Genomic DNA, 57671 nt, shown 5'->3' on the forward strand with positions numbered 1-57671 from the left:
GAAAAGCACCCCGACAAGGGGAGTGAAACAGACCTTGAAACCGGATGCCTACAAGCAGTAGGAGCACCTTTATGGTGTGACTGCGTACCTTTTGTATAATGGGTCAGCGAGTTAATCTTTGCAGCAAGCTTAAGCCGTTAGGTGTAGGCGCAGCGAAAGCGAGTCTTAATAGGGCGACTAAGTTGCAGGGATTAGACCCGAAACCGGGTGATCTAGCCATGAGCAGGTTGAAGGTGCGGTAACACGCACTGGAGGACCGAACCCACCAACGTTGAAAAGTTGGGGGATGACTTGTGGCTAGGGGTGAAAGGCCAATCAAACCCGGAAATAGCTGGTTCTCCGCGAAATCTATTTAGGTAGAGCGTCATATATCATCATCGGGGGTAGAGCACTGGATGGGCTAGGGGGTCCCAACGACTTACCAAACCTAACCAAACTCCGAATACCGATGAATGCAGTATGGCAGACAGGCAGTGGGTGCTAAGATCCATTGCCGAGAGGGAAACAGCCCAGACCGCCAGCTAAGGTCCCTAAGTCATGGCTAAGTGGGAAAGGATGTGGGAAGGCCAAAACAACCAGGAGGTTGGCTTAGAAGCAGCCACCCTTTAAAGAAAGCGTAATAGCTCACTGGTCTAAATTTAAGCCGGCCTGCGCCGAAGATGTATCGGGGCTAAAGCCATGCACCGAAGCTGCGGATTCCAATTTATTGGAATGGTAGCGGAGCGTTCTGTAAGCCTGTGAAGGGTATCCGTGAGGGTGCCTGGAGGTATCAGAAGTGAGAATGCTGACATGAGTAGCGAGATGAGTGTGAGAAACACTCACGCCGAAAGTCCAAGGGTTCCTGCGTAAAGCTAATCTGCGCAGGGTTAGTCGGCCCCTAAGGCGAGGGCGAAAGCCGTAGTCGATGGGAATCAGGTTAATATTCCTGAACCTGATGGTAGTGACGAATGGGGTAAATTGTGGGTCCTTATTGGATTGGACCTGCCGTGAACCTGTTCCAGGAAATAGCTCCATCATTATAGACCGTACCCCAAACCGACACAGGTGGACTGGTAGAGTATACCGAGGCGTTTGAGAGAACTATGTTGAAGGAACTCGGCAAAATGACCCCGTAACTTCGGGAGAAGGGGTACCCCTCTTAAGGCAACTTTTGGGGGGTGGCACAGACTTGGGGGTGGCGACTGTTTATTAAAAACATAGGACTCTGCGAAGTCGCAAGACGACGTATAGGGTCTGACGCCTGCCCGGTGCTGGAAGGTTAAGAGGAGTGGTGAGAGCTGCGAATCGAAGCCCCAGTAAACGGCGGCCGTAACTATAACGGTCCTAAGGTAGCGAAATTCCTTGTCGGGTAAGTTCCGACCTGCACGAATGGCGTAACGACTTCCCCGCTGTCTCCAACATAGACTCAGCGAAATTGAATTCTCCGTGAAGATGCGGAGTACCCGCGGTCAGACGGAAAGACCCCGTGCACCTTTACTACAGCTTTGCAGTGGTATCAGGATTTAAATGTGTAGGATAGGTGGGAGCCTTTGAAACTGTCACGCCAGTGGCGGTGGAGGCATCCTTGAAATACCACCCTTTTGACTTTTGATATCTAACCGAGGACCGTTATCCGGTTCCGGGACCCTGCATGGTGGGTAGTTTGACTGGGGCGGTCGCCTCCCAAATGGTAACGGAGGCGCGCGAAGGTTGGCTCAAGCTGGTCGGAAATCAGCTGTCGAGTGCAATGGCATAAGCCAGCCTGACTGCGAGACTGACAAGTCGAGCAGAGACGAAAGTCGGTCATAGTGATCCGGTGGTCCCGCGTGGAAGGGCCATCGCTCAACGGATAAAAGGTACGCCGGGGATAACAGGCTGATAATGCCCAAGAGTCCATATCGACGGCATTGTTTGGCACCTCGATGTCGGCTCATCTCATCCTGGGGCTGGAGCAGGTCCCAAGGGTTTGGCTGTTCGCCAATTAAAGAGGTACGTGAGCTGGGTTTAGAACGTCGTGAGACAGTTCGGTCCCTATCTGCCGTGGGTGTAGGATATTTGAGAGGAGCTGCCCCTAGTACGAGAGGACCGGGGTGGACGTACCTCTGGTGGACCTGTTGTCACGCCCGTGGCACTGCAGGGTAGCTAAGTACGGAAGGGATAACCGCTGAAAGCATCTAAGCGGGAAGCCCACCTCAAAACCAGATATCCCTTGAGAGCCGTGGAAGACCACCACGTTGATAGGCTGGAGGTGGAAGAGTGGCAACACTTGGAGCTGACCAGTACTAATCACTCGATAGAGTTTGATCTGAGCACGTTCATGCACAGTAGTCAAAACAGACACTCAATAAACGAGGCGCTTCCCTCAACGAAGCCCTCCGGATGTAATTTATATCTGTCTTTCGCCGGCCTGGTGGCTATGGCGGGAGGCCCGCACCCGATCCCATCCCGAACTCGGCAGTGAAAACTCCCAGCGCCGATGGTACTTTGTCTTAAGGCACGGAAGAGTAGGTCGCCGCCAGGCCTGCGAAAGACAGATATTAACCTCTCACAACGTCAAACAAAAAAACACCCAAATGGGTGTTTTTTGCTATAACACTCTACACAACCGCGGGGTGGAGCAGCCCGGTAGCTCGTCAGGCTCATAACCTGAAGGTCGTAGGTTCAAATCCTACCCCCGCAACCAAATAAAACACCCGCTAACTCAATAGGTTGGCGGGTTTTTTGATTTCGGCGAATATATCGGTAAATGCCGACGGGGGACAAATGGGGGACAGTTGAGATTGAAAATAACCAACATTTCCCAATAACCTTCAATCCTGAAAACGTTTTGACGTGTTCCCCAAGTTCCAGCCAGTCATAGGTAGAGTCCTTGTTTCATTTGATGCCCTTTTTGGGCGGTTATTGCAACATGCACCTGGGCATGCCCAGGTGCATGTTGTTTCGTCCAGTTGATGTTGACTTCCATAGGCGTTAGCCCTTTGAGGCTTGAGTGCGGTCGCACATGGTTGTAGTCCCGTCGCCAGAGCGCTAACTCGGCCCGCGCATGGCGAACGCTTGTGAATAGGGTTTCGTTTAGACACTCATCGCGAAGCCGTCCGTTGAAGCTTTCAACGAAGGCGTTCTGGGTTGGCTTTCCCGGGGCGATATAATGCCAATCAACGGCCCGATCCTGAGACCATTTGAGAATAGCCATGCCGGTCAGCTCCGTTCCATTGTCGCTGACAATGGTTTTGGGCTTGCTACGTATGGCGATGATGGTATCCAGTTCCCGTGCGACACGGCTGCCCGACAAGGACGTATCCGCGATTAGCCCCAGACATTCGCGGCTGAAGTCATCAACCACACAAAGAATACGGAAGCGACGGCCATCCATCAGGGCGTCGGAGACAAAATCCAGCGACCAACGCTGGTTAGGCCCGTTCGGAACGATCATTGGCGCACGTGTGCCCAAGGCCCGCTTACGTCCCTTGCGCCGCCGTACCGCCAGCCCTTCGTCTCGATACAGGCGCAATAACTTCTTCCTGTTCATGACAATACCCTCATGCTGCAAGAGAAAACCCAGCCGCCGGAACCCGAAACGACGACGCTCATTGGCAAGTTCACGCAATCGTTTACGGATATCGGCATCGTCCGGCCGCCTTGAGCGGTAACGGACCATGCTTCGATCCACGCCAAGAATGGTGCACGCCCGCCGTTCACTCACGTCATGCATCTCGCAGGCATGAGCGACAGCCGATCGCTTGACGGCAGGCGTCACCATTTTTTTGAATTGATATCTTTCAGAACCGCATTATCCAGCAGGCTCTCGGCCAGCAACTTCTTTAACTGGGCATTCTCCGATTCAAGGGCCTTCAGGCGCTTCGCATCGGATACCTGCATACCGCCATACTTGGATTTGTACTTGTAAAAAGTGGCTTCGCTGATGCCGTGACGGCGGCAAACGTCCGCCGTTCGTTGCCCCGACTCCTGTTCCTTTAAAATCCCGATAATCTGTTCTTCTGTAAATCGACTGCGCTTCATAAATCCGTCTCCTCATGGGTGAACGGACTCTACATTAAACTGGAGGGAATTACGGGGAACACGTCAGTTTCAATCGGCCATCAGATCATTCTTTGAAGCTCGGTGGTAAAGGAAGCCCCGGATTTTCTTTCGATGATTCTATGGCCCGTTCCAGAGCCTTTACGGGCACATCCAACGCAGTTTCATTGTCATCATTGGTCCGCTCACTGATTTCAGTCGCGGCGGCGACCTCTTCCCCTTCCGGATTACTGGGGGCCAGATCAAACGGATAATAGCGTTCATAAGGTTCCTGTTCCCGCCGAGGTATCGTTTGACCCCACAGAGCTTTTTCCTCTTCCAACGATCTTCTAAGGGCTTCGTTCTTGTAGGCGTATGGCGGCAGATCGGCTTTTATTGGATACTCACCGGCGAAAACGATTATTGCCTTGTCCGAGAATTTCGGTCCCATGAGGTCTTGTGGCTTGGCAAGCGGAGTTTCCTCCCCCCATAGATTTTTGGCGGTGCCCAACCGGGTCGAGATCATATTGGCGGTTTTCTGATCGTTGGGCTGGAAATAGACTTGGCCCTTACAATTGGCAAGGATGGACTCCCATTTTGGATACACCTCGCTCAATTGGGCAATGTCCTGTGTGATCAGCCAAAGCCGGATATCGACGCCGCCGACAATCGAGATTGCCCGTTCAATTTCCTCCATATAGCCAAGCTGTGGAAGTTCATCGAGCACAAAAAGCCATGGCCAGCGCGGAGACTTGAACATACGCTCTTCTGCGTCGTCTGGCATTGTTGGATCGTTGCGTAGTTCCGCCAAATGGCGTCCGTGTGTCTCGATCAGACCATTGATATGCTGCCCGACCAGCACTCGCAACACAGAGCGATAGGTATTTATTTTCTCCGGCGGAATGATGAAATACAGGCTCGCCGCTTCGCCATGATGCCGTTCTCCACCGGCGATCACTGGCCCAGGCGGGACGCCGTTGTACGGTGCGCTGTTAAAAGCATGGCGGTCGTTGAACCACAGCGTTTCCATATCCCAGCCATCGCTGCTTTCCGCTGTGATTTGTGCGATTTCATCGTTCAACCAAACACTTAATTGCACCCGCAATGTTGTGTTGATTGACTGGAATAGGGTCTCCGGTTCAGTTTCAATGCGCCGTCCGAGCAGGCGCAGACGCTCATAGGTAGATTTTTGGAGCTTTTCCCCGAAAAGGGTCAGGTCATCTTTGCCCATGTGGAGCAACCGCACAACTTCAGCCATGTTGCGCTTTTCGCGTTCTGGTAAAGTCCGAACGTGGAAAATGATACCCGTGAGTAGTTCCTTCCCCGCTTCATCCCAAAAGCGGTCTCGACTCATTGGTTCAACCAGAAGATCGGACAACACCGCCGCGTCGGACCAACTTTTAATTTCCGCGAGAGGATTGAAACAGTCAGAGCGGCCGCATTTTCCAAAAGGGTCGAAAGTGAACAGGGAGCCGAACATATCCCGCCGCCAAGCCGTGTTCTGATAATTCTCGCCCTTGGGATCGAGTATGATGGCCGGTCCCATGTAATTCAGGAGGTTGGGGATGATATAGCGCTGCCCCTTTCCAGAGCGGGTCGGCGCAACTGTCAAAAGATGGCCTTCACCGCGAAAGCAAACCGATACGGCGCGCGAATCTGGCAAACCGTCTGTCAGCCCGCCAAGCACCAGAGCATCCTCAACTTCTTCGCCCCTGGGGAGTATATAGCCCGAATCGACCAGGCGGTTCGGGTCCATCCAGAAACCTTGCTCGCATATATTTTTGATGATCTGCCCGTATTCATCGGGCGCTGAAGGAAATACTACGGCGGCGATATACTTTCGAGCAGCGGCCAACTCGCCGTTCCAAAGTAATCCGCTGTATTCAGCCCGTATATGAGGATCGATTGGAATGTCCTGCAAAAGATCGAGCACATTGCGAAGAACAGGATCGAGTTCCCGTCGGAGTTTCTGACCGCGTTCGCGCTGTTCCCGGCGCATCCGCTCCTGTTTTGCCTTTCGGCTTTCGCCAAACAACAAATTCCAAACCATGATCGAAATCCATAATCTCAATGTAACTTCATACATAGCATGAATCAGCCGATGGTTGTTCAGCAAAAAAATACTATCTGCAAAAGCCGCCTCATCACATGATGAGGCGGCTTTGTTGATTTAACGCCAACGGTCATCTTCACGCGAAGGGGGATAGTAGTGACGCCCCATCTCCCGTTCGTCACGTTCGTCTTCCATTTGCATAGTTATCGTTGCGCCAACGGCCCCCCAAAATATCGCCCGATCTTGATCGCCGCAGACCCGTGCTTCATAGTTGCGCATGAAGGCCACTTCGCCAGCCCTGCGACCGTATTCCCGGCGCAGTTCAAGCGCCTTTTTTTCCAATGCGTCTTTCATGACCCACTTCCCTTCTTTTTATTGTTTATAGGTGAAGTGCACTTCATTGGCTTATGGCGTTGTAAGCCTGCCAAAACCGACAGCCGCCTGACATCCGTCATAAGGGGTAATCCGTTTGTGGTAGAAGGCCCGATACACGGATAAGCCTTACTATCTGACCCGTGTTTCCGTAATCCTCCCTCCTTACCTGTCATGGCTTTTCTTCTTCGAGGCAGTCCTGACAGAGGCATCGCAGGAGGCAAGGTTTCGGGCAACGATTTTTTCCCCGGCCTTTGACCTCCTCGCGCACCAAAAAATCTCCCCCTCCACCTCTCCGCCTACGGCTATGTCCCTGACGGGATGCCTCCTGCTCTTACTGCCTCTGTCTTCTTGGCTGCCATCAGAAAAGCCGCAACGGGTGCGGCTTCAGGAAGATTAAGGAGACATTGAAATGGCACAGACAGGAAAGACCAAACCGGATATTTACGAGCAGGTAACTCGACAGATTATCACCTGTATTGAGCAAGGTGCTGGCGAATGGCAGATGCCCTGGCATCGGTCAGGAACCGGGCTGAACCGCCCCCTCAATATCGACACCAACAATGCTTATCGGGGGATCAACGTAGTAGCTCTTTGGGCATCGGCCCAGGTACGTGGATTTAGCACCGGAACATGGGGCACCTATCGCCAATGGCAGAACAAAGGCTGTCAGGTGCGCAAAGGTGAAAAATCCTCGCTCGTGATCTTCTACAAGGAGTTTGCCGTCGAAGACGATAACGCCGCCCCTGATGAAACAACACTCGAAACCCGCCGTGTTGCGCGGGCATCCCATGTCTTCAATGCAGATCAAGTGGATGGCTATGAAGAACCAAGCACATCGGAACCTGTGGATCCTATTGTTCGCAGCTCTACAGCCGATCACTTTGTCCAAGCCACCGGTGCCGATATCCGACATGGTGGGCAACGAGCCTTCTATCAGTCCCAGGATGACTTTATCCAAATGCCGGAGGAAGCCCGCTTTGTCGGTTCCGAAACCAGCACGGCGACCGAGAGCTACTATGCGACAATGCTACATGAGTTGACCCATTGGAGCGGTCACAAACGCCGATGTGATCGCGAATTCGGCAAGCGCTTCGGGGACAATGCTTATGCCATGGAAGAACTTGTGGCCGAACTTGGTGCCGCCTTCCTCTGTGCCGATCTTGGCATTACCAATGAACCAAGGCCGGATCACGCAGCTTATCTCGACGGTTGGTTAAATGTTCTGAAAGCCGATAAGAAAGCTATCTTCACCGCCGCCAGCCAGGCTGCAAGAGCAACGGACTTCCTGACCGGATTGCTGGATCGAGACAGGGAAGCGGCCTAATGGCCGCTTTTCCCCTAGCTGCAAGTCATTTATGGTGATAATTCAAAAAGAAGTAGTGGAGCGAAATGTCGAATATTTCACATATTGCATAGAGGCGGCTTGCGGAAAGGCGGTTCGTTGCGTTTTCGTATTTTTGGACTTGCTGATATGAAACGCCAAGAGAGGCGCTCAGATCGATTTGGGACAGCCCGTAGGCCTTCCTCAGCATTTTAATGCGTTGGCCAATATGTCTGTCAATTTCTTTCAGTTGGTCCTTGTCGCTGAAATCCAATCCATGCTTCCTCCTTTGTCTGTGAGCCGGATGTTCAAAACCCCGAAACGATGAGGCGCATCGCTTTTGGGTCGCACCCATGACCCGGAACTGGGGACAATGCGGCCTTGGACATAACGATGCCATCCGGCCTTGTTGGAACAAAGGCCGTCGTTTCAGGATTTTGAAGTCCTGTTGCTAGAATACCATATGTTCTTATTATGTTCTATTTTGATGTTTTAAGGGGGAAAGCTTTCCCCCTGGCCTTAATCCGCACGCCTTGCCTTGCGGTTTTTGGCGCACCCCCTTCAAGCGGGGATACCCCGCAACGCCCCGAATATGGCCGTCTTGTTGGCCGGTAGTTTGTTCGTCCGGTTTCCCGGACGCATGAGTTCTTGATCTACCAGCTTACATCAGAACCCGTTGCATTATGGATTTTTGGAATACACAGCCACTAGGAGCACATCAAGTGCTCCGTCCGACCTGCCCGCACCTGTCGCTTTGCTCCCGTGTTGGACGGATACCCTTCTTGCGAAGGCGGCTTCTTGAAATGCCACGGAACCCGATACGCTCTCCCTTTTACTGATTTCCCATAGATCACTGGCGCTCTCTCGGTTGCTCGCCGCTGGGCAGAAGAACATGCGCGGGGTGATGTGCCTCGCATTGAATTAAACGACTGAAAGGGAAACACATGAAACTTCTGGGGAAACGGCAGCGCGTTCGAATGCTGGTGAATGGACAACGCAATGCACAGCGAATGGAGAACGAAGGCGACACGTATGACTTCTGGCCAGTTGTGAAGCTGTTCAACCCGTGTGGGGCTGGAACATGGCTTCTCACCGAGCTTGATCCCGATGACCCCGATATTGCATTCGGTCTGTGTGATCTTGGGATGGGTTGTCCTGAATTGGGGAGCGTTCGTCTGTCCGAGCTTGAAAGTATCAAGCTTATGGGCGGTGCGCTCGGGATTGAGCGGGACATACATTTCAAGGCAAAGAAAAGCTTGCGCGCTTATGCTGTTGAAGCTCGTCAACATGAAGTCATCAAAGCGTGAGGAAATGGGTATGTTCGATTTTTCCATTTCCTATCGCCAGGACGGCAAGGATCTCCATGCGGAGATTCTTGCCCCATACGCTGAAGATATCGCCGAAGCAACCAAGTCGGATCAGATGGCTTTCATTACTGAAACGGCCTGTGCGCTTATTCCACAAATGAACAAAGATATCCTTGTGGAGGGGGCAGGGACAGCAGTAAACCGCCCTCTGAGCTATCGCAAATTTAGCGCCTTACAGAAACTGGCCTGTAAGGTTGATGGCAGTGACAAATGCCCTGCGGATTGGGGGCGGATATTTAAAAAGGCCGTCTGTTCACCAGATGGAAAGGAACCATTACCCGGTCAAATGGGCAGCTTTGTTCTCGATTATCAAGGTGTGTCCGTGCGCGTTGATTATGAGCCTGATTGGTGCAGCGTGACTGATCATCTCACCTTGCGCAGTATCTCTCCTGAAAGGCAGCCGTTACCTGTTTCAGGTACAGGCTATAAATCCCATTTTCTGAGCCGTGCCGATATTGTGTCAGCGGGTGGGGTTCAAAGCTGGGTGGTTGCCTTTCTCGACTGGGGTGCGAAGGAAAACGAGAGCTGGGGACAACAGTCTCTGTTCTGATTAGAGAGCAGTGCGGATGCCGTCATAGGGCCTTTGTATCCAGAGCGATTATCGTGCCTTTGTTAGTTTCCGAACATCAAGAAATCAGCTTCCGTGGCAATCACAATCAGGGTGCTGGTTTGAAGCTCGCGAAAGTTCAAGCGTGTCATGTGCCTATTGTGCAGTCCGATGCCTTGTTGACATGAGAGTGTTTCCATCAGCGCCAGTCAGCCCCGCCCTTCGTTGCCTTTCCTTTCATGGCGCGCATAGCCCTCGTCGCGATGGGCAGCAACGTGGCCAATGAATTTTCTTCCCCTGGCGACAGGTCGCCATTCCTCGCGGAACAAGAAAAGTAATTGCCCCCGTCCTCCACTCCGTTCCGGCCTTGCAGGTGCAACCCCTCGCTAAAAACGAGGACTTCTTTGAGCCATGGAAAGGCCACGAAGGACGCGGCCTCAAACACAAAATTGAAGGAAAAATATCATGGCAACAATTGGAACATTTACCTGCGTAAACGACGTATTCAACGGAGAACTCGAAACACTCACCGTCAAAGCCAAGATCAGCATTGCGATCATCACCAAGGAAAAAGAAGGCATGCCTGACTATCGGGTCACCGCAGGAAAATCTGAAATCGGCGCAGGCTGGATACGCAAATCCAAAGGCGGAAGCGAGTACATCTCTATCAAAATCGACGACCCTGTTTGGCCAGCTCCGATCTATGCCAACCTCATCGAGCGCAACGGCTCTCACAAGCTCATCTGGAACCGCAAAGGCTCGACCAAGGCCTAACGTCGCGAGACAAGGGCTGGTCAATGCCAGCCCTTCTTCCCTTCAAATATCTTTTCTGGAGAATTCCAATGACTTTCATCTTCGCTCTGTTCCTCGTTCCCGCAGTTTTCATTGCCAATAACCTCTATGGACATGACGGCATTACCGCCGTGCTTATCGGAGCGCCCTTTGTAGTTCCGGCGCTGGCCCTTCTGGAAGGGCTGCTAAAGGGGATCGCAATGCTGTTCCGCAATCGCACCTGACAAGCCGTAGGAATAACCTTCCGCCGCACGGATAAAGCCGTGTGGCGGGGTCATTCGTCGATGAAAACTGCCAATCTTGGAATGAACTTGGTGCCAAGATGCTTGAAAAACAATTGAACTAAACCCCAAACAGCTATCTTGATTCGGCGGTTTTATTCACCGTTGCATCCATACCCACAACCTTCTGAAGCCCTTTCATTCCTTCGATTTCCGTCCCTTCGGATGGTCCGCGTCACTTTTGCCGTGCGACGCCTTGCCGTCCATGACCGGCCCGCTCCGTTCGCTTCGCTCCCGTGTTGGTCAGGACAGCGGCGGCTATGTCGCACGGCTTTCGTTCAGCGTCCCTCGGGACAGAAACCAAATGAACGAAAGGATAAAGTCATGGGACTTGATATGTATGCAATGACAATGGAGAACGCACCGGAAACGGCGGTAGATTTTGAAGCCAGCGGCTCGGTGGAATTTTTCTACTGGCGCAAACACCCCAACCTGCATGGGTGGATGGAAACGCTCTACCGTGAGAAAGACGGGAAAGCCGAAACCTTCAATTGTGTCAACGTAGCCTTGAGCAGCGATGACCTTGACCGGTTGGAGGCCGATATCAAATCCGGAAGCCTTCCGCATACCTCCGGGTTCTTCTTTGGAGCCTCCGATGGTTCGGAGGTGCAAGACGACCTGGATTTCGTCGCAAAAGCAAAAGAAGTCATCAAGGATGGTGATACGGTTTTCTATACATCCTGGTGGTAGTGCCGACGTTTTGAACACCCCGCATGGATTTCATGCGGGGTTTCTTTTCTGGTTCGGCGCGGCGCTGGTGTTTCACTACGAGGATAATAGTTCGGAGACTATTTTCTGGAAAAAACGAGAAAAACGGAAATTATTTTGAAATATACTTGTAATATGATAAATGAACACAATAATTGTTTTCAACATTTTCCTTTTTCTAAAAACTCAAGAAATGAGTAACAAAAAAGAGACAGGCCGAAGCCTGCCTCTTCATTAAACTAGCTATGAATCCAATCTGCCAAGCTCTCGATAAAGAACTTCCAAATCAGCTTCAATACCAGTATTACGTATCGTAGAAATCTACGAATACGTTTTCTTTTCCTTTGGTGCGGCATGCGATGCCTCCTGTGGGTAAACAGGAGGGCAACGCTTGCCGCTTTCGAATACAAAGACGGTCACATAAGTAACCTCCTGTAGAGTCGAAAAAGGCAAAGAAGCAGGCAATTAGGCCCGGCATTTCAGCTCCCACCATAGGTTTGGTATGGTGGTCCTAAAATCTACCGCCTGCTGTAATTCTTGTCGAACGAAAAAGCACCTCAGTTATTGGGGTGCTTTTTTGCTCAAATAGTATGCCTGATGGTGGTGCACAGCGGTAACCACTTCGAATGACACGCCCTGCATTGCCCCTTGCCGCCGCCTTTTGCGCGCCTCATCGAGCTGACATTGAACAAGGCATTCGCCGATCACGCCGCTGCGCTGTGACCTGTTGCAGGTTATTGGTTCGTATTGGGCGCTATGGTCGGTTGTTTTGTCTGATGGATTATGATATATATTTGTTGGTAAGTATATGATATTGAAGTAGTTTTCCGGGACTGTATTTCTGCAAGATGTATATTGGACCACGAAAACTGTGGGCTTTTCCGCTGGCGCTCCATTCGCTTTGCCACGATTTTCGTGGTCCAATAATCTTGATCATTCGCTCCGTGGGGCTCAAGATTGGTTGTAAGAAACACAAACACCAATTTTGGGGAGGGGCCATAGGTAGATGGCGCGGCCACGTAAAGACCCGGAAAGCCTCCGGCGCAACAATCTGAAACTGCGTTTCACGGATTCAGAATATCGCGACCTGAAACAGCGCGCATTGATCGCCGGTGTGACACCTTCGCACTATGCGCGCGAAACCATTCTTGGCCGCCGACCAAAAGCTCGATCAGCCGACCGTCAAATTCTGGACCGGGCACTTTATGAGCTGCAATCCATTGCAACGAATTTTACCCAGCTTGCAAACGCTACCGGCGATCAGAGTTTTGACGATTGGGCGCGCTATGTTGGTGGCGACTTGATTGAACGCTTGGTGGATCGTCCCGAGATTCTTCCGGTGCTTGAGGACGGCCTGGCTCGGCTCAATGAGGCGGGACAGTTCATCAATCAATTGGCGCGTCAGGCCAATACGGGAAAACCACTCGAAGAAAACCAGGCCGGTGACGCTATTGAAGCTGTTCGCGAAGCCACCGCACCGCTCCATGAAGCTATAGAACTGGCGCGATCAGATGAAGGGCGCGGACGGTGAGATATAAGATATCGCGTCGTCAACCTGCTGCGTTTCGTCAACTATCTCTCTATTTGTCTGGTCCGGGAAAAGAAGTCGATCGCTCGAAGGCTTTTGACGAAACCGCGTTATACCTTTCCGGCGAGGCTGAAGGCCATACCACCGACCGGGTTTTATGGATGCAAACCCGCAATCTTCACACCACTGATCCGCGTGCGGCGTCGGCGATCATGGAAGCAACCAGTCGGGCGAAACCAAACCGCTGTAAGAAACCCGCCTACCACTTCATTTTGGCGTTCGATCCGGAGGATGACAAGGTAGGCAAAATCAATCCGGATATGATGAAGGAAATTGCTGACAAGGCGCTCACCCGGCTTGAGCTGCAGGAGCATCAGGCCTTGATCTATGCGCATCAGGATAAGGAGCATCCCCATATCCATTTCCTCGTAAATCGCATCCATCCAGATACGGGCAAGGCTTGGAACCGGCACAACGAGGGTCGCCGTCTGCTAGAGTTCTGCGGTGACATAGCCCGCGAATATGACTTGAATATTCCCCATGATCGGAACCGGAAGCAGGAGAAAGATAAGGATAAGGAACTTGATCTCGACTTTGCTGAAGAGCAGCTTCCCGAATATGGATTCGACATCGAACAGGTCATCGACCGGCTTGAAGCCGATGGTAAATTGCCCGATTGGCTGGCGGTTGCAAACGACCCCTACAAACTTCCCACCCGCCGGTTTTCAAAGGATCAAGTTCTAGCACTACGGGAGAAAGCCAGCGACGGATTGCTCCGAGCAGCCGGTTGGGATGATGTATCTCGGGTGATGCGAAACACCGGTTTGAAGGTGCAGAAACACGGGCAGGGTTTGGTGGTAACCGATGGCAAAGCGTATATCGGCATCTCGGCCATAAACCGGAAATGCAGCCTTAAAGGCCTCGAAAAAAGATTTGGCCAGGACTTTGATACATGGCGGCGCGCAAAGGCCGTTGGCGCTGTAACAGGTATTGAGACGGAACGGGTCAAATCCAACAGGGTATTGGCCGCCGACGTTGCCGATATGGAACTGCGCGGCGTCCAAATGGTGTTCGAGGAAGTGCATTCAGCTGAGTGGCATGTGGATATGCGTGAAGGCCACCTTGCTCGCCATGAACAGCGCCATAAGAGACAGCAAGAACATGAGAAAAGGCACGAGCTGCATTTTCTTGATGGCTTGAGCAAAACATATCGTGATCCCGCAAAAGCGCGCCGCGACTGGATAAAGCTGGATGCCGAACTGGGCTGGGAGCGCGCTGCGCTGCGCATTCAGGAGAACCCGCAAATCATCGGGCCGATGCGTGGTGTTGAACTCGTCGGCGGGAAAACGCCGGATCGAAGAGCCGCTGAACGGTCATTCCGATACCTGCAATCCCGCCGCATGAAGTGGCTGAAAGCCCGTGACCGCACCCAACTCATCGCCCAGGACTTGGAAAAGCATCACAGTCTTCTTGCCCAGGCCAAACGTGATTACCGCCGCCTGATAGATTCTCTTGGTCAAAACCACGACATGATGGAACTGCTGCGCGAGAAAATCAGGCGTCGATATGCTGCACTCGACCGCCTTACTCCGAAGATGATCCGTGAGGCCGATATGTCGGAAGACCGCCGTACAGAGCTGGACAAGGCTCTTCGTAAGCACAACGAGCGAAAACGTGCTCGATCACGTCAACGGCAACTTGATAGGGAGATGGGAATTGACCCGTTTGTATGACAGGAAAAAGCTGGGGTTCTCAAAAGAAAGTCGAAATTGTATTTTAAAAACAATAGCATAACAGAATGGTGTATAGTGTTCCACGAAGGTAGATCGACGAATCTTTAAAGTCAACAGGTCCGTCGGCGTGAAAGTGCAAAAATGAATTGGGTTGGAACACTTGCAGCAGGTTTTGTTCGATGTACATGGCAATCGGAAATATCTAACGACCAAAGAATGGTATTCTTTTCTGCGGGCGGCGGAACTGCAACCGCCTGACGTTCGCACTTTTTGCGCCGTTCTCGCCTATACGGGATGCAGGATATCCGAAGCGCTGGCACTAACGCCGGAACGGATAAAGTTCGATGAAGGGGTTATCATCTTTGAAACCCTGAAAAAGCGCCGGAAAGGCGTGTTTCGTCCGGTTCCGGTTCCGGCAGAACTTCTTGAAGCCTTGGACCTTGTGCACCAAATCAAGCGTTCTCAATCCCTGCAAAAATACCGCAATGTGAAGCTGTGGCCCTGGGCGCGAAATACCGGCTGGCGCAACGTCAAGATAGTTATGGAGAAGGCAAACGTTGTTGGCACCCATGCCTCACCGAAGGGACTGCGCCACACGTTCGGAATTCGCACGACACAGAGCGGTGTGCCTCTCAATCTGGTTCAAAGATGGCTTGGCCATTCACGTATGGAGACAACCGCAGTCTATCTCGATGCGAGGGGGGAGGAAGAGCGCGCCTATATGGAAATGTTCTGGAAAAACAATAAGTAACGAGATTTCCGATGGAACCGAATACACCATTCTGTTCCATGAAGGGAGTCCTTTCTATGCAATTCCTCAAGAAGACCGCGCCATTCGGTGTGATTTTGGCAGTCCTTTTCCTCGCAGCTTGCCAAACAACCTCAACGACCCCGGTTGCAGCGGATAAGTTTCCGTCGCTTATCTCCGGTGTTTGGGACGGTCATTTCATCAATAGGCAGGGCACGCGCTATCCTGTCACCTTTAGGCTTCAAGGGTCGAATGGCAAGGTGTCGGGCAAGGCGCATATTCCGGACAGCAGTTACGACGAGAAGCCGAGCCTCACCGGGACTTATTCCGGCAATGAGGCAGTGATTGAAACCAGTTCCGGCTTCAAACATGTTCTCGAAATGTCGGTCGCGGACAACGGTGATTATTGGCTGAAGGGGCGTAGCTCCGGGCCAAATACCGGTCGTCTTGAACTGAAACGTCAGTAGGTGGCGGTCATGACAAGGACAAAAGCACTCAGCCGGTGGGCATATTGCCTACTGGCTGTTGCCAGCCTAACCGCTTGCAATGAAGGTACTGACAGTTCGGTTGTGCTCACTTGTGAGAACATGCGCGACATGCAGACGGTTTCTGGTGGGGTGAAGCTGTGGGATATTCTCTCGCCCCAGTTCTGAGCTGATTGGGGTGGTTTCAGCATTGTCAATTTTGGCTGAATACCAAACACTGACATTTGTCAGCTCTAGTTAGGATTCTGCTGTTCTCGATTCGGGATCGGTTAATCATATCAGGCGTGCTGACTGAGGCGACTGCAATAAATTAGGTATAGCCAAAACAAATGCGTCCATATTTACTGCTTTAGAACGGAGAAAATGAAACGCTTGGAAAACTGAGTGAGTGAAACGATTTAAGACTTATTGGCATGGATGTATTTGAGGTCATATCCAAAATATATGATGCGGCTGTTGATCCCTGTGATTGGTCGGCGGCATTGGGTGGAGTCTGCGATTTCACCGGTTCGAACGGTTTTAACATTTTCGTGCTTGATCATCTTTCCGGCACAGTTCCGTTTACCACGTCCTTTGGCATACCGGAAAGCTTGCTGGCTGAGTATAATGCCTATTATGTCGGGGTTGACCCCGGCATACAGTATTTTGTCAGAAATCCCACTCAGCCGTTTTACTACAATTATCTGCATACCGGCGAAAAGGAAATGGCCGGTCATGAGTATTATGATTGGCTCGAAAATGCGGGCGGGGCCAAATACTATCTGGCACGGACATTTAAGCAGGATGACCGGTTTTCGGTGATCGCAACCTCTCAAAGAAGTGCGAAGGTTGGTCATGCACAAGCTGAAGACTTTGAAAAATTGGCGCTTGTCGGGCCGCATATCCAGAAGGCGGTGCGCATCAATCAGTTGTTTAAATCGGTCGATCTACGCATGGCGGCGGCCTATGATGCTCTGGAGCGGTTGCCTTATGGCGTTTTTCTTCTCTCGGAAGAGGCGTCCGTGCTCTATATGAACGAAAGAGCAAAGCAGGCTATCGGCGAAAGGGATGGATTGATATTTTCAGGTGGGCGGTTGAAGGCCTTCGATCCGCGCGATGACCGGCTGTTGCAATTCACAATCAAGCAAAACCTGTCCATGGTAGACGCCCCCACCGCGCCTAACCCCGGTTATGTTCAGATCAGCAGACAAAAATCGCTGCATCCCTATACAATGCAGGTTTTATCACTGATACCAAGCTATCGGCTGTTTTCCAAAGGGCAGCCTTCCTGCATTGTCATCTTGAGCGATCCGTCGAGCCGGTTACGGGTTCGCCACGAAGCGTTGGCAGAGATTTATGGGCTTACTCCTACGGAAGCTCGTATTGCGTCCGTGCTCGCCGCCGGAATACGCCCTGCCGATATATGCCAGCAGGAAGGGATTTCTGACAATACGCTCAGGACTCACAGAAAGCGTATACTCAGCAAGATCGGCGTTGAGACACAGGCGCAGCTTGTGCAAATTTTGAACGCCCTTTGAATGCGTCACCCCATGGGGTGACGGCTATTTCCCCTCAAATCAGTTAAGCGAAAGACTGAAAACGCCTCTCCATTGGATTGAGGTAAGGCTTTTGTTCTGAGGGAGGTCGCAACAATGAACATTGATTACAAAAGAATTTCTCGGCGCGCTTTTATCCGCCAATCCTGTTTGCTGGCGGCAACATCTGCGGCATTAACCGGTGGTGCGTCCGTTGCCGATGCGGCCACAAGAATTCCGGTTACAGCAAAACGGAAATGCGCCACATGCCAGTATTGGGGTGGAGCCAGAAGTATTTCTCAGGACGGGAAATATGTCGAGGCCGTTGGGAAAGGGGAATGCGAGAACCCCAAAAGCCCTGCTTACCAGCGGCAAACGAAACCGGATCAGGGCGCGCCGGTTTGGGTTAAGTGGCAGAAACTGGGGTGAGTGCGATTTTCCCCCGGTTCATGACAGCTTTGCTGGTCGCGCTACCGCAAGGTGACGGACCTTCGACGCTGGGTAGATTTCAAACCGCAACTGGAGAATCTAATCGCACACGGGGCGCGATAGAAAATTTCCAGCCATTCCTCGAAAGGAACTTATCTCATGAAAATCATTCGTCTTGCCTGTTTATTCTTTGGACTGGTCACTCTTGCGGCCTGCCAAACAACCTCAACGACCCCGGTTGCAGCGGATAAGTTTCCGTCGCTTATTTCTGGTGTTTGGGACGGTCATTTTATCAATAGGCAGGGCACACGCTACCCCGTCACCTTTAGGCTTCAAGGGTCGAATGGCAAGGTGTCGGGCAAGGCGCATATTCCGGACAGCAGTTACGACGAGAAGCCGAGCCTCACCGGGACTTATTCCGGCAATGAGGCAGTGATTGAAACCAGTTCCGGCTTCAAACATGTTCTCGAAATGTCGGTCGCGGACAACGGTGATTATTGGCTGAAGGGGCGTAGCTCCGGGCCAAATACCGGTCGTCTTGAACTGAAACGTCAGTAGGTGGCGGTCATGACAAGGACAAAAGCACTCAGCCGGTGGGCATTTTGCCTACTGGCTGTTGCCAGCCTAACCGCTTGCAATGAAGGTACTGACGGTTCGGTTGTGCTCAATTACGAGAACATGCGCGACATGCAGACGGTTTCTGGTGGGGTGAAGCGGTGGGATATTCCCTCGCCCCAGTTCTGCGCGTTTGATTTGACCGTGGCCAATAATCTTGATGAAGTTGTTGAGAGCTTGAAGGTTTCTTGGTGGGCGGATGGCATCAGGGAAAACCTGCGCATCAACTCCTATGGTTTTAAGCGCAAAAATATCAAGTTGGGTGAAACAACCGCAAGCCAACCGGTCAACGTGCGGGTGAGTTGTGATCAGTTCAGACAGGCGGAGCTTCGTATCGAGCAATGCACCACGTCTCTGAAAACATGTGCAGAAACCGTCATTGAGCGTGGCCGGTTCGATTGATGCAGGGGTTGGCTCAGAAAAACATTTAAAAACAATACCATGACATCATGATGCTATGATACTATGATGTCATGGTATCTCGATATCGAGATGTTTTGGCATCTTGATATCAAGATATCAGCACCCGCATAAAAAGAACAACAAACTGGGTCCTGAGTATTGAAAGTGGTCTCTTTCGTCGCCAGCAAAGGCGGCGCAGGCAAAAGCACATTGGCGATTCAATGTGCGGTACATGCCTCACAAAATGGTTTGAACGTTTTAATTCTGGACATGGACAGTCAGGGCAGCGTGCGTGACTGGTATGACCAGCGATTGCAGACGATTTCAGAATTTTCCGAACAGCATCATTCACGATTGCATGTGCAGCCAGTTCAGCTTGGTGAACTGGTGGAGACTGTTGAGCGCGCTCGTGCTTCCGGCATTGATGTTTTGGTGATCGATACGGCAGGCGATGACAGGCTGGGCACAGCCTCTGTTGTCGGCGTCAGTGATCAGGTGCTGGTACCGTGCCGACCGACGATGCGCGACCTGAAGGGCGCAATCCAAACCTTCCAGATGGTGTCGCGTCAGCAGAAGTCGTTTGCATTCATTCTCAATCAAACCCCGCCACAAACCGCCGCCAAGGGCGGGCGTGTGCGAGAAGCGGCGCAGGTTCTTTTGCAAATGGGGACACTTTGCCCAGTCCCCGTTGTTGCCCGCGTTGATTATCAGGACGCTGACGGTCTTGGCCTTGGGGTGACGGAATTTAACCCCTCCGGAAAGGCTGCTTCCGACATCAGGGCGCTTTGGGCATGGGTCGAAAATAGAAAATAAGAAAAACAAGAGAGGGGAACTCCATGAAAAAATACAAACGAACTTCCATGGCGCTTGCGCCAAGTGAAGCGCCTTCAAACCCTGCAATACTTCAGGACAAAACTGGTGAACAGGAAACGGCTCAGCAGAAAACGGTCAACCGCACATTACGTTTGCCGCCAGCCGTCTATCACCTGTTGCGCAATTTGAGCCATGAGGAAGTGCGCCCGATGCACAGCTATTACCTTGAGGCGATTGACCTGTGGCTGACGAAGCGGGGGCTTCCCGGTTTTGCAGAGCTGGATGGCGGCAGGGAGCTGACCTGATGGTGATCGACAAAAAGAACGAGTCTCCCCGCGTACTGAATAAGGCCTTTCAGGGGTTCCTGGACCGTATGCCGGTGGAGGGCGAAACCTGTCCACCTGCGGCAAACGACAATAAACCACCCGAACAACCGGATCTGTTTGTGCCGTCCCTCCATGATATTCCGATCAAGGACAACATCGATTTGATGGATATCGCGGTGTTTCGGCTGTCCACCAAGCAGAAGGTTCATGATGACATGATTGTCCATGACCTACCGAACGCGCGGGTCGAGGTGACCGGGAATGCTCGATATGGCATAGCGACCATTCATGACTACGACATCGTACTCATGGCGGTCAGTCAGCTTACCAACGCGGTCATGCGGTATCGGAATGGTTATGGCCCGAGGCCTTCCAATGTGTTCCGCATTCACAGCACGGAGGTTTTCAAGTTTCGGCGAACCGGGGCCGGTGGAAAGGACTATGAGCGCTTGGAAAGCGCGCTCAACCGTTTGCAGGGCACATTCATCAAGATCGAGCGGAAAGGCGAAAAGGGCCGATTGCGGCGCACCGGATATTTCCCTCTGATTGCCGGGGCGAAGGTGGTGAGCCATACCAGTTCCGGTCGGATCGGCACGTTGGAGATTACCATTCCCGACTGGATATGCGACGGCATCATGAAGCACGAAAAGCCGGAGGTGTTGACCATTCACCCGGAGTATTTCGGTCTCAAGATCGCGTTGGCCAAGTTCATTTCCCGTTTCGTCCGCAAGCAAGCCGGACAGACCGAGGCCTTGTGGGGGTTCCGGAAAATTCAGGAAAAATCCCAATTGGTGGACCCGGAGAAAAAATTCAACCACAAGCTCCGGGAGGTTATCAAGGCTAATCCCTTGCCGGACTATGATCTGCTTGAGGTGAGCGGCAAGGACGGCCCTATGTTGCGGATGATGCCCAAAGGAAAGCGAGGTGTTGAAAAGGGCGGCAAGGGCAAGTCGTAGCCTTTCCCGGTTCCAAAAGTCCGAAATAGATCGGATGGATTTTCGGGACAATGCAGGCTTGTGGATAATTTTCGGAATCTTGGAACCCGATTTCGGAAATTGAGAGCCGATCTTCGGAATTTCGGAACCCAGCGTCGGAATTTGAGAACCTGATTTCGGAATTATGGAACCGCTAATATTCGGAACGCCGCGCAATCCGGAGCAGTTCACGGATTGAACAGGCCTAAAACATATTTAAAACTATTTAAAACATTTAAAAACCGGTTTCGGTATTCCGGAAACCGGGAAGAGGCGGGAAAAAATACTTCGCTGAAAGCCGGTGCGATCACCGAAGCGATATTTGTTACCTCAAGTCTGATTTTACTTGGGAGACGGGTGTTGAAGTCATAATCAGACTGCTGTTTTTCCCCAACTTGCGAAGTATTCGGAAATAGTTATGCAATTTAAGGGCGTGCAGTCGGGTCGAGCATATACTATTTGTTAATTGTCGAATTTTCCCGTATTTTCTCATCGAGATAAGTGAGGTCGAGAGAATCATGAAGACCGACATAATGACGATCAAGGAAGTAGCGGAGTATCTGAAGCTGACGGAGAAAACGGCTTATCGTCTGGCGGCGGAAGGGAAGATACCTGGCTTCAAGGTTGGTGGATCATGGCGATTTCGGCGAAGCGAAATTGAAAACTGGATTGATGCTGAGACAAACAGACAGAAGGGAGAACCGGAGGGGTGATTACAGACTACCATGCCAAACTGTTTGCTCATGAGTTGAGCAAGCGGCACTCCGTTGCGGATGCCGAGAAACTGGCCGGTACCCTTTTTGACGCCCAGGTTGATCTGAACCCGCATCAGGTCGAAGCGGCTCTTTTTGCTTTCAAATCGCCCTTGTCCAGGGGGGCTATTCTGGCCGATGAAGTCGGGCTTGGTAAAACAATCGAAGCCGGTTTGCTTCTTTCCCAAAAATGGACGGAGGGAAAGCGCCGGATCATCATCATTGGCCCCGCCAACCTTCGGAAACAATGGTCGCAGGAGATTGAAGAGAAGTTCTTTTTGCCGACCTTAATCCTTGAAGCCAAGAACTATAACCGATTGATTAAGGATGGCGTTAAGTGTCCGTTTGAACAGGATAAGATCGTCATTTGCTCATTCCAGTTTGCCGCGCGCCATGCGGAAGAACTCATGGTGCAGCGATGGGACTTGGCTGTGATCGACGAGGCACATCGCCTTCGAAATGTCTATCGCCCTGACAACAAGATTGGCAAAGCCCTCAAAGGGGCGTTGTCGAATGCGCCCAAGGTGTTACTGACGGCTACGCCATTGCAGAACTCCCTCATGGAGCTCTATGGGCTGGTGAGTATCATTGACGACTATGCCTTTGGAGACGCCAAGAGTTTCCGGGCGCAGTATGCGCGTTTGACCGGGGACGACCAATTCGATCACCTCAAGAGCAGGCTTGCCCCCGTTTGTCATCGAACCCTCCGTCGTCAGGTGATGGAATATATCCGTTACACCAACCGCATTCCCATAACGCAAGAGTTCGTCCCCACCGAGGATGAGCAAGCTCTATACGATATGGTGTCGGATTATCTTCGCCGTCCGTCGCTTCAGGCATTGCCGAGCGGTCAGCGCACCTTAATGACGTTGATCATGCGCAAGCTGTTGGCGTCTTCGACGTTTGCTATCGCCGGGGCGCTGGATTCCTTGGCGCGAAAGCTGGAGCGGCAACTGAAGGATGATGCGACCCTTCGCAAGAACCTTGAGGAAGACCAAGAGGAACAGGATGAAATCGTCTATGACTTCGACGGCTTCTCGGAAGAAGCGGAAGAATGGGTGGACGATGAAGAAGAGCCTGAGCTTCTAACCGAAGCCGATATCGAAGCCATTGAAAGGGAGATCGAAGACCTGCGTGGCTTCCGGGATTTGGCAGTTGCCATAACCGAAAACGCGAAAGGGCAAGCCCTGTTGGCAGCCCTGAAGGCCGGTATGGACAAGGCGCGGGAACTGGGAAGCGCCGAGAAGGCGATTATCTTTACGGAGTCCCGCCGAACACAGGAATACCTTGTCCGGCTTCTGACCGAGAACGGCCATGAGGGTAAGCTCGTCCTGTTCAACGGATCAAACTCGGATACGCAATCCAAGGCCATTTATGAGCAGTGGAAAGTTCGTCATGTCGGCAGCGATCAGATCACGGGTTCCCGGACGGCGGATATGCGCGCCGCGCTTGTCGAGCATTTCAAAGACCAAGCCTCAATCATGATTGCGACGGAAGCCGCCGCCGAGGGGATCAACCTGCAATTCTGTTCGATGGTGGTGAATTACGACCTGCCCTGGAACCCGCAAAGAATTGAGCAGCGGATCGGGCGGTGCCACCGTTACGGCCAGAAATATGACGTGGTGGTGATCAACTTCCTGAACAAGAACAATGCCGCCGACCAGCGCATTCACCAGCTCCTGTCCGAGAAGTTCAAACTCTTCTCCGGCGTGTTTGGTGCAAGTGATGAGGTGTTGGGTGCCATTGAGTCCGGTGTGGAGTTCGAAAAGCGGATTGTATCCATTTACCAGACTTGCAGAACAACCGAAGAAATTGAGGAAGCCTTTGAAGCCCTTCAGGCTGAGATGAGCGCCAAGATCGACGAGACGATGGAGGATACCCGCAAGAAGCTCTTGGAAAACTTCGACGCGGACGTTCATGACCGCCTTCGTATGAATATGACGCAGAGCAAGGAATACCTTGGCCGCTATGAACATATGCTCTGGGCGCTGACCAAGCATGAACTCGGACGCCAGGCAGCGTTCGATGATGATCATATGACCTTTGTTTTGAAAGAAGCGCCCAAGGGTTTGCAGGACGCCACGCGCGCGCCTGTCGGTGGCTATCACCTGTCCAAGGTTGGATTGGAAGGCCATCGCTACCGGATCGGCCATCCGCTTGCCCAGTATTTGTTGGTCCAGGCGGGAGAGAGAAAGCTGAACGGTGCCGAACTTGTCTTTGACTATTCCACATGGCCTCAAAAGGCCGCCAGTGTCGAGCCGCTTGTCGGTAAGTCGGGAACCTTGTCTGTCCAGAAACTGTCGGTCACAGGGGCAGATGCACAGGATCATATCATCCTTGCGGGCATGACCGATGATGGCGCACCCATAGACCAGAATGCCGCCATGCGTCTGTTCGACCTTCCATCAAAGAAGGGAGCGACAAGCGGGCTTGAGATCCCCGAAGCCATTCAGCCCAAAGAAGTCCAAAAGACCATTAGCGCCCGCCGTGAGGCCATCATGCAGGAACTTGCCGAGCAGCAAGCCCAATGGTTCGACGAGGAAATGGACAAGCTGGACAATTGGGCGGAAGACAAACGCGCCGGGCTGAAAGCTGAGTTGAAGGACTTGGATGATCAGATCAAGGAGTTTAAGCGACAGGTACGCCAGACGGGAAACCTGCCGGACAAGCTCGCCTTGCGGAAGAAGGCTCGGAAGCTTGAGCAAAAACGGGATGAGGCGTGGCGTGACTATGACGCCGCAGCCAAGCAGGTCGAGGTGCAGAAAGATACGCTTCTCGATCAGGTAGAAGAACGATTGCAGCAACAGGTCTCTGACCATGAGCTGTTCACAATCAGATTTACGGTTCAGTAGGAGGGGCGTTGGCGATGGCCGGACCTGAAAAAATGGCGCTGACGTCAATGGACGTAGCAGAGGAAAAACGGGAAGAGCTGAAGCAGCTATTTCCGGAGGTGTTTTCCGAAGGGAAGATCGACTTCGATCAGCTCAAGCGCGTGTTGGGTGATTGGGTGGAGCCGGGCAAGGAACGGTTCGGGCTTAATTGGCCGGGCAAAGCCGAGTGCATGAAGATCATTCAAGAGCCGAGTGTTGCCACACTGAAACCTGTGCGCGATGAGTCAGTCGATTTCGATGAAACGGAAAACCTCTTCATCGAAGGGGACAATCTGGAAGTTTTGAAGCTCTTGCAGAAGGCCTACTTCGGTAAGGTCAAAACCATTTACATCGATCCTCCATACAACACCGGACAGGAGTTTATTTATCCGGACAAGTACGCTGAAAACTTAGATACCTACCTTGCCTATACTGGTCAGGTCGATAGCGAAGGAAGGAAGTTTTCAACAAATGCCGATGCAGTTGGGCGTTATCACTCTAACTGGTTAAGCATGATGTATCCGCGTCTATATCTGGCGAGGAACTTACTTTCAGATGATGGGATCGTTTTCATATCGATAGATGACAACGAGCTCGCCAATCTACAGAGTATCTGTAACGACATTTTTGGCGAGGAAAACCTGATCGCGGTATTTGTTTGGAAGAGCCGTCAAAACAAGGACAACAGGCCGGAAAAAGGTGCTTCAATTGATCATGAATATGTCGTTTGTTATGGCCGTCGCGTTCGTGGAGACCAGAGAAAAGTAGAACAATACTCTAATCCTGATAACGACCCTAGAGGGGCTTGGACAAGTGCTAATATGGTTGGGCTTGCCACTAAAGATCGGCGACCAAATTTGCACTTTGATCTAATCGACCCAGACACCGAGATCAATTACGGATGCCCTGAAATGGGCTGGCGCTACGATCCGAAAACGATGGCACGCTTGATCGAAGAAGACAGGATCATTTGGCCGTCTTCGCCAGATGGGAGGCCACGTAGGAAGGCATTCTTTGAAGACCTTGGAAGTCAATTTACAGGCATATCCTCAATCGTAGGCAAGGATTTATACACTCGCACAGGAACTGCTGAAATTAGTGACCTTTTTGGATTTCGGGCTATGGATTTTCCGAAGCCGGTTGGGTTGATAAGTGAGGTTGTCGAACAAAGCGGAGGTGACGACGATATTGTTTTGGACTTCTTCGCAGGTTCTTGTACGACCGCACATGCGGTAATGGGGCTGAATCAGAAGGATGGTGGTAATCGAAAGTACATTATGGTTCAGTTGCCCGAAGCTTGTGATGAGCAATCTGAGCCATTTCAACGTGGATTGAAGACAATTGCCGATATTGGGAGGGAACGTGTCAGATTGGCAGCTGCCAAGCTTAAAGATGCCGAGAACGATCAGCTTACTTTTAATGGTTACCCCAGTAAGGATTTTGGTTTCAAGGCGTTTAAATTAGATCGCTCGAATTTTAGAGTATGGGATGGTGATTTTGGTGAGGACGAAATCGTTTCTGAACAGCTCGAAATGCACGTCGATCATGTTGCTAAAGAAAGTACGCCTGAAGACATCCTCTATGAACTTCTCTTGAAAGCTGGCTTCCCGCTGACAACTAAAGTTGAGCAGATCGAACTTGCGGGTAAGCAGGTGTTCTCTGTCGAAGATGGAGCCTTGCTGATTTGCCTCGAAAAAGAGGTCACGTCAGAGCTGATTGACGCGCTGGCCGATGCCGAGCCTTTGCAGGTGATCTGTCTGGACGAAGGTTTCCAAGGCAACGACCAACTTAAAGCCAATGCCGTTCAAACCTTCAAGGCGCGTGCTGAATCTCAAGAATCAGAAATCGTCTTCAAGACGGTCTAGGGGGGCGATTATGGGGCAACAAGATTTACGGATTCATGAGCTGGTAACGAAAATTGAGCGCGGCGATATTCGCTTGCCGGAGATGCAGCGTCAATACGTTTGGCAGCAAACGCGTGTTCGCGATTTATTGGACTCTCTATATCGAGGATATCCATCAGGAACGATTTTGACGTGGGAAACCGATGAGGGCGTGGCGACACGAGATTTTGCGGTGGGTCAGGACGCTTCGGAGCAGCGTAGTTTTCAGCTTTTGCTGGATGGTCAACAACGACTGACTTCCTTGTCAGCTATTCTCCGGGGTGAGCCGATTCATGTGAGGGGACGAAAACGACCCATCGATATTTTGTTCAATTTGGAACACCCGGAAAATCTCGAAGAGATAACGGAAGTATTCGAAGATGAGGAGGCAGAAGACGATACAGACGCCGATCCGGATGAAAGCACAGCGGACGCTTCTGAAGACGAAATCCTGAAGCGTTTCGATCGAATGGCCTTTGTGGTGCATTCCAACAAGTTGGCGAAGCTACCTCATTGGGTTTCTGTTACTAAAGTCTTTAAGGAAAGCAGCGACACCCCCTTCCTGAAGGAAGCGGGGGTTACATCAATGGAAGACCCCCGATACGACAAATATACGGCGCGCTTAAAAAGACTGAGAGACATCAAGGATTACAGTTATCGAGTCCACATCCTTGACCGGGATAAATCCTATGAGGAAGTGACAGAGATATTCGTGCGCGTGAATTCTCTCGGCGCAAAGCTGAGGAGCTCGGACCTGGCGCTGGCGCAAATTACTGCGAAGTGGCGAGATTCTTTAAGTATTTTTCAGGCGTTTGAAGCGGAATGCGTTGACCTTGAGTTTGACCTCGGACTCTCTATTCACCTGAAGAACCTCGTTGCATTTGCGACTGGTCAATCCCGGTTTAAGACGGTTGGAAGTTTATCCAAGGAAAGGCTGGAGGCCGCCTGGGAAGATGCCAAGAAGGGAATGCTTTTCGCCCTAAATTTCCTTCGCAGCAATGTGGGGATCGACAGTCCGGCGCTGTTATCCTCGCCGTTTATTATAATTACGCTTGCTGCGTATGGACATTCAAAGGGCTACCACCTGTCCCCGGAAGAGAGTGCCCGCCTTCGGTATTGGGTTCTAGTGGCAAATGCGAAAGCCCGGTATTCGAGGGGGTCATCGGAAACTTTCCTTGATCAGGATTTGGCAGCGCTTCGTCGCGATCAAAATATTGACGGGCTACTACAGCTTCTCAAAACGCAGGTTGGCCGTTTAGAGGTGTTGCCGAGTGATCTGGAAAACAGAAATAGTCGCAGTGCATATTTCAAGACCATGTTCATGGCATTCCGAAAAGATGATGCCCGTGATTGGCGAGATCAGCTTGTTATTTCTCTGAAACATTCTGGGGCGCAACACGCACTTCAGTTCCATCATGTTTTTCCCCAGGCCGTTTTGAAGAAGGCTAATTTGCCGAGCCAAAAGATTAACGACATTTGCAACCTGACCTTCATTAGCGGCAGCACAAACAGGCGGATTAGCGACAAGGAGCCCGCAGTCTATTTGCCCGGAGTGATTGAGAAAATTGGTGCGGAAGAATTGGGCAAGCAATGTATTCCGACCAATGACGGACTTTGGAAGGTTGATGATTATGAAAGCTTCCTGACTACACGCAGGGAGCTTGTTGCGGAACGACTTAATCAGTTTCTTGAGCACGATAAATGGGGAGTGGCGGCATGAAGCTAAAATTCGACCCCTCCTTAGAGTTCCAGCAGGATGCGATTAACGCCGTCGTTGATGCGTTTGACGGTCAGGCGATTTCGCAATCCGGTGCGACGGCTTTTCAGGCTTTGCAAATCGGTGGTTTGTTTCAGAACGAGCTTGGCATGGGCAACCAATTGACGCTGCCAGCAGATCAAATTTTGGCGAATGTGCAAAAAGCGCAGGAAGCCAACGATATTGAGAAAGTGCCGTCTCTTCAGGGGCATGAGTTTTCCGTCGAGATGGAGACAGGGACAGGCAAGACCTACGTCTATCTTCGCACCATTTTCGAGCTGAACAAGAAATACGGCTTCCGCAAGTTCATCATTGTGGTTCCGAGCGTGGCGATCCGTGAAGGTGTCCTGAAGAGCATTGACGTGATGAAGGATCACTTCAGAACGCTCTATGACAACGTGCCGTTCGATCATTTTGTCTATGATTCAAAACGGCTGAGCAAGGTACGCCAGTTCGCCAGCAGCAACCAAATCCAGATCATGATCATCAACATTCAGGCTTTTGTGAAAGATGTGCCGGACAAGCCTGAATCCGAGATGACGGAAGACGAGCTCAAAAAGCTCAACGTCATTAACCGGGAGAATGATCGTATGTCGGGGCGCAAGCCGATTGAGTTCATTCAGGCCACAAATCCGTTTGTAATTATCGATGAACCGCAAAGTGTCGATAACACCGAGAAGGCGAAGAACGCCATCAAGCGATTGCATCCGGCAGCGACGTTACGCTACAGCGCCACCCACCGGAACCCCTATAACCTGCTCTACAAGCTTGATCCGATCAAAGCCTATGACTTGCGGCTCGTGAAGCGGATCGAGGTGGCTTCCATTCGTTCGGACGACAATTTCAACGACGCCTATGTGAAGCTCCTGAAGACCGACAATAAGAACGGGATCAAAGCGCAGGTTGAAATCCACAAAGAAACGCCGTCGGGGCCGAAGGCTTCCAAGCTTTGGGTCAAACAGAGCGACGATCTGTTTGTGAAGTCCGGCGAACGTATTTCCTATGAGGATGGCTATATCGTTCAGAATATTGATTGCACACCGGGCGCTGAAGGTTTGGAGTTCAACTCTGGACGTTGGCTCGATCTGGGGCAGGAAATCGGTGGCCTTGGTGACGACATCATGAAGGCGCAGGTGTTTGAGACTGTCGAACAGCACCTGAAGAAAGAACGCGCCCTCAAGGGCAAGGGAATCAAGGTTCTCTCCCTCTTCTTCATCGACAAGGTGGCGAATTACCGTGTCTACAACGATGACAACACGACCAGTCTTGGCAAGATTGGCCAATGGTTTGAAGAGGCGTTCCGGGAGCTGACGGAGAAGCCGCGATATAAAGGCCTGATCCCGTTTGATGTATCGCAAGTTCATGACGGCTATTTCAGTCAGGACAAACAAGGCCACGACAAGGATACGCGCGGCAACACCAAGGACGATGACGATACCTATAGTCTGATAATGCGGGATAAGGAGCGGCTCTTGGATGAAGCCGTCCCCTTGCGTTTCATCTTCTCCCACTCCGCTTTGCGGGAGGGCTGGGATAACCCGAACGTCTTCCAGATTTGCACCCTGAACGAAACGCAGTCGGTTGAGAAGAAGCGGCAGGAAATCGGACGTGGCCTGCGATTGCCCGTGAACAAGCATGGTGAGCGGGTGCATGACGAAACCGTCAACCGCCTGACTGTGATTGCCAATGAGTCATACGAGGAGTTTGCGCGCACCCTGCAAACCGAGTTCGAGGAAGATTTCGGTATCCAGTTTGGCAAGGTCGAAAAGATCGCCTTTTCCAAGCTGATCGTCACCAAAACCGATGGAACCGAAGAAGAGCTTGGGCAAGAGGCGTCGGCCAAAATCTGGCAGGAGATGATCGATAACGGCTATCTGAATGATGCCGGTGAAATCCTTGACACGTTTGACCCGAAGAACCCGCATTTTGATTTGAAAGTTTCCGATGAGTTTGCCGGTTTGAAGGCCGAGATCATCGACGAAATCAACAAGAAGGTTTTCAAAAACCGTATCGTGAATGCGCGGGAACGCCGTGAGCTCAAGTTCCGCAAAGAAGTGCATTTGAGCGAAGACTTTATTGCCCTGTGGGATCGGATCAAGCACCGCACCCGCTATCGCGTGACCTTCGAGACCGATGACTTGATTGAAAAAGCCGTTAGCCGGATCAAGAAGCTGGAGGCCATCAAGCCTGTTCGCATTGCCATGACCCGCGTTGATCTTGGCATTACCGAGGCCGGAGTCAATACGGATACGAAGCTTGAGGAGAAGTCCATTGATGCGGAACCCGTCAAGGTGTTGCCGGACATCCTTGCCTTTTTACAGAAGGAAACGGAACTCACTCGCCACACGCTGGTTCAAATACTGAAACAGTCCGGACGGCTTGAAGAGTTCAAGATCAATCCGCAAGCCTTTATGGCCGCTGTTGCCAAGGAAATCTCCCGTGCGCTTCACGACTTGATGCTGGAAGGCATCCAGTACGACAAGATCGCTGGTCAGCAGTGGGAGATGAGCCGTATTGAGCAGGAGGCGGAGGAAGGGATCGTCCGCTACCTGAGTAATTTGTACGAGGTGCAGAACCGCGAGAAGGCGCTCTTTGACGCCATTGAGTATGACTCGGAAGTCGAACGACAGTTCGCGCAAGACCTCGATACGAATGATTTTGTCCGTTTGTTCGTCAAGCTTCCGAGCTGGTTCAAGATCGACACACCGATCGGACCGTATAATCCGGATTGGGCGTTCGTGACCGACAGAGACGATAAGCTCTACTTTGTTCGCGAAACCAAAAGCTCATTGGACTCCGAAGATCGACGCAACAAGGAAAACCAAAAGATCGCTTGCGGCAAAAAGCACTTTGAGACGATTGGAGTTGACTACGACGTCGTGACCTCTTTGTCAGAGGTGGCATTATGACAGGCATATGCAAATACAAACTTCTTTCGCCGGATTCAGCCAGTGCTAGCGAAGATTTGATAGCGGGCAAAAACTCCGAAGACGGCCTTCGACGGATTCAAGCTTTGCTGGCCGAATGGCTTAGAATGGAAAACGTGGTTGTACTGACTGCGGCTGGCTGTTCCGTTGGTGCTGGAGGCCGGTTAATGGCTGGCCCCGCTGATAATAATTTGGAGTGTCTGGTTCTTGATGCAGTTGAACAGTGTGATCTGCCCGATGATGCTAAGGCCATTATAGAATGGAAAAAGGCAAACGGTTTTGGCGCAGGAAACTTCGAGGAGTGGCTGAGTTTTCTGTTCAACGCAAACGGATTGCTTGAGGGTGACCAGACACCAATCCAATCGGTATCTTGGAAGCGACAAGGAGCTGGAGGCGGGGAAATTACCCTGTCATCCGATGATGAAGCGAAACTGCGTAGCTATATCGAGAAGGCCATTTACAGTGAGTGCGCGCTTGAGCTTAATAGGAAAGAATTAACAGGCGAGGAGGTGGAGTCGTCGGGACACATACCTTTCTTAGCGAAGTTGATAGCCAGAGATACTAATCTTGGGCGCACCCATTTATTTACGTTGAATTACGACACTCTGTTTGAGCAAGCCCTTGAGGAGCTCGGAATTCAGTATTTTGATGGGTTCTCTGGCAAGACAACTGCTCGGTTTGATCCAGCGGTTTATGGGCTGGACATTTATTATCCCGGCGACGTAGCCGAAGGCCGCGTCCGACGTTTCGACAAATTTCTGCAATTTTATAAGCTACATGGTTCCCTCCACTGGTTCTTGGAGGATGGCGCATACAGGGCTCAGCACAGGAACCTGTCTTTTGCCAAAGACTACCGTGAAAGTGATGCAGCCGCGAAGGCTGAAAAGCTCAAATCTGACGAGTACAAAAATATCGGTTCGTTTGGCATTTTACCAACGTCGCAGAAATTCACTCAAACATTGGACATGCCATATGCCCATCTTTTCCGGCTGTTTCATGCACGGTTAAACCAGCCACAGACCTTCTTGTTGGTGATGGGATATGGGTTTGGCGATGATCATGTAACACGCATTATTGAAACGGCATTGATGAACCCTTCGTTGGTCATGCTTGTTGTCGAACCAAATCCGGACAGTGACATAGTTAAAAGGATCGCTCGGTATCAGAACCTTGGGCAGAGAGCTTTTGTACTTACTGAAAGGTTGGAAGAAGGCGCAGATTGCTCATATGGAGTGGCGACCTTTTCTGATTTTGCTCAGAACGTGATGCCTGACGTGAAGTGGTTAGAGGACTTTAAACGTCTTAGGAAATTTGAAGAGCAGATTCGAAAATCACAGGAGAAAAACCCCGACGAGCCTGCGGAGGAAGCTTAATGGAGCAACCTCGCGTTATCGGGTACGTCGTTTCTGTAAATGGGTTCCGCCTGAAAGTGGAGCTTTCAACAGAAGCAAAGTCTTCGTCTAGGGCGACACCTGATGGTGTTCAGCGCGCTGTTGCTATCAATTCATTCCTTACGTTCGATCTGGGGGCGGGAACTCATGCAATCGGGATTTTAAGCGATCTTGAGGCGCGTGAATCCTACGACCCAACGCGTGATGAGGAACTGTCCTTGGAACTAACGAAACCAAGGAGAATTGCATCTGTTCAGTTGTTGGGAACGGTAAGGCAGTCCACCAACCGGAGTTGGCTTTTTGATACGGGCATCACAGTGTTGCCTACCCTCGACACCCCGGCTGAAGTAGCGAATCCTGAAGTGCTTTCTGGGATTTTTGCTCTCCCTCCATTGAGGAATAGGCCGCGAGGGTCGGAGGATGATAATTATGATTATCCGCTCGAAATCGGATATCTCACGGGCGATGAAAATTCTAAAGTGAAGGCGTCTTTTAACGATCTGTTTTCGCGCCCTTTGGCCGTAGTGGGGAATACCGGCTCAGGAAAGTCATATACCGTTGCAAGCCTTCTAAGAGGGGTTATTGAACATGAAGGTTTACAGTCGGCAGATGCTGATCCCCATATATTTATCCTCGATATCAACGGTGAGTATGCCAATGCTTTTTTGGAGGGCGAAGCAGCCCGTCACCAACGAGAACCAAACAAAATTTATCTAAATGGTGAAGAGTTTTGTCTTCCGGCTTGGCTTATGAATGGCGAGGAGATTTGCGATTGGCTTCAGGCTTCAGAAGCCACTCAGGAGCCTGTTCTAAAAGATTGGTGGGCGATAGCAAAGGCGAGTTCAGCAGCGCCGGGAACTTACGACCCGCTACAAGTGGCAATTGGCAAAATTGATTCTGCAATTGCTTGGTTGGACGGGAATACCCCTGCCAGCAATTTCGATTTGCTCATTTCCCATGCTCGACAGTATGCGGTGGACTTGGATTGGGACGCGTTTGATCAGCTCCCAAATTGGTCACCCAACAACCAAGATCAATGGAGAAGGGTGTCGAATGATCGTGAGGTCAGGGATCGTTTGGGTGAATTTCGTGCCGCTTTATTGGAGGCTATTTCCCAGCGCCAAAATGAGGGGGTCAACTTCGCAAAATCTGCGGATGCTCCCCGTTTCATCTCACTACATGAATTTCGAGACCCAAACCTCATTGATCGATCAACAGATCAGGACAGTAACAAGCGGATAGATCAGTACTTATTGACCTTGAAGCTGCGGTTAAGAACGCGTCTCGATGATCGTAGGTGGCAGTCGTTTTTTAGCTTTGAAGAGCAGGATGTTCGTTCCTACGAAGATTGGATGGGGAGGCTTGGCGTTGGGCAAGCGGCTGGAAGCCGCATTTCTGTCCTCGATTTGTCGATGCTGGCTTCTGAAATCCTGCCGTTCGCGTGCGCTATTCTGGGAAGGTTGCTGTTGGAATCTCGGGAGATGCTTAACCCGGATGTCAGGAGCAAATATCCTTGGCTATTGGTGCTCGAAGAAGCTCATAATTATGTGCGCCCGCCAAGAGCTGTAGAAGATCGAAGCCTTAGCCTGTCTAGGCGAGCATTTGAGAGAGTTGCGAAAGAAGGACGGAAGTTTGGCTTGTCTCTTGTGGTCGCCAGTCAGCGTCCCAGTGAAATCAGCCCTACAATCATAAGCCAATGTGCAAATTTTTTCTCCCATCGTTTGCAGAACCCTGATGACATTGATCATTTCCGACGCATTATTCCAAAACAAGCCCAGCGTCTCTTGGATCAAGTGACTGTTCTTGCGGCAGGGGAGGCGATTGTTTTTGGAAGTGCCGTACATGTGCCATCTCGGGTGCAAATCAGGAAGCCTTCTCAGGAGCCTTGGAGTTCCACAGCAGCCCCATATGTTGATTGGGCTACGGGTGACAGTTTTCCGTTGGCGTCTGTGATTGAAAGCTGGGGTTTGGCAGATGTGGAGCAGGAGGATGTTGTTGAGAACGTGAACGCAGTTCATATGCCTGTAGACGCAGGCGAAGGGCAGGATGATGACGATCTGCCGTTTTGAACATGAGATATGGCTATGAAAAAGCCCCCGCCGATATCTCGGCAAGGGGCTTTCTTGTCTATATTCGTCAGGCTACCCAATCCGTTTTGGGGGCCATTCTTTGGCTATCGAGCCATTTGTTGAATTCAGTCCGGTCGATGTAAACGCGACCGCTGACTTTAATGAGTGCGGGCTTCAATCCGTTTTGGTCCGAATGGAATATCCACCAGCGCAGTTTATTTTCCGTCAGAAACGGTGCTTCGAGGGCGAGCTGCTTGACCGTGCGCAGCTCAGTGTAATCCACTTGAGCGCCACCTGTGTTTCAGTTGTCAGGAAAAAGAATAAGATAATTCTGTGTAGCACAACCCGCAGTTTTTTGCAAATCGGGTGTGTTCAGCGTTAGAACAACTTCTTGTTTAGGTCGGTGACAAGCCCTTTTACATGGCTTTCCGACAGGTGCGCGTAGCGCTTCACCATTTGCAAAGTTTTGTGACCCAGGACTTCGGCGATTTCCATCTGGCTGGCTCCGCTCATGGCCAGATAGGACGCCGTTGAATGGCGCAAATCATGGAAACGGAAGTCGGTGATGCCTGCTTCATTTCTGGCATTCTCCCAGGCCTTCCGAATATCGATAGGCGCTTGAGCGTCATTTCGAGGAAATAGCCAACGCCGGTTTGAAGGGGTATCCATTTCATCATGCAGCCGTTCCGCAAAATCCGCCTGCTCTGTAAGCAGCTCATGCAAATGATGAACGACGGAAACAGCCCGGGTTTCACCGTTTTTGGTATCTCTAAGAATGGCCGTGTCACGGCCAAGGTGCAGATCATCGAGCTTCAGGTTGAGGATTTCGCTCTTTCGTGCACCGGTCGATAGGGCAAAGACGACAATCGGGTAAAGCTGTTTATTCGGGCTGGATTTGCAAGCCGCCAGGAGCGCGTCTCGCTCATCATCCAGAAGGTAGCGATCCCGCTCATTTCTGATTTTGGCGTATCTGTTGACGCCCTGAAGCGGATCGTCGGCCATCCAGCCCCAATGCCTCGCGTATTTCAGGAGTTGGGCAAGATTGTCCCGGTAGAGCTTCAGCGTCTTGCGGCTCTTTGGTTTACGCGGTGCATCCGTTTCAACATGGCTTCGGGTATCTCCGGCTTTGGCCAACGCCTTCAGCTTTTCGTTAATCAGTTCCGGTGTGAGGAAAGCCAAGCCATATTGTCCAAGGCTCTTTTGCCAGAAGGAAAGGTAACTCTGTTGCGCGCGTTGTGTGCTCACCGCTTTGTCCGGCAGAATATCTTCCCGGTATCGGTCGATAACATCTGTAAGTTTGAACCCTTTCGCCGACTTGCTGATTTGTCGGAATTCGCCGTTGCGGATTGCCGCCTGGGTTTGCTCGGCCCATATTTTAGCATCGGTTCGCCGGGTAAAGCTCTTCTGGACCTCCGGCAGGCCTTGGACGCGAATGCGAACGCGATAAAAGGTGCCTGTTTTACGTGTGCGTTTCTCAATCGTGGCCATTTGAGACCTTCAGGTTAGATCGTTGAAAATAGGGCCGGGGGACAAATGGGGGACAATACAATCAACAAAGTACGCCACTTTTCAATAAACGCCAAGCCCGATAAGTGGATAAAACTATGAAAAATAATGTGAAAAATATTGGCCGTTATTGGTGCGTATTGCCTGACTTAAAGCTCATAACCTGAAGGTCGTAGGTTCAAATCCTACCCCCGCAACCAAAATCACCAAACAATATCAATACGATACACAAAAGCCTCGAACCCAAAGTTCGGGGCTTTCCGTTTTCCGGAAGCACGACGGAAGCAGAGGATTTTGCTTGTATGCGGAAATTTGACTCGAAACCCGGAAATGGGGGAGTATGGGTTGAATAGAAGGGATTCATATTCTGGGGCAGTATGTGAAAGTCAAATGAGTCTATTTTCTGGATGGTTTGGAGAAAAAATAGCCACATTTACAATGTGGCTGACACTGGATTCCAAAAAATACAAGAGAGTTCACGATGTCATTTTACCGTCAAAAAATGGAACCGCACAGATCGATCATATACTAGTCTCTGTGTATGGGATCTTCATTATCGAGACGAAAAATGTAAAAGGTTGGATTTTCGGTTCTGAAAAACAGGCAAAATGGACTCAAGTTCTTTATGGCCATAAATATACTTTTCAAAACCCAATTAGACAAACATTCAGGCAAAAAAAGGTGCTTGCTGAATTTTTGGATATTGACGAACATCTGATACATACCATTGTCTATTTCGTCGGTGATTGTGAGTTTAAAACCCGATTGCCGCCCAATGTTTTGCAATATGGACTGGAATCCTACGTAAAGCGATTTAGACAACATGTGTTCTCATATGCTGAAACTATACGCATTTACGATAAGCTTGAAAGGACGGCAAAATCAAAATCACTCTCGAAAAGTGACCATTTGAAGTCCCTGCATGAACGGCACAATTCTACAAAAGCCTGCCCGAGATGTGGAGGTGTTTTATTGATAAGAACGGCGAGGAAGGGCTCTAATGCCGGGTTGGAGTTTCTCGGATGCTCCAATTATCCGAAATGTAGGTTTACACGCCGCGTTTCCTGATTGCGATGAGCTAAATTTTAAACCTGCTCAACTATTTTTTTGGCCCCGTTTCGAATATAGTTTGCCAATTCTATGCTGTTGCCGACTAGGTATTTTGGTTCTCGCTGTCGCTAGAGACCGGGTCGATCTGGATATGCCTTCGGTCAGTGTCGAGGGCAGGACGAGAATTCTTAATAGAGTCGTGAGAAGATCTAGGGATATCGTATACTGAATGACGGTTTGTGCGATCAAGGCGAGGCCTGCTATCCAAACGGTGTGGCGCGTCTCGCCCGCTTGGCTGGCCTCATGGCCCAGATCGGCGATAAGCATTGACCAGGTATGTTTGGCGGGAAACCGTCAGTGGTCAGGGATAACAGGGTGAACCGACAATTTGACGTTGATGCACTAGACAGGTTCTGGGTGACAGATATTACCTACATCAAAACCTATGAAGGATTTTTATATCAGGCAGTTTTTATGGGCCTTTATTCCCGTCATGTGGTTGGGGGACAACGCACAGCCGCCAACATATAGACCGTGCTCTTTAAGCGTTGTTGATGGCTGTCTGGCGGTGCAAGCCAATGGATAAAGTCTTGATCCACTTTGATCAGGGTTCCGAATGCACCAGCATTGAATGGCAATCTTTTCTAAAACAACACAATCTGGAACACATCATGAGCCACCGAGGAAGCTGTCACTTCAACGCCGTTGCTGAGAGTTTTTTCAATCTGCTGAAACAAGAGCGTATTGGGCAGAGCGTATATAAGGCCAGAGAAGATGCGCGGCGTGACATATTCGATTATATTGGAATGTTGTCACCCGTAGAGTTTGAAAATCAGCGAAACGAAAACAAGAAAGTGTCTACAAATCTAGGGGCTATTCAATGCTTGTTCAGCCCAGAGTCCCGCTTTAAGTACTGAATCGTCATCATGCTCCCATGAAGACAATGATACAGAGTTCGGAGCATCATTGTTTTCAAAGCCAGTTGGCGTTGCTATGCATGGCATTTTCAAAAAACTACCGATCTTCGTGAGAGCCAATGCCTTCTGATTTGCTTCCATAAATTTGTGTTGGCTAGCCTGTACGTCTTTCAATCGAGGTGGCGCCTGAAGAACTGTCGGCATTATAAGAATGCGGCCATCAAGTTCCAATTTTGAGTTGGCAATTAAGTCGGATCGGATTTTTGTGAGTTGATTGCGAGCACATTCTTCCATTGCTAATGCTTGCTTAAATCTAGCCACTACGTTTGGATCAATTGGCATTTCGTGATTATTCAGTACTAAATCTCTATGAAGAGCGGCAGATTCTGCGGCGCCAAGCCATCCATAGTCTTCAATCGCTTTGCATGTGTGATCAATAAAGGTTAGTTGCTGTCGATCCACTTGTGCGCCAGCACTTTTGATCAAATCTACAAATTTCATAAACTGAACGCGTACCTCCTTGCTCATATCACTGTTATCCAAAATCGCTGTCTCTATAACGAAGCGGGGTGGAGTGCGCGGCTTTGATGGTATCTCGCAGGGATATCCCCGCATCATTGCGTCAAGCAAGATGGAGTCTATAGCGGTTCGACAGATCGTTCCCAAACAATCAAAAGACGGGGCTAGTGGGAATACACCGTTCATCGAATAGCGCTTCGGCGATCCTTTATAACCCACAAGCCCATTAAAAGCGGCTGGTACACGAATGGATCCTGCGGTGTCCGTGCCAACAGCGGCAGCAACCACGCCTCGTTGCACAGCAATAGCGGAACCTGAGGATGAACCGCCTGGTACATACGCAACATCACCGTCAGATACAGCCGTAGGCGTACCAAAATGTGGATTTAAACCAAGGCCGCTGTAGGCGAGTTCACTCAAATTACTTTTTGCCAACGATATGAGACCAAATTTCTTCGTATTGACAATGACGTCAGCGTCTTTCACCGCAATAATATTTTTTGCCTGTAGACGTTTGGATCCGGCCGTTGTCACGGTGCCCGCCAAATCAAACATATCCTTCCATACAATGGGGATACCGTCATATGGGCTCAGAGGGGCGCCTTTGCCCCAGCGTTGTTTCGCTTTTTTAGCCTCTATTAGAGCTTCTTTACCTTGAAAGGTTATAAAAGCATTCGGATGATTTTCAGCTCTTTCAAGGGCATCACTGACAACGCAGACCGGATCAGTAGTGCCGTTTTGCAGTTGTGATGACAGGTTCGTTAAAGTGCTATTCAGGAAATGAGACATTACTGGGGATACCTGCTTTTTTATCTTGAAGGTGGTTTCTTTATAATGCGGGTTCATTTTTTTCTTATGATAAAAGTTCAAAATGTAGGGAACCAACACCCTCAAACCGACGTCCTCGCGCCCATATCGCCAGGTCTTCCAGCCCCTCACAAATCTGTGCGAAAACAACCAAAGTGTTTGGACCTGAAGGCAAACGGGCTTCAGCGGTTCCATACGTTACTGTGAATTCACCATATTTTGGATCGTAAGCCACATCTCCTGGCCTTACGAGCCGAACATGATGCTCAGGATTGGTTATGCCAACTGGATGGGGTTTAGCGCTCATAACCATGTCACCACTCCACGCAACATGGACCATCGGTAATTCAAAAGGAAAATGGGTACGTATAGTCTCTGCTGTTTTCGGGACGCCTTCGTTATAGAAATTTGCTATAGCCTCGCCGTGATCCCATTTGAGTCGAATCTTCTGGTTTCCTCGCCGAAAATCACTCCAGGTTTTTTCCCAATACCAGTCATCACTTTGCACAGGCATTACATTTTCCCTTCGCTTATTTTTTTAAAAGTATGAACATTCGCATGTACTTTGTCGCTAAAATGTGCCCAACCACGCCTTGCATTGAATTCTGTGCTTTCGGCTGCGTTTGCATGCTCAAGTTCGTAAACAGTCAAATAAAGACGTCCGCTTTCGTCTTCAGACATGTAGCGCGAAGCCGACAAAAAACCCGGACATTCCGATATTTCGGGGAGATGAACCTTGTTGTACCAGGTATTCCATTCGCTTTCGACATCCGGATCGACTTTTACGCGTACAACCAAAAGGTTGTTAGAAATGCTGTGCATCGTTTAATTCCTTGTTTTTATAGCAATCGGGTTCAGATTTACCGTCCTGTGCGAAGTCATCAGTGCAGAACAAGAGCCTGCGGTGCTTCCTGTTTGATTTAGTGTTACTCTTACTCTTACTCTTACTCTTACTCTTACTCTTCACACCCTTTGACAGTTTGAAATTTAGTCATTTGGAAACGAAAAGAAGCGTCCCTGAAAGAAACCGAGAGGATCTTGCTGGATAACTTCATACCCGGTGACCCGCCCCAGAAATATTGCGTGATCGCCGGCTTCTATTTGCTCCCAAGGATCGCAAAAAATTACAGCCAGTTTCTCGTCAAGATAGAAGTGATTGTTTGTTTGACTCCACCCAATCGGTATGTCCTGGGGCTTGCCTGAAAAATGCATTGCAATATCCCGCTGCTCCGCAGAAAGGATGTTTATCGCAAAGGATTGACCCTGCATGGATACACATGACTTGGCATGCTTGTCGATGCAGACGAGAATTAAGGGCGGTTCCATTGAAACGGAAGTAAAGGAATTGGCTGTAAATCCGCGCGGGCCATCCTCCGTTTTATAAGTAACGACAACTACACCGGTGGCGAAGGTCGAAAAAACTCTTCTTAAATTCTGAGGGGTCAACAAACTCTCATTGAAATTTGACACACTTGAAATACCCTTTGGGTTCAATTTGCTCATATAAATCGGCCTTTTCACAACTGTATTGCGTCCACAAGCTTCAATACGGACACACGGGTTGAGATTTGTTGTTATTTAGTGGGGCTATTTTTGGGGGGAAGGTCATAGCTAGCCATTAGATCGTCCACCATTTGCTTGGATCCGTCCCAATCGTAAAGGCGATAGGAATGCCCCCGTGTGACGAAACTTGGTCCAGAGTAAAACATTTCATACTGCGTATGCCGCGAGGCAAATTCGCTGCCGATGGCGTCCCACGCAAGGTTGAAAAGTTTTACTCGATCCAATGAGTCGGTGACCGAGGAGCGCTGAGTTTTCTCAATGACGCTTCGGAATTCTGGTTGATGGAAATCAGCGGCTTCTGAGGGCAGCATAATCAAACCACCACCGGCCAATTTACGAATAAGAGTTACTATCTCCGGGTAGAGATTTTGTGCAATGACCTGACTAGTTGCCAACGTTGATCGATTGGGAACGTAGTATCCTTTGTATCGCTCACCATCAGCTTCCATCGCATGAACCAACCCTTCGATCATTCGCGCTTGAGAGGCAAGCAGCCCAAGGTCTTCGCGAACGGATGGAATATTGATAATACCGTTTGTTTCTGCAATTTTGCGAGTAAGCCCCACAAGAAATTTGAGTTTGACAGACAAACGGATCTGACACTGATAATTCTGAAAAACGTGTGCCCGAGTTTGATGCCATTGTGCCTGGGCCATTTTGACGTCTCTATAGACAAACACGCGATCCCACGGAATTTTTACATCTTCAAAATAAAGAACAGCATCATTTTCGTCGAAACGGCTGGAAAGAGGATTGTCGAATGTTGAAGTAGTATTTGCTTCATATGACCTTCGGGAAAATACCTTTAGCCCTTTCGCGCCAATTGGAACGACCGCAGTGAAGGCAAAGTCTTCTTCGCCCGGCTGTAGACCCATAAAGCCTGATACCAGCACCTCATTCGCAAACGGAACTGACGTACCCAGCATCTTTGCACCACGGATAGTGATGCCCTCATTGTCCTCGTCAACGACTCTAGCGACCAGATCCTCACCGGGTTGATCGCTTGTCGCTTTTGAGCGATCTGCCTGGGGATTGATGATCACATATGTAAGAAAGAGGTCATTATCACGCGCAAAATGATAGTAGTCGCGAAGGGCTGAAGCTCGTTTCGGATTATCTTCTTCAAAGACATCCAATCCCATATACATTCCGGCAAGACTTGATCCAACATGATCCGGTGATCGACCGAGCATCCCACAGGATAATTCGGCCCATTCTGACAGCGCGCGCCGACGAGAAACCAACTCCTGGTAGTTTTTTGGTAGTTGCCAAAGACGGTTCACCTGTTCGCCACTTGTTGGCGAAACAAATGTCATGCGATCTATGTTTGCAGGATCAGACTGATAATCATACAACGCGGCATAAGATTTTGTTGTTCCGGCAAAAGCAGGGTCGCTTACGATATCCTGAACTTGCTTGCCGTATATATAGAGAGATCGATCATCATCCAAAGAACGAATATGATCATTGCCCGATTTAACCATGGATACTAATTCCCAAACTGGCTAAATCAACGCTAGACTTTTTGTCCTTTAGCAGCTGATTTTGATAAAAAATAGAATGGACAGTTCGTCTGTATCCTCGGTTTTCCGAGATTAGATACTGTGAGAAACAACTTCGACGAACAGTTTCATTGATCTTCTTTTAATGATGCGGATCCTCTTCGTTATGTCAATGGTTTTTTCAATCACGTAAAAAATCAACCAAATAACGAAAACATGACAACTATGAAGTTCGTATTGCCTGGCATGGGATTTCCGCCTTTATAAGAAAAAAATGTCGTCTCAAAAAAAGGTTTCGATCTGAACTATTTTGTTCATTTGAACAATCTGGGTCAACAAATTGTATAGATCAATCTAGACAATTGCATTTTTTCAAATATTGTGATCCTTCGAGGATATTTACAAAAACAATAGGAAAAAAAATGCATCAAGAAATTGAGCCAGCGGTTTTGTATGTTGGCACGCCAGTGGTTCTTGTCAGTACTATGAATGAAGATGAAACGCCCAATCTTTCACCAATGTCATCCGCATGGTGGTTAGGTTGGAGTTGTATGATGGGTTTTGATGCCAGTTCAAAGACAGTGGAGAATCTGCTTCGAACAAAGGAGTGTGTCTTGAACTTGCCCTCTGTTAATGAGGTTTCCAATGTGGATCGGCTAGCGCGCCTCACAGGATCGAATCCAATCCCCGTCCATAAAAACCGTATGGGCTATCAGTTTAAACCAAATAAATTTGAAATTGCAAAACTGACACCTGAGCCAGCAGTATCAGTGGGTGCTCCCCGGGTTCAGGAATGCCCAATACAACTTGAAGCTACTCTTGTAAACAGTCACGAGTTTGCTGCTAATGATCCCAAAATGCTCATTGAAACAATTGCAATTGAGGTCCGTGTTACAAAAGTTCACGTAAGAACAGACATATTATCTGAAACGTTTGAAAACCGAATTGATCCAGACAAGTGGAAGCCTCTTCTAATGAGCTTTCTTGAGTTTTTTTCTCATGGAGAAAAACTTCAACGATCTCGTTTGGCAGAACTACCAGAAGAGAATTGGGGGGGGCGAAAACCGAGCCTTAGACAGGCAACTGGAGAAAAAAGTAATTGCAACAAATAAGCTGAAGATACGGATAATGAGGACAACGCTAATGCCGGATACTCATTTCAGACTTGACAGATAGTTAGATTTTTTTCAATTATAAATAGATCGATCTATCTAATTTGTGAATTTTCAATGTAAGAGCAAAAGGATCAAACCTGTTTTTAGCTATTGATCAGAGATTGGGCGCTTCATGGAGGCGCAGTCATTATCTTTGGTGAAACCAGAATACTGCCAATTGAAGAAGAGAAAATACATCTGAAAAGCTGCTTTCTAGAAATGGAGTGGGAAGCTGCTCATGTCCGACAGAAAGGTATTGTTCTGAAGTCTTGGGCTTACGATTTTATTACGCATTAAATAGATAGATCGATCTATATATTATTTGGTCTCTGAAAGGGCAGGCAAATGCCAACTATTGAAAGAGTAAATGAGTTTATTGCTACCGTTGTAGATGGAAAACATGTGGAAGCGATCGAAAATTTTTACCATGAACACGCGTTTATGCAAGAGAACTTGAACCCTCCGAGGAAAGGTCGCGACCTTCTCATCTCTCATGAAAAAAATTCCCTGGAAAAAATTAGATCCATCAGGACGCACGTTCCGAAAAACATGGCGATCAATGGAGATCTTGTCGTTGTTCAATGGGTGTTCGAGATTACGACCGCTAAAAATGAACAAAGAAGGCTTGAAGAAGTTGCCGTTCAAAAATGGGAAGGTGACCGAATTGCAGAGGAGCAGTTTTTCTACGACTCAGTTAAAGCCTGGCACCTCGTTGAATAAATTCTCAAAGCATTATTTCAAACTACAGGAGAGCAACAATGCAGCTCAAATTAGAAGGCCAAACTGCCATGATTTCCGGCGCTAGTAAGGGGATTGGCGCTCGAATAGCTCATTCTCTAGCCGCGCAAGGGGTAAACCTCTCGATTTCCGCAAGGGATGGGGAAACGCTGGGGCGCACCGCTGACCGGCTTAGAGATAAGTATAAAATTGATTGCCTCGCCATTGCAGGAGATATGGGCGACCAGCAATTTATCGAAGACTGGACTGCTAAAACAGCAGAAACTTTCAAGAAAATTGATGTCTTGATAAATAATGCTGGCTCATCACCCCCTGGTGGATTTGATACCCAGACGGATGACGAATGGCAGGATGCATTCAAGGTCAAGCCTTTTGGTTATATTCGGGCTGCACGGGCTGCTCTTCCCTATCTCAAAGAAACCAAAGGCAGGATCGTAAATATTATTGGTTTGGCAGGTCATCAGCCACTTCCGAAGTTTTTTATCGGCGGCGCAGGAGACGGCGCATTAATGAATTTTACAAAAAGCCTGGCAGACGATGTTGCTGCCTTCGGCGTTCGTGTGAATGCCATTAGTCCGGGCTTTACAAGAACAGAACGCTGGGAAGTACTTGTTGCCGGCAGCGGTGCGATGATGGGGGTCAGCCCTGAACAAGCGGAAAAAGCTCTGCTTTCCTCAATGCCGCTTGGCCGCCCGGCTGAGATGGAGGAAATAGCCTCGACGGTGCTTTTCCTTGTGTCAGGCATGTCCAGCTATATTACCGGAGTAACGATCCCTGTCGATGGTGGTGCCACCAGATCTATTTAGCCAAACCGCGCATTAAAGAAAGCGGAGAGAAACAAATGCCTCAATTTACAGTGTCCGAGATTTGGCGCTATCCCGTGAAATCGATGGGCGGTGAACAAATTCATGAAGCTTCCGTATCAGAGAAAGGGATCGATCAAGATCGAGTTTGGGCTATTCGCGATGAGAAAACAAAAACGATTCGTGGGGCCAAACATTTTGGTGATCTTATGCATTTTTCTGCACGTTGTCTGGAGAGGAGGTTTAGTGATCAGGTTGCCCATGTCGAAATTACTTTACCTTCTGGAAAGAAAGTTTGTTCGGATGATGATTCCGTGCATCAGTTTATTTCTGAAGCGCTTGGCCGAGCCGTAACACTTTGGCCCATCATGCCGGAAAATAACGACAACCACTATCGCCTTCAGGATCTGCCAAAAGCTTCGTCTCTAAAAGAGTTTCGAAGAAGCTTTGGCTTGGAAGACGGGGAACCGCTTCCAGACATGTCTGGTTTTCCAAAAGAATTGCTCAGGGAGTTTGTGCGTTTTTCTACACCAAGAGGAACCTATTTCGATGCGTATCCGATCAATATTCTAACAACAGCCTCTCTATTCAAACTGGCCTCGTTTTGCCCGGACTCCTCCCTCGACAGGCGCCGTTTTCGACCGAATATACTAGTGTCGGATAATAAAGCCCTTTGTGATTTTGTTGAAGATGGCTGGTTGAATAATTCTCTCATCATCGGGTCTTCAAAATTTGAAATTGAAACACGTACGGTCCGTTGTGTGATGGTCACACGATCACAACCAGAAATACCGAAAGATACCGTCATCATGAGAAGATTGGTGGAGCATGCCAGTCAAAAACTTAGTGTTTACGCCACAGTTTCTACGCCAGGCAACATTTGCACGGGAAATGTTGTGACTCTACCCAATCTAGGAGTATCAAATGCGTCCTGAAACCAGCAAAACAATTGAGTTGGCAGCAAAATCCGGATGCTCAGCGTTTTTAAAAAAAGGTCAACTCGTGAACCTCATTGATGTTGACGGTGCTCAGGTAGCTGACCTTTTCGCCTGTAAAGCCAATAGTCAGAACGAGTGGATCAGTACAAGTCATACAAGAACAAAAACAGGCCGTTTATTTCCGAAAATTGGTCAATCATTCTGTTCACAAAATTACGAAAATTTGCTGATGTTTTTGAAGGATACGTCCCCCGGATACCATGACATGTTTTACCCGTCCTGCGATCCGGCACTTTACAATCGGTTGTTGGGATCAGAAAACCACCCCAACTGTTTTGACAACTTCTGGCATGCCGCCAAACGGTTGCATTGGAATCCGCCTGTCATTCCTGACCCGGTGAATTTTTTTCAGAATACTCCAACGGATCAAAACGGCAATCTCCTGATCAGGCCTGCTGCCTCTCTTCCTGGTAATTCGGTTTTATTGAAAGCAGAGACCGATTTAATTCTTGTAGTAACAGCCTGCTCTCAGGATCTAGCCCCAATTAATGGTGATAAATGTACAGATTTGAGAATTGATATTTTTGATGAAGATGTTGAAGAGCTTGTTATGCAAAAGAAAGACTAACTAGATGCAGAAGCGTTTTTTACCAAAAGATTTTTCCATTCCAACAGTCAAATGGAAACAAAAATATGTGATTAGACCTTTGATCATGGAAGATGTCACTAAAGACTTCACCTGCTATATGGGGTGCGTTGACTACATTCAAGAAGGGGCTTTTATCCAGCCCGTCAACCGGCCGTTCACAGATTTTCCCAATCATAATATCACTTTGCGTAAAGCCCTTATTCTATTGGCAGTCGCAGAATATGAAATGGCGTTAGGCAATAGAGTCGAATATGGAATATTCAGTGATGATGAACAGGAGGAATTCGGATGTGTTTATATTATGCCGAGTATGAAAGAAGGTCATGATGCCCAGGTAACTTTCTGGGTGAAGGAGGAAAGCTACGCGCTTTTGGATAACGAGTTATACAATTTTCTTAAAAATTGGGTGCCGTATGCCTATCCATTCCTCAAAACAATCCTTTTCCCCGGCCGTGAGATCACTTGGGAAGCTTGGTCAGACCTACCTCGAAAGGAAACTAAATGAAAGAGCTTGATCAGAATGTGAAAACCCTTCCGTCTTGGAGGGGAGATGGAAAGAAAGTTCTTATTCTTGCAACTTCACCTCGAGAGAACGGGAATTCCCACCTTTTAGCGCAATCTCTATATGAAGGCGCCCTGGAAGCCAAACACGATGCGGTTATTACAATGATAAGTCCTTACGTTCTACAATTGATGAGGTACTGTGGCGATTGCCGCGATGAGGAAGGTAATTGTGGGCTGCAAGACGATTTTTCCAAGATTTTTCGCTCTCTTTATCAACCTGCTGAGGCCGTTGTTTTTGCCACACCTATATGGTGGTATGGCATGTCAGGCCATATGAAGAATTTTCTCGATCGAATTTCTTGCGAAATCTCTGCACGTAACAAAAGCGGAATTCAGGCCAAGCAGGATATTATTGGCAAAAAGATGGGGTTACTCCTTAGCGCAGAAGAGAGTAATTTTGCGTGCAGGATGCCAATTGTTGCACAATTCAACGAATTGTGCAGACATCTAAGATGCCCTTTTGTTGGTCACGTTTCCGGGTTTGGCAATCTCAGGGGCGAAGTTTCCAAAGATCCGTTGGATCCTCTAGGCTCTGCGAGAAAACTGGGGCATGATCTGTTCGATATTGAAGAAACGGATTATGAGTTGGATAGCGAAAGACCACATGAAGTCTGGAGCGTTGACAGAACAAGTCTACCCAACTATTGGCGTTGAGAGCATACTAAATGAATAGTAAGATACCTATTCATGGGGCGAGCCGTTTCAATTATAGAGCATGGCAAAAAGCATTGCTTTAAAGATAGTCAGAGATTTCATCGGCTGCACTGGAAACCACATGAATGCCTCTTCAACGGTTCGCATCTTTGACTTTAACTACATCTGTTCAGTGAGTGATGTAAAAAATGGTTATTCTAAGTTTTTCGCAGAATTTGTTGGAACCTGCCCATGTTGGCAGTGGAACGATCCAGATAAACTCTTGAGTAGATTGATCGCTACAATGTGGTAAGAATAGACTTAAACCTCAAACCACATAAATTCTGAGCATATGAAAACAAAAGATAAATTTTTGAACGCAAGTATTGATCTTTTTGGCTCGCAGGGCTTCTCGGGTACTGGCATAAAACAAATTGTTAGTAAAGCTGGCGCGACATGGGGATCTGTCTATCACTTCTTCCCTGATGGTAAGGATCAATTGGGTGTGGAATCGGTGAAACTAGCTGCCGAAAAGGATAACGAGGCCTTCAAAATTGCACTTGGCAGTTCAAAAAGTCTGATGGCAGGAATTGAACTTATCTTCAAATCTGAAATAAAACGCTTGAAGAAGAGCAACTACACATACGGCTGCGCGGTGGCTTCAATCGCTTCCGATGTTGCGGCTTCGTCTGACGATGTACGAAAAGCTTGCTCAGATGCTTTTCGCTTGTGGCAGTCAACGATTTCCAATGCCATTCGGGATAGAGGAGTGGAGGACAAGCGGGCTGAATTCCTGTCAGATGTTATTCTGTCAACTCTGGAAGGGGCAACTCTCATGAGCCGTACACATCGCTCAACTGAACCAATGGAAAACGCCATACTGATGATTGAACTCCTGCTGAAGGATACTGATTAGCGTTTCGGTATGCAGGTATGTTTATCGTCATGGTATTTGAGACAGATGCCTGTCTGACATAAGAGAGACTTTGGCTCATCAGGTTATAAATCTTAGGGTCGTAGTTTCAAATATTCCCCTCGTAAAAATTTAAAACACGATTAACTCCAGGAGTTAGATGGGGTTTCGCGTTGGCAGGGAAAGAACGGTGAAATCACAAAGGATGCAGTGACATGCTCCCCTCCTTATCCTCATTCATACGTTAGTTCTATTCCTGATATGATCCAAATTGGATCGATTTACAAATTCTAGTGGCGTGAGCCAATTCAGGCTCGAATTTGGTCGGTTCTGGTTATAGTCGGATCTCCATTTTTCGTAAATAATGCGGGTATGATGATAACTGGTAAAGGGATGCTCGTTCAGACATTCATCGGGCAGCCGACCGTTGAAGTTCATGGAATTCTTTAGCGTCTGCATAAACACTGACGGCGCAGCGTTCGTCAATGCAAGATGTCGCTGTCACCTATCACTCTATTGATGCATTTTTTCTATTTGGTGAATTGGTCAATGTTGTATTTAACTGGTTTGGGATCAATTGTCGTATAACCTTTTATTTCTCGGTCGGAACAGGCAAGGATTGTTGATCTAAGGCTTACGCAAGTGCGCCGGACGATAATAATCAACATGACGCTAAACCCAGCCCCCGTAACCCGGTATTGATGGCGGCCTTGTTAAACAAGGAAAACGCCTCGGATCTGAAATCCGGGGCGTTTACTATTCATTGGCACACTCTTATCGGCTGGCCAGTTCCAGAGCGAGCGCTTCTGCCGACTTGTGGGCGTTTCTGACGGACTCCAAATGCCGGTCGTCGTTAAATTCCTGATATTCAGCGTTGATTTCATGGACGGTTTCAACACCCAAATAGTGGCTGAGTGTCCGTATATGTGGGCCGAGATGGTTCATTTTTTCGCGGATATCACCAATCCCGAAACCAAACTCGCCACTGGATGTAATCAAAACCAGTATTTTTCCAGACATAATAGGCTCTAATGGAAAGTCCCCACGCGCCAGGTCAAAGGTGAATGTCTTGTGGATGCGGATAACCTGATCAAACCAGGCCTTCAAAGCAGCTGGCATGCCGTAATTGTACATGGAGGATGACATGACAATGATGTCGGCCTGCTCCAACTCACTGATCAAGGTATCCGATAGGGAAAGCAAGGCCTTTTGAGCGTCAGTTTTTGCGTCATCTGGCGTAAAAACTGCGGCAATCCAGTCTTGACTGATAAAATCTGGTGGGTTGATGCCCACATCCCGATGAATGATTTTACCTTCATTGTTCAAGATACGCCATTTCTTCAAAAAAGTGGCGGCGATTGATTTTGATACAGAATTATAAGCAGCTGTCGAGTTGGTTGTTTTTCTCGCACTAGAGTCAATATGCAAAAGGGTTTTCATCTGATATCCTTTCGTGGGTTCTGATATTTGTTAAAAGTTATATTGCACCTGAAGGGAAGTTTGACGAATGGTGATTTCTTATCTATAGATGAGTATAAATAATCTATGGCGGGCTGACTGATGTACCCGAAATTACCATCTCTTAATGTTCTTAGGACCTTTGATGCGGCTGCAAGACTTAAAAGCTTTAAATTGGCCGCTGAAGAATTGAATGTGACTCCAACGGCTGTCTCTCACCAAATCAAGGCATTGGAAGAGGGGCTTGGAACGCGATTGTTTGAGCGCCAAACCCGTGCTGTAAAGCTGACCAGAGACGGAGAAATCCTTCTGGACACGACATTCAATGCCTTTCGGCAACTCACTGAAACTGTCAACAATATCGTCGGTTCAGCAGAGATACTGACGATCAGTACAACATCATCGTTTGCTTCCATGTGGCTGGTGCCAAACCTGCATAAGTTTTACGAAGAAAATCCAGGCATTGAGGTTGCCATCCAAACGGGAGAGCAAAAAGTTGATGTGATGCATGATCGTCGCATTGACCTTGCGATCAGTTATGGGCAGTACGATCCTGCATCGCCCCATGCCTCAAAACTCGTTACCGAAAAGTTTGGCATGTATGCGACGCCAACCTATCTGGATAACGTCGTGACCCTAAAGGATGCTCAGCTACTTGAAACTGAGTGGATGAACAGATCATTGCCGTCCATTACCTGGGAGGCGCTGATTAATCGGCACGGGCGCGAAGAGAGACATGGGAACTTCACTGTAAGGCGGTTTGATCAGGAGCATCACGTTATTCAAGCCGCACTGGCGGGTCAGGGCATTGCCCTGGTGAGCTCTATACTTGTTAGAAATGCTGTGAAAGAACAATGGCTTGTTCCTTATATCAGCGATGGTTTGCCGGGCGAAATTGCAGGTTTGACCTATTACCTTGTTGTGCCCCCCCATAATCAACGCAATAAAAACGTCCAGGCCTTCACTAAATGGCTGTCTTCTGAGATTCAGGAGAGCCTCATCTGATCCCTGTTCTGTATTTTTTGAGATGCCGGAACGGGTCTAAGCCGCCAGGAATGGGTCAATTGAAATGAATGCCGCCATCGGTGACCAACACCTGACCCGTGACGGTTTCACTTTTACAAAATGCCACTACGTGTGAGACGACATCTTCTAAAGAAGTGGTCTTGTCCAAAACTGCGCGTGTCCGCCATCCTTCGACAAAGCTCTCCGGTGCACCGCCGTTCATCATGGTGTCTTCCATTAGATCAGGGGTACACAATTGACGGTGATTTCCGGGGCGAGCACGGCCGCCAAATAACGTGTTAGTGTCCCGATTGCGCCTTTGCTGGGGGCATATGGCGCGCCGGCACCCCACGGCCCGATCCCAATAGTGGGCCCTGGATTCACAATCCGTCCCCATTTGGATTTGCGAAGAAAAGGCGCCGCGGCGCGAGAAACAAGATAAGGTCCTCGTACATTCACCGTCATCATTTCATCCCAAATTTCCGGAGTCATTGCGGCAAGATCGCTGTAGGGCAAGCGATGTCCCCCGGCCGCCATCCCTGCAATATTGACCAACAAATCGCATCCATCGAAGATTTCTGAGACCTTTAAGATAGCTTGTTTAATGGAAACTGGATCGCTTTGATCAATTTCGACGAGTACTGCTTGCTGTCCGGTTTTTTCGACGGCGGCTTTAACTTTTTTGGCTCAGGCTAAGCCATTTCGATATCCAATCGCGATATCCACACATTCCTTTGCAAGAGTGACGGCGATAACAGAACCGAGGCCGCCTGACCCTCCAGTAAAAAAAGCACGTGCACCGGATAATTCCTTCCCGTCCCGCCGTGGTCTCTTGCCTTCGGTTCGGGCTTTTATCGATTTTTTGGTTACCGGGTATAAAATGAAATCCGCTGAAACCGATAATGTCGATCGCAATGCCGGGCCCTGACTTGGAGGGTTAGGGGCGGTTTTACCCTGTTTTCGCGCAGTTATATTGCGGTTGTGTCTGCGCAATTTGATGTTGAGGGAATATATTCGCGTTTTCTGCGGGGCGAGGGGTGATTTCCCCTGCCATCATTTTGAACAGCCAAGGTAGATCTCCGTCTTGAGAACGACGGGACGCGACCCGTTCTGCAAGGTTTTTTACACCGTCATTGGGGTTGGCCCCGTCTTGTAATTGAAAACGGAAAACATAGTTTGGGGTTAGGCCCATTCTGAGGTCTGCTTGCACTAATTTGTTATCTGTTGCCTGTGTAAGGCTGTAATACCCCTTGGTAAAAGCCCGAAGAATTTCGTGAGCCGGATAGCCGCCCAATTGTGCGCATGTGAGGTTTCTCGGCCACCTTTTGTGCCTGTAGAAGATGGGGGCGTCGTCGGTTTTTGTGAGGGGTAAGTACAAGTTTGTGTAGGTGTCTCCTTGAACGGCGATTGCCTTCCAGGCCAGAGTAGAGAAGGGTAGGGGAAGAACCAAGACCTGATCTGTTGGAATATTGCGACTGGCAAAATGTTCGATGGCCCTGTTTTTCATCCAGTCCTGAGCGAAAACCGACCAGCCCAGATACAGGGTGGATAGGCAAAATGAAACTGTCAGGGCTTTTGTATAGGCTTTTGTCCAAGTTGGACGGATTAGCGCCCAAACCACAACGAACAGTAATGGTAACGTGTATAAAGGGTCGATGATAAACACAGAGCCAATGCCAAAAGGATGGTTTGTTATTGGCCAGAATAACTGTGTGCCATAGATGGTGACTGCATCCAGAAGGGCGTGTGTGATTAAGCACAACCAGATGACAAGATAGAAGGTAAATCTGCCGTCCAATGGTTTTTTGAAGACCCGCCAAAGACTTTCTGCCAGCAAGGGGGTGATGATCGTTTGAAGAACCAGCGAGTGTGTCGCAGAACGATGAAAGACAAAGTTTTCGAGGGGGCCACCATAGTTCCAGAAGACGTCAAGGTCAGGCAGGGTTCCCAACAATCCACCCGTTAAGACGGCTTTACGCAGCCCGTGGCGTTTTCCAAGGCACGCCGCACCGATACTCGCGCCCAGAACAAATTGTGTGACAGAATCCATCCCTGTCCCTTTTCCGAAACAATAGAACTAACATATAGATCGCAAACAATAATGTACAATGAACAAGTAAAGCATCCGACTTGTAAAAAAGCCCAAATTCTCAGGATTTAACCGCTAAAAAAGACAATTTTAATAAATTGTTAAACGCTTTATTAGCATGGTTGGTTAAAGCAGCAAGTATTTGGTTGATGGGGTTCTATGTTTCTGTTCTGGCGCCAAGCGACAAGCCTTTGGTTGGTTGTGGTCCTATTATTTGGTTTCCAATTCAGTGTTATTGCTGAGGAGCAACCTGATAAGCCGGTCGCCATTAAAGGTGTGCTGGACTTGCGCAATTGGAATTTTCAGGATGAAGGTCGACTGGAGCTTGCAGGGGAATGGGCCTTTTACTGGGAGGAATTTATCGATCCCGCCGAAATCAGCACAACAAAGGCCACCCCAATTTATCATTCTGTTCCGGGTGTTTGGCTGGGTTTGGACAGTCACGGTGAAATTCTTGGAAAATATGGCTATGCAACATATAGCCTGAAAGTTCTATTGCCTGATAAACCTGTAGATCTGGCGATCTACTTAAAGCGGGTTCAATCCGCCTATCGCCTTTATGTTGATGGTCAACAATGGATGCAGTCCGGTATTCCGGGTAAAACAGCAGATACCGAGACCGCGTTGGTTGTTCGGGACGTCGGTGCTTTAAAGGGCGCGGCTGGGACACTTGATATCGTCGTTCATGTCTCAAACCATATCGGTTATTCTGGCGGCGGGTTTTTCAGTTCTTTCTCTTTAGGGCCGGAAAAAATACAGCATTTAACCCATTTGGGTGAGGTATCTCGGGATCTCTTTTTGTCGGGAGCGCTGTTTTGTTTGGGAGCGTTCCTGATGGTTCTTCATTTGGGGCGCTTTCGAGAGCGGATTTATTTTGTTCTCTACGTGATGTCTTTCTTTTCGGCTGTTTACATGATGACGGTGACATCGACGTTGGTGGAACTGTTTCCGTCCATTCCATATTTGGTGACAGAGAGATTGTCGTATGTCAGTGCCGTCTTTCTGATTGCATTTACCTATGAATTTATTCATCATTTCAGCCCAAGACGGTTTAGCTTTGCCGTTTCCTGTTACATCCTTTACCAATCAGTTTTTATTTCCTTATTCGTTATTTTCTGGCTTGGGGGGATACCCTTCGAGATAATTTATATACTCGCTTTTCACCTTTTCGTTGTTTCCGTCGCCTGCTTTATTGAAATTCTCCATGTCTTGAAGCAAAGGATCTCTGGAAGCTGGCTGATTGTATTCGGCGTGACGACCTTGATCGTGTTCGGTGTCCACGATATTTTACATGCGAACGGCTATTTAAACACAACATATCTGGGGCCTTACGGGATTCTTCTTCTTCTGTTTTTCTATGCCGTTATTTTGGCGTTGAGGGTCAATGGTAGCATCACACGAAACGAACAGCTTGCAGAGGCAATCCGGTCATTGAGTGAGGCTGTGGCAATTTTCGACAATCGCGATCATGTCGTGGTTTGGAATGATGCTTACAGGCAACATCTATCTGTCAATGCACAGGAGATATTGACTCCAGGGCGGCCATTTTTAGAGCTGGTACGAGCGGACGCCTATTCAGGTGATCTGCCCGATGCTATCGGTCGGGAAGAAGCCTATATTCGCCAGCGGATGAAACAGCATAGCCGACCAGCCGAAGCGTTTGAAGTGGAGCGCAACAGTGGTTGGTACCTGTACCGGGAAGCCCGAACTCCAGACGGTGGCCGGGTAACCCTTGCTGCCAATCTGTCCAGTCAAAAAGCGAAAGAAGAAGAATTGCAGGCTGCGCTGGAAAAGTTGATTGATGCCAACGAAGCAAAAAACAGCTTTTTATCCAATATGAGCCATGAATTAAGAACGCCACTGAATGCAATCAATGGATTTTCCGAGATGATGGTTAAGGGCATCCTGGGTCCCATGAATGCCCAGTATAAGGATTACGCGGGCCACATTCATCGCTCAGGTCATCATCTGTTACGGTTGGTCACGGATATGCTGGATGTCGTACGGATTGAAACCGGGAAGCTGCAAATTTCTCCAGAACAGGTCAATATTGCTCAACTGCTGGAAGACTGTTTTCAGATGGAGATGGAGAAATTTACGGCTAAAAATATCACGTTCCATACGAGCATTCCCCAGAATACACCGCCTCTATTTGTTGATCTGATCCGGGTACAGCAGATAATTTTAAATCTTTTGGATAACGCGATTAAATTTACGGATGCAGAGGGGAGAATTTCGGCTTCGGTAAGAACCGCCTCTGATGGAGCTGTTTCAATTGAGATCACTGATACCGGTATTGGAATGGCCCAAAAGGATATCCAGATCGCGCTTCAGAAATTCGGACAAATCCGTCAAAGCCACTTGATGGCGCATGATGGTTTGGGGTTGGGGTTATCAATCGCGAAAGTCCTGATGGAATTGCAAGGTGGAGAATTGCAACTGGATAGTCGATTGGGTGAGGGGACAAGAATTACCCTTGTTTTTCTTCCGATTGAGCAAGCAAGAATTTTCTTTGAAAGTCAAGGGTCGCCTTCAGAGACCACCCCACCAGTAAAGGACGATCAGACAATTGAAAGCGCCTGATGAGCAGGGGGTCCTTATGTCAATATTATTGGGAATTGTGTTAAGAACGAAGCACACTCGGTCACAGGTTCTTTGCAAGGTCTATACTGGTTTTTTCAGCCTGATATACAAGATCTACTGGTGAAACAGACGACCCGGGCCTTTCCCGCTCGTCTGAAGGCCTGCCAGGGTGAGCATATGCCAATAGAGAGCTTGATTGCTGCTGATGACTGGCTTGCCTGTTCTTCGCTCGGCTTCTTCGATAATTGAAAAACTGTTGAGGTTCGTACAGGAAACAAAGAGGCCGTCTACATCGTTTTGCGTGCTAAGATCAATGAGGGCCTTGAGAACGGAACGGTGGCTAATCCGGGCGACAATGGCTTCCTGTTCTTCTGAGAAAGAGCCGAAAGCGGAGATTTCCAATCCGCTCTTTTCCAGTAACGTCCGCATAGCGCCTGAAACTTCTTCGATATACGGGGTTATAAATCCAATCCGTTTTACCCTGAGCGCTTTACAGGCAGCCAGTACGGCACGCATAGGGTCCGTTACCTGTGCCGTTGGGTGAATGTCTTGAACGAGTGTTTTGACTGTCTCGGATCCGATATAGGTGGCGCCGGATGTGCAGGCATAAGCAATAACATCGAACCGTGCGCTTTTTGGCAATAGCGCAGCGGCAGCTGGAAGGTCCGCCTTCATTTGCATAAGTGTTTCAGGGGTGAGGTCTGCGCCGCTTGGTATCCGGCTATGGAGCAGGCCCACGGCATTGTTATCAAGGACCGTCCGGATTTCATTTTCAATGGTTTCATCGGCCTGAAGGACAATCAGGCCGAGAGCTGTTTTTTTGTCCGTGCGATCATCAATGTCATATGGCAGCTTCATCCAATACCCTTTCTGTTCTATCCCGAAACTATCGGCAGACATTCTGGCGCAGGCCGTGACAGATAACGGGGCGGGCCGTCCTGAATGAGAATGTTTTCCTCATGAACCATAATCCGGCCTTCACCAACGCTCATGCTGGGCTCAAGGGTGATGACCATATTTTCTTCGAGAAGCGTGTCATCGAAATGAATAAGGGACGGGGCCTCCGTCAATTGCATACCCAAACCATGCCCAAACCGGCCAACATCGTTGTTTTCCTGCTGGATGGTATTTTTTATAATCTTATAAAGATCACTGCAGCGTAATCCGGGACGAGCCGCGTCGAACGCCGCGCGGGTCGCTGCAATCAGGATTTCATAGGCATGTTTAGCGGTGTCTGAAGCATGGCCAAACGCGTAGTTTCTGTCAAAATCGCAAAAATAGCCCTTGAGGGTCGCGCCGGTATCCAGCATCAGGATATCGCCCTCTTTTAAAGGGGTCTGGCTAGGAGGTGAGATAACATCGGCATATCCCCCTGTACCCGCGCCACCAACCAGATACGGAACATCGTCGGCACCGTTGCGCAATAAATCAATTTTAAAGGCGCGAAAAACATCCTCCAGCGGCATCCCTACATGAAATAGATTGGCGGCATTTTCGAAGCTAGAAGACGCAATGCTACAAATTTTCTGGATAAGTTCTATCTCTGCCGTTGATTTTACCATCCTGAGCTTTTGTACAAGAGGAGTTGCATCGACAAATTTTGAGTGAGGAAGCATGTTTTTTAA

The 57671-nt window shown here is 49.2% G+C and carries 53 protein-coding genes, 1 tRNA gene, 2 rRNA genes and 2 pseudogenes (2 of these 58 cut by a window edge); 40 read left to right on the plus strand and 18 right to left on the minus strand.

Translation table 11 applies throughout. The annotated features are described in order from the left end of the window. The 3 genes from OIR97_RS03785 to OIR97_RS03795 form a co-directional block, all read left to right on the plus strand. Nucleotides 1–2286: ribosomal RNA gene (locus tag OIR97_RS03785) — 23S ribosomal RNA — on the plus strand (it extends 459 nt beyond the left edge of the window). A 99-nt stretch (nt 2287–2385) separates the two neighbouring features. Next, nucleotides 2386–2500: ribosomal RNA gene (rrf, locus tag OIR97_RS03790) — 5S ribosomal RNA — on the plus strand. An 85-nt stretch (nt 2501–2585) separates the two neighbouring features. Continuing rightward, nucleotides 2586–2662: transfer RNA gene (locus OIR97_RS03795), tRNA-Met, on the plus strand. A 171-nt stretch (nt 2663–2833) separates the two neighbouring features. Here the strand turns inward: OIR97_RS03795 and OIR97_RS03800 are convergent. The 3 genes from OIR97_RS03800 to OIR97_RS03810 form a co-directional block, all read right to left on the minus strand. Continuing rightward, a protein-coding gene (locus OIR97_RS03800; RefSeq protein WP_169546483.1) for an IS3 family transposase occupies nt 2834–3999 on the minus strand; the annotation gives its coding sequence in 2 pieces (ribosomal slippage) (nt 2834–3747 and nt 3747–3999; 1167 coding nt in all). An 85-nt stretch (nt 4000–4084) separates the two neighbouring features. Then, complete coding sequence (locus tag OIR97_RS03805; RefSeq protein ID WP_169546482.1) at nt 4085–6046, minus strand: type IV secretory system conjugative DNA transfer family protein; 1962 nt, start codon at nt 6044–6046, stop codon at nt 4085–4087. A 120-nt stretch (nt 6047–6166) separates the two neighbouring features. Further along, on the minus strand, nt 6167–6403 hold the full coding sequence (locus OIR97_RS03810) for a hypothetical protein (RefSeq protein WP_169546481.1): 237 nt from the start codon (nt 6401–6403) through the stop codon (nt 6167–6169). Between the two features lie 430 nt (nt 6404–6833). On the opposite strand from OIR97_RS03810, the gene OIR97_RS03815 reads away from it, so the two are divergent. Continuing rightward, on the plus strand, nt 6834–7748 hold the full coding sequence (locus tag OIR97_RS03815; RefSeq protein WP_169546480.1) for an ArdC family protein: 915 nt from the start codon (nt 6834–6836) through the stop codon (nt 7746–7748). Between the two features lie 25 nt (nt 7749–7773). Here the strand turns inward: OIR97_RS03815 and OIR97_RS18775 are convergent, their stop codons facing one another. After that, nucleotides 7774–8145: a helix-turn-helix domain-containing protein gene (locus tag OIR97_RS18775; RefSeq protein ID WP_407696663.1), complete on the minus strand. Its 372-nt coding sequence runs from the start codon at nt 8143–8145 to the stop codon at nt 7774–7776. 544 nt (nt 8146–8689) lie between these two features. Here OIR97_RS18775 and OIR97_RS03820 point away from each other — a divergent pair. The 24 genes from OIR97_RS03820 (at nt 8690) to OIR97_RS03935 (ending at nt 34655) form a co-directional block, all read left to right on the plus strand. Further along, on the plus strand, nt 8690–9052 hold the full coding sequence (locus OIR97_RS03820; RefSeq protein ID WP_169546478.1) for a DUF2958 domain-containing protein: 363 nt from the start codon (nt 8690–8692) through the stop codon (nt 9050–9052). Between the two features lie 10 nt (nt 9053–9062). Continuing rightward, complete coding sequence (locus tag OIR97_RS03825) at nt 9063–9662, plus strand: hypothetical protein (RefSeq protein WP_169546477.1); 600 nt, start codon at nt 9063–9065, stop codon at nt 9660–9662. A 462-nt stretch (nt 9663–10124) separates the two neighbouring features. Continuing rightward, nucleotides 10125–10433, plus strand: coding sequence for a DUF736 domain-containing protein (locus OIR97_RS03830; protein ID WP_169546476.1), 309 nt, complete (start codon nt 10125–10127; stop codon nt 10431–10433). 68 nt (nt 10434–10501) lie between these two features. Beyond that, on the plus strand, nt 10502–10675 hold the full coding sequence (locus OIR97_RS03835) for a hypothetical protein (protein ID WP_169546475.1): 174 nt from the start codon (nt 10502–10504) through the stop codon (nt 10673–10675). A 381-nt stretch (nt 10676–11056) separates the two neighbouring features. After that, nucleotides 11057–11422: a phosphoglycerate kinase gene (locus OIR97_RS03840; protein ID WP_169546474.1), complete on the plus strand. Its 366-nt coding sequence runs from the start codon at nt 11057–11059 to the stop codon at nt 11420–11422. Nucleotides 11423–12446: 1024 nt separating this feature from the next. Next, nucleotides 12447–12971 (plus strand): plasmid mobilization protein, encoded by a 525-nt coding sequence (locus OIR97_RS03845; protein ID WP_169546473.1) that lies wholly within the window; start codon nt 12447–12449, stop codon nt 12969–12971. Next, nucleotides 12968–14701, plus strand: coding sequence for a relaxase/mobilization nuclease domain-containing protein (locus OIR97_RS03850; protein WP_169546472.1), 1734 nt, complete (start codon nt 12968–12970; stop codon nt 14699–14701). The genes OIR97_RS03845 and OIR97_RS03850 overlap by 4 nt, the downstream gene beginning before the upstream one ends. 151 nt (nt 14702–14852) lie before the next feature. Further along, nucleotides 14853–15452: a tyrosine-type recombinase/integrase gene (locus tag OIR97_RS03855; protein ID WP_219821786.1), complete on the plus strand. Its 600-nt coding sequence runs from the start codon at nt 14853–14855 to the stop codon at nt 15450–15452. A 56-nt stretch (nt 15453–15508) separates the two neighbouring features. Further along, nucleotides 15509–15916: a hypothetical protein gene (locus tag OIR97_RS03860; RefSeq protein ID WP_267177787.1), complete on the plus strand. Its 408-nt coding sequence runs from the start codon at nt 15509–15511 to the stop codon at nt 15914–15916. 9 nt (nt 15917–15925) lie between these two features. After that, nucleotides 15926–16102 (plus strand): hypothetical protein, encoded by a 177-nt coding sequence (locus tag OIR97_RS03865; RefSeq protein ID WP_169546470.1) that lies wholly within the window; start codon nt 15926–15928, stop codon nt 16100–16102. A 245-nt stretch (nt 16103–16347) separates the two neighbouring features. Continuing rightward, nucleotides 16348–17451 (plus strand): helix-turn-helix transcriptional regulator, encoded by a 1104-nt coding sequence (locus tag OIR97_RS03870; RefSeq protein WP_169546469.1) that lies wholly within the window; start codon nt 16348–16350, stop codon nt 17449–17451. Between the two features lie 114 nt (nt 17452–17565). Next, nucleotides 17566–17877 (plus strand): hypothetical protein, encoded by a 312-nt coding sequence (locus OIR97_RS03875; protein ID WP_169546468.1) that lies wholly within the window; start codon nt 17566–17568, stop codon nt 17875–17877. A gap of 159 nt (nt 17878–18036) precedes the next feature. Continuing rightward, nucleotides 18037–18435, plus strand: a complete 399-nt coding sequence (locus OIR97_RS03880; RefSeq protein WP_169546467.1) for a hypothetical protein — start codon at nt 18037–18039, stop codon at nt 18433–18435. Nucleotides 18436–18444: 9 nt separating this feature from the next. After that, complete coding sequence (locus OIR97_RS03885) at nt 18445–18894, plus strand: hypothetical protein (protein ID WP_169546466.1); 450 nt, start codon at nt 18445–18447, stop codon at nt 18892–18894. Between the two features lie 165 nt (nt 18895–19059). Continuing rightward, entirely contained in the window at nt 19060–19707 is a 648-nt protein-coding gene (locus tag OIR97_RS03890; RefSeq protein WP_267177820.1) for a ParA family protein, read from the plus strand. 23 nt (nt 19708–19730) lie between these two features. Continuing rightward, nucleotides 19731–20012, plus strand: a complete 282-nt coding sequence (locus tag OIR97_RS03895; protein WP_169546464.1) for a hypothetical protein — start codon at nt 19731–19733, stop codon at nt 20010–20012. Continuing rightward, nucleotides 20012–20989, plus strand: coding sequence for a replication initiator protein A (locus OIR97_RS03900; RefSeq protein WP_169546463.1), 978 nt, complete (start codon nt 20012–20014; stop codon nt 20987–20989). The genes OIR97_RS03895 and OIR97_RS03900 overlap by 1 nt, the downstream gene beginning before the upstream one ends. 536 nt (nt 20990–21525) lie before the next feature. Continuing rightward, nucleotides 21526–21720, plus strand: coding sequence for a methylation-associated defense system helix-turn-helix domain-containing protein MAD1 (gene mads1 / locus OIR97_RS03905; protein WP_169546462.1), 195 nt, complete (start codon nt 21526–21528; stop codon nt 21718–21720). Next, nucleotides 21717–24611 (plus strand): SNF2-related protein, encoded by a 2895-nt coding sequence (locus OIR97_RS03910; protein ID WP_169546461.1) that lies wholly within the window; start codon nt 21717–21719, stop codon nt 24609–24611. Before mads1 ends, OIR97_RS03910 begins: the two co-directional genes overlap by 4 nt. Before the next feature lie 14 nt (nt 24612–24625). Continuing rightward, entirely contained in the window at nt 24626–26494 is a 1869-nt protein-coding gene (locus OIR97_RS03915) for a site-specific DNA-methyltransferase (RefSeq protein ID WP_169546460.1), read from the plus strand. A gap of 10 nt (nt 26495–26504) precedes the next feature. Beyond that, on the plus strand, nt 26505–28232 hold the full coding sequence (locus OIR97_RS03920; protein WP_169546459.1) for a GmrSD restriction endonuclease domain-containing protein: 1728 nt from the start codon (nt 26505–26507) through the stop codon (nt 28230–28232). Continuing rightward, nucleotides 28229–31177: a restriction endonuclease gene (locus OIR97_RS03925; RefSeq protein WP_169546490.1), complete on the plus strand. Its 2949-nt coding sequence runs from the start codon at nt 28229–28231 to the stop codon at nt 31175–31177. The genes OIR97_RS03920 and OIR97_RS03925 overlap by 4 nt, the downstream gene beginning before the upstream one ends. After that, a complete protein-coding gene (locus OIR97_RS03930) occupies nt 31174–32568 on the plus strand; it encodes an SIR2 family protein (RefSeq protein ID WP_169546458.1) in 1395 nt (464 codons plus the stop codon). The genes OIR97_RS03925 and OIR97_RS03930 overlap by 4 nt, the downstream gene beginning before the upstream one ends. Then, nucleotides 32568–34655: an ATP-binding protein gene (locus tag OIR97_RS03935; protein WP_169546457.1), complete on the plus strand. Its 2088-nt coding sequence runs from the start codon at nt 32568–32570 to the stop codon at nt 34653–34655. Before OIR97_RS03930 ends, OIR97_RS03935 begins: the two co-directional genes overlap by 1 nt. Before the next feature lie 67 nt (nt 34656–34722). Here the strand turns inward: OIR97_RS03935 and OIR97_RS03940 are convergent, their stop codons facing one another. After that, entirely contained in the window at nt 34723–34938 is a 216-nt protein-coding gene (locus tag OIR97_RS03940) for a DNA-binding protein (protein ID WP_169546456.1), read from the minus strand. A 95-nt stretch (nt 34939–35033) separates the two neighbouring features. Next, nucleotides 35034–36143: a tyrosine-type recombinase/integrase gene (locus OIR97_RS03945; RefSeq protein ID WP_169546455.1), complete on the minus strand. Its 1110-nt coding sequence runs from the start codon at nt 36141–36143 to the stop codon at nt 35034–35036. Nucleotides 36144–36551: 408 nt separating this feature from the next. Here OIR97_RS03945 and OIR97_RS03950 point away from each other — a divergent pair, with 408 nt between their 5' ends. Then, nucleotides 36552–37229, plus strand: a complete 678-nt coding sequence (locus OIR97_RS03950) for an NERD domain-containing protein (RefSeq protein WP_169546454.1) — start codon at nt 36552–36554, stop codon at nt 37227–37229. Between the two features lie 195 nt (nt 37230–37424). Next, nucleotides 37425–38128, plus strand: a pseudogene (locus OIR97_RS03955) (IS3 family transposase); the annotation flags it as partial. On the opposite strand, the gene OIR97_RS03960 reads toward OIR97_RS03955, so the two are convergent. The 5 genes from OIR97_RS03960 to OIR97_RS03980 form a co-directional block, all read right to left on the minus strand. Beyond that, nucleotides 38078–39493 carry an amidase family protein gene (locus OIR97_RS03960; RefSeq protein ID WP_169546451.1) on the minus strand — a complete coding sequence of 472 codons (1416 nt, stop codon included), beginning with the start codon at nt 39491–39493 and terminating at the stop codon, nt 38078–38080. The pseudogene OIR97_RS03955 and the gene OIR97_RS03960 overlap by 51 nt on opposite strands. Nucleotides 39494–39500: 7 nt before the next feature. Beyond that, on the minus strand, nt 39501–39968 hold the full coding sequence (locus OIR97_RS03965; protein ID WP_169546450.1) for a DUF3830 family protein: 468 nt from the start codon (nt 39966–39968) through the stop codon (nt 39501–39503). Beyond that, nucleotides 39968–40276: a DUF4286 family protein gene (locus tag OIR97_RS03970; protein WP_169546449.1), complete on the minus strand. Its 309-nt coding sequence runs from the start codon at nt 40274–40276 to the stop codon at nt 39968–39970. The genes OIR97_RS03965 and OIR97_RS03970 overlap by 1 nt, the downstream gene beginning before the upstream one ends. A gap of 165 nt (nt 40277–40441) precedes the next feature. Beyond that, nucleotides 40442–40957, minus strand: coding sequence for a flavin reductase family protein (locus tag OIR97_RS03975; protein ID WP_169546448.1), 516 nt, complete (start codon nt 40955–40957; stop codon nt 40442–40444). A gap of 71 nt (nt 40958–41028) precedes the next feature. Then, nucleotides 41029–42501: a 4-hydroxyphenylacetate 3-hydroxylase family protein gene (locus tag OIR97_RS03980; protein ID WP_169546447.1), complete on the minus strand. Its 1473-nt coding sequence runs from the start codon at nt 42499–42501 to the stop codon at nt 41029–41031. A 440-nt stretch (nt 42502–42941) separates the two neighbouring features. Between OIR97_RS03980 and OIR97_RS03985 the strand changes: the two genes are divergently transcribed. The 8 genes from OIR97_RS03985 (at nt 42942) to OIR97_RS04020 (ending at nt 48914) form a co-directional block, all read left to right on the plus strand. Continuing rightward, complete coding sequence (locus OIR97_RS03985) at nt 42942–43631, plus strand: flavin reductase family protein (protein WP_169546446.1); 690 nt, start codon at nt 42942–42944, stop codon at nt 43629–43631. Between the two features lie 387 nt (nt 43632–44018). Continuing rightward, entirely contained in the window at nt 44019–44393 is a 375-nt protein-coding gene (locus tag OIR97_RS03990) for a nuclear transport factor 2 family protein (RefSeq protein WP_169546445.1), read from the plus strand. A gap of 38 nt (nt 44394–44431) precedes the next feature. Further along, nucleotides 44432–45217, plus strand: coding sequence for an SDR family oxidoreductase (locus tag OIR97_RS03995; RefSeq protein ID WP_169546444.1), 786 nt, complete (start codon nt 44432–44434; stop codon nt 45215–45217). An 83-nt stretch (nt 45218–45300) separates the two neighbouring features. Further along, entirely contained in the window at nt 45301–46149 is an 849-nt protein-coding gene (locus tag OIR97_RS04000) for an MOSC domain-containing protein (RefSeq protein WP_246202099.1), read from the plus strand. After that, a complete protein-coding gene (locus tag OIR97_RS04005) occupies nt 46139–46780 on the plus strand; it encodes a DUF1989 domain-containing protein (RefSeq protein ID WP_169546442.1) in 642 nt (213 codons plus the stop codon). Before OIR97_RS04000 ends, OIR97_RS04005 begins: the two co-directional genes overlap by 11 nt. A 4-nt stretch (nt 46781–46784) precedes the next feature. Further along, on the plus strand, nt 46785–47306 hold the full coding sequence (locus OIR97_RS04010; RefSeq protein WP_169546441.1) for a hypothetical protein: 522 nt from the start codon (nt 46785–46787) through the stop codon (nt 47304–47306). Beyond that, complete coding sequence (locus OIR97_RS04015; protein ID WP_169546440.1) at nt 47303–48019, plus strand: flavodoxin family protein; 717 nt, start codon at nt 47303–47305, stop codon at nt 48017–48019. Before OIR97_RS04010 ends, OIR97_RS04015 begins: the two co-directional genes overlap by 4 nt. A 331-nt stretch (nt 48020–48350) precedes the next feature. Next, on the plus strand, nt 48351–48914 hold the full coding sequence (locus tag OIR97_RS04020) for a TetR/AcrR family transcriptional regulator (protein ID WP_169546439.1): 564 nt from the start codon (nt 48351–48353) through the stop codon (nt 48912–48914). A gap of 234 nt (nt 48915–49148) precedes the next feature. Here the strand turns inward: OIR97_RS04020 and OIR97_RS04025 are convergent. Together OIR97_RS04025 and OIR97_RS04030 are read right to left on the minus strand one after the other, a co-directional pair. After that, nucleotides 49149–49346, minus strand: a pseudogene (locus OIR97_RS04025) (integrase core domain-containing protein); the annotation flags it as partial. 339 nt (nt 49347–49685) lie between these two features. Further along, nucleotides 49686–50351, minus strand: a complete 666-nt coding sequence (locus OIR97_RS04030; RefSeq protein WP_169546437.1) for an FMN-dependent NADH-azoreductase — start codon at nt 50349–50351, stop codon at nt 49686–49688. 120 nt (nt 50352–50471) lie between these two features. Here OIR97_RS04030 and OIR97_RS04035 point away from each other — a divergent pair, with 120 nt between their 5' ends. Further along, nucleotides 50472–51374 carry a LysR substrate-binding domain-containing protein gene (locus tag OIR97_RS04035; protein WP_169546436.1) on the plus strand — a complete coding sequence of 301 codons (903 nt, stop codon included), beginning with the start codon at nt 50472–50474 and terminating at the stop codon, nt 51372–51374. A gap of 55 nt (nt 51375–51429) precedes the next feature. On the opposite strand, the gene OIR97_RS04040 is transcribed toward OIR97_RS04035, so the two are convergent. The 3 genes from OIR97_RS04040 to OIR97_RS04050 all read right to left on the minus strand — a co-directional run bounded on the left by OIR97_RS04040 (nt 51430) and on the right by OIR97_RS04050 (nt 53424). Next, entirely contained in the window at nt 51430–51600 is a 171-nt protein-coding gene (locus OIR97_RS04040; RefSeq protein WP_169546435.1) for a hypothetical protein, read from the minus strand. Nucleotides 51601–51611: 11 nt separating this feature from the next. Then, nucleotides 51612–52004: an SDR family NAD(P)-dependent oxidoreductase gene (locus OIR97_RS04045; RefSeq protein WP_407696673.1), complete on the minus strand. Its 393-nt coding sequence runs from the start codon at nt 52002–52004 to the stop codon at nt 51612–51614. Nucleotides 52005–52323: 319 nt separating this feature from the next. Beyond that, nucleotides 52324–53424 carry a metal-dependent hydrolase gene (locus tag OIR97_RS04050; RefSeq protein WP_169546434.1) on the minus strand — a complete coding sequence of 367 codons (1101 nt, stop codon included), beginning with the start codon at nt 53422–53424 and terminating at the stop codon, nt 52324–52326. A 198-nt stretch (nt 53425–53622) separates the two neighbouring features. Between OIR97_RS04050 and OIR97_RS04055 the strand changes: the two genes are divergently transcribed. Continuing rightward, nucleotides 53623–56046, plus strand: a complete 2424-nt coding sequence (locus OIR97_RS04055; protein WP_169546433.1) for a sensor histidine kinase — start codon at nt 53623–53625, stop codon at nt 56044–56046. 114 nt (nt 56047–56160) lie between these two features. On the opposite strand, the gene OIR97_RS04060 is transcribed toward OIR97_RS04055, so the two are convergent. Then, complete coding sequence (locus tag OIR97_RS04060; RefSeq protein ID WP_169546432.1) at nt 56161–56904, minus strand: maleate cis-trans isomerase family protein; 744 nt, start codon at nt 56902–56904, stop codon at nt 56161–56163. 17 nt (nt 56905–56921) lie between these two features. Continuing rightward, nucleotides 56922–57671: the 3' portion of a M24 family metallopeptidase gene (locus OIR97_RS04065; RefSeq protein WP_169546431.1), read on the minus strand. It continues 405 nt past the right edge of the window; the window shows 750 of its 1155 coding nt (coding positions 406–1155); its start codon lies off the right edge, out of view; its stop codon occupies nt 56922–56924.

This window comes from Sneathiella aquimaris (genome assembly GCF_026409565.1).
Taxonomy (GTDB): Bacteria; Pseudomonadota; Alphaproteobacteria; order Sneathiellales; family Sneathiellaceae; genus Sneathiella; species Sneathiella aquimaris.

Excerpts from the sequence above, each read along its gene's own strand:
- OIR97_RS04000 (WP_246202099.1), top strand. The coding sequence starts at position 45,301 with ATGGGCGGTGAACAAATTCATGAAGCTTCCGTATCAGAGAAAGGGATC.
- OIR97_RS03915 (WP_169546460.1), top strand. The coding sequence starts at position 24,626 with ATGGCCGGACCTGAAAAAATGGCGCTGACGTCAATGGACGTAGCAGAG.
- OIR97_RS03875 (WP_169546468.1), top strand. The coding sequence starts at position 17,566 with ATGAACATTGATTACAAAAGAATTTCTCGGCGCGCTTTTATCCGCCAA.
- OIR97_RS04015 (WP_169546440.1), top strand. The coding sequence starts at position 47,303 with ATGAAAGAGCTTGATCAGAATGTGAAAACCCTTCCGTCTTGGAGGGGA.
- OIR97_RS04060 (WP_169546432.1), bottom strand. The coding sequence starts at position 56,904 with ATGAAGCTGCCATATGACATTGATGATCGCACGGACAAAAAAACAGCT.
- OIR97_RS04005 (WP_169546442.1), top strand. The coding sequence starts at position 46,139 with ATGCGTCCTGAAACCAGCAAAACAATTGAGTTGGCAGCAAAATCCGGA.
- OIR97_RS04055 (WP_169546433.1), top strand. The coding sequence starts at position 53,623 with ATGTTTCTGTTCTGGCGCCAAGCGACAAGCCTTTGGTTGGTTGTGGTC.
- OIR97_RS03990 (WP_169546445.1), top strand. The coding sequence starts at position 44,019 with ATGCCAACTATTGAAAGAGTAAATGAGTTTATTGCTACCGTTGTAGAT.
- OIR97_RS03885 (WP_169546466.1), top strand. The coding sequence starts at position 18,445 with ATGACAAGGACAAAAGCACTCAGCCGGTGGGCATTTTGCCTACTGGCT.
- OIR97_RS03945 (WP_169546455.1), bottom strand. The coding sequence starts at position 36,143 with ATGGCCACGATTGAGAAACGCACACGTAAAACAGGCACCTTTTATCGC.
- OIR97_RS04010 (WP_169546441.1), top strand. The coding sequence starts at position 46,785 with ATGCAGAAGCGTTTTTTACCAAAAGATTTTTCCATTCCAACAGTCAAA.
- OIR97_RS03920 (WP_169546459.1), top strand. The coding sequence starts at position 26,505 with ATGGGGCAACAAGATTTACGGATTCATGAGCTGGTAACGAAAATTGAG.
- OIR97_RS03865 (WP_169546470.1), top strand. The coding sequence starts at position 15,926 with ATGACAAGGACAAAAGCACTCAGCCGGTGGGCATATTGCCTACTGGCT.
- OIR97_RS03900 (WP_169546463.1), top strand. The coding sequence starts at position 20,012 with ATGGTGATCGACAAAAAGAACGAGTCTCCCCGCGTACTGAATAAGGCC.
- OIR97_RS18775 (WP_407696663.1), bottom strand. The coding sequence starts at position 8,145 with ATGGCATCGTTATGTCCAAGGCCGCATTGTCCCCAGTTCCGGGTCATG.
- OIR97_RS03930 (WP_169546458.1), top strand. The coding sequence starts at position 31,174 with ATGACAGGCATATGCAAATACAAACTTCTTTCGCCGGATTCAGCCAGT.
- OIR97_RS03880 (WP_169546467.1), top strand. The coding sequence starts at position 18,037 with ATGAAAATCATTCGTCTTGCCTGTTTATTCTTTGGACTGGTCACTCTT.
- OIR97_RS03925 (WP_169546490.1), top strand. The coding sequence starts at position 28,229 with ATGAAGCTAAAATTCGACCCCTCCTTAGAGTTCCAGCAGGATGCGATT.
- OIR97_RS03860 (WP_267177787.1), top strand. The coding sequence starts at position 15,509 with ATGCAATTCCTCAAGAAGACCGCGCCATTCGGTGTGATTTTGGCAGTC.
- OIR97_RS03960 (WP_169546451.1), bottom strand. The coding sequence starts at position 39,493 with ATGAACCCGCATTATAAAGAAACCACCTTCAAGATAAAAAAGCAGGTA.
- OIR97_RS03805 (WP_169546482.1), bottom strand. The coding sequence starts at position 6,046 with ATGGTTTGGAATTTGTTGTTTGGCGAAAGCCGAAAGGCAAAACAGGAG.
- OIR97_RS03950 (WP_169546454.1), top strand. The coding sequence starts at position 36,552 with ATGAGTCTATTTTCTGGATGGTTTGGAGAAAAAATAGCCACATTTACA.
- OIR97_RS04050 (WP_169546434.1), bottom strand. The coding sequence starts at position 53,424 with ATGGATTCTGTCACACAATTTGTTCTGGGCGCGAGTATCGGTGCGGCG.
- OIR97_RS03980 (WP_169546447.1), bottom strand. The coding sequence starts at position 42,501 with ATGGTTAAATCGGGCAATGATCATATTCGTTCTTTGGATGATGATCGA.
- mads1 (WP_169546462.1), top strand. The coding sequence starts at position 21,526 with ATGAAGACCGACATAATGACGATCAAGGAAGTAGCGGAGTATCTGAAG.
- OIR97_RS04040 (WP_169546435.1), bottom strand. The coding sequence starts at position 51,600 with ATGATGAACGGCGGTGCACCGGAGAGCTTTGTCGAAGGATGGCGGACA.
- OIR97_RS03935 (WP_169546457.1), top strand. The coding sequence starts at position 32,568 with ATGGAGCAACCTCGCGTTATCGGGTACGTCGTTTCTGTAAATGGGTTC.
- OIR97_RS04030 (WP_169546437.1), bottom strand. The coding sequence starts at position 50,351 with ATGAAAACCCTTTTGCATATTGACTCTAGTGCGAGAAAAACAACCAAC.
- OIR97_RS03975 (WP_169546448.1), bottom strand. The coding sequence starts at position 40,957 with ATGAGCAAATTGAACCCAAAGGGTATTTCAAGTGTGTCAAATTTCAAT.
- OIR97_RS03820 (WP_169546478.1), top strand. The coding sequence starts at position 8,690 with ATGAAACTTCTGGGGAAACGGCAGCGCGTTCGAATGCTGGTGAATGGA.
- OIR97_RS03845 (WP_169546473.1), top strand. The coding sequence starts at position 12,447 with ATGGCGCGGCCACGTAAAGACCCGGAAAGCCTCCGGCGCAACAATCTG.
- OIR97_RS04020 (WP_169546439.1), top strand. The coding sequence starts at position 48,351 with ATGAAAACAAAAGATAAATTTTTGAACGCAAGTATTGATCTTTTTGGC.
- OIR97_RS03970 (WP_169546449.1), bottom strand. The coding sequence starts at position 40,276 with ATGCACAGCATTTCTAACAACCTTTTGGTTGTACGCGTAAAAGTCGAT.
- OIR97_RS03995 (WP_169546444.1), top strand. The coding sequence starts at position 44,432 with ATGCAGCTCAAATTAGAAGGCCAAACTGCCATGATTTCCGGCGCTAGT.
- OIR97_RS03840 (WP_169546474.1), top strand. The coding sequence starts at position 11,057 with ATGGGACTTGATATGTATGCAATGACAATGGAGAACGCACCGGAAACG.
- OIR97_RS03825 (WP_169546477.1), top strand. The coding sequence starts at position 9,063 with ATGTTCGATTTTTCCATTTCCTATCGCCAGGACGGCAAGGATCTCCAT.
- OIR97_RS03815 (WP_169546480.1), top strand. The coding sequence starts at position 6,834 with ATGGCACAGACAGGAAAGACCAAACCGGATATTTACGAGCAGGTAACT.
- OIR97_RS03810 (WP_169546481.1), bottom strand. The coding sequence starts at position 6,403 with ATGAAAGACGCATTGGAAAAAAAGGCGCTTGAACTGCGCCGGGAATAC.
- OIR97_RS03870 (WP_169546469.1), top strand. The coding sequence starts at position 16,348 with ATGGATGTATTTGAGGTCATATCCAAAATATATGATGCGGCTGTTGAT.
- OIR97_RS03835 (WP_169546475.1), top strand. The coding sequence starts at position 10,502 with ATGACTTTCATCTTCGCTCTGTTCCTCGTTCCCGCAGTTTTCATTGCC.
- OIR97_RS04035 (WP_169546436.1), top strand. The coding sequence starts at position 50,472 with ATGTACCCGAAATTACCATCTCTTAATGTTCTTAGGACCTTTGATGCG.
- OIR97_RS03895 (WP_169546464.1), top strand. The coding sequence starts at position 19,731 with ATGAAAAAATACAAACGAACTTCCATGGCGCTTGCGCCAAGTGAAGCG.
- OIR97_RS03830 (WP_169546476.1), top strand. The coding sequence starts at position 10,125 with ATGGCAACAATTGGAACATTTACCTGCGTAAACGACGTATTCAACGGA.
- OIR97_RS03985 (WP_169546446.1), top strand. The coding sequence starts at position 42,942 with ATGCATCAAGAAATTGAGCCAGCGGTTTTGTATGTTGGCACGCCAGTG.
- OIR97_RS03965 (WP_169546450.1), bottom strand. The coding sequence starts at position 39,968 with ATGCCTGTGCAAAGTGATGACTGGTATTGGGAAAAAACCTGGAGTGAT.